The following is a 56,973-nucleotide window of genomic DNA, read 5'->3' as shown; positions in this document are numbered from 1 at the left end:
CGGTGCTTCAGGCAAACCGCGGCGGGACGCGTAGTTGCAAGCGCGCTCCTGCCAGGAACTTGCGCAAGCCCTCAGTGCGTGGTCAGCCCTGCCGCGTTCATGAACAGCCGCATACCGTAAGCGACTATCCCCAACGCCAGCACACTGCCGGCGTAGATCCCAACCAGCCAGGCTACGCGCTGCCAGACCGGCTTTTTCAGCGCCGGGTCCGGTTCATGGGAAGATTCTTCAGCAGACATCGTCATCCCCTCCTCACTAGTGATAGCCGTCTTCGTGGGTGACCTTGCCACGGAACACGTAGTAGCTCCAGAAGGTGTAGCCCAGGATGAACGGGATGATGAACAGCGTGCCCACCAGCATGAAGCCCTGGCTTTGTGGCGGCGCGGCGGCCTCCCAGATAGTGATCGACGGCGGCACGATGTGCGGCCACAGGCTGATGCCCAACCCGCTGTAGCCGAGGAAGATCAACACCAGCGTCAGCAAAAACGGCGTGTAGTGAGCATTGCGTGCCACGGCACGCAGCAGACCATACATCGTCACCAGTACCAGAATCGGCACCGGCAGGAACCAGAACAGGTTCGGCAGGCTGAACCAGCGGGTGGCAATTTCAGGGTGGGTCAGCGGCGTCCAGATGCTGACGATAGCGGTCACCGCCAATACCACCAAGGCTAACGGCCGAGCCAGATCGTGCATCTGCTTTTGCAGCTTGCCTTCGGTTTTCATGATCAGCCAGGTGCAGCCCAATAGCGCATAAGCGACGATCAGGGCGACGCCACAGAACATCGTGAACGGCGTCAGCCAGTCCAGTGCCCCCCCGGCGAACTGGCGATTGACCACTGGAATACCATCGATGAACGCCCCCAGCGCTACGCCCTGGAAGAAGGTCGCGGTCAACGAGCCGCCGATGAACGCTTTGTCCCACAAGTGGCGCTTATCATCTTTGGCCTTGAAGCGGAACTCGAAGGCTACCCCGCGAAAGATCAAACCGATCAGCATCAGGATCAGCGGCAGGTACAGCGCCGACAACACCACCGAATAGGCCAGCGGGAAGGCGCCAAACAATGCTGCGCCCCCCAGGACCAGCCAGGTTTCGTTACCGTCCCACACGGGGGCCACGGTGTTCATCATCACATCGCGCTCGGAATCGTCCTTGATGAAGGGGAAAAGAATCCCGATCCCCAGGTCGAAGCCGTCCATGACCACATACATCATGATCCCGAAGATGATGATCACAGCCCAGATAAGCGGAAGATCAATACCCATGACTCAATTCCCCTTGCTCAGGCTGTGAGTGTCATCACCGTCGGAGCCGTCTTCGGCAGCGGAGAGAGGACGTGCAGGCGTGCGTTGCTGGCCCGGACCACCGGGGTTCTGTTCCTTGCCTTCGTTGCTGACCGGGCCTTTGCGCACCAGGCGCATCATGTAGCCCAGACCAACGCCGAACAGCGTGAAGTAGACCACCACGAACAATCCCAGGGTCAGGCTCATCTGCCCGAAACTGTGCCCGGAAGACGCATCGGCGGTGCGCATCAGGCCGTAGACGACCCACGGTTGACGGCCGATTTCAGTGGTAAACCAGCCCGCCAACATCGCAATCAGACCCGACGGGCCCATCCACAAGGCGAGGTACAGGAATGCCCGCGAGTGATAAAGCTTGCCGCGCATGCGCAGCCACAGGCTCCACAAACCGGTAAAGATCATCAGGAAGCCCAACCCGACCATGACCCGGAACGACCAGAACACGATGGTCGAGTTAGGCCGGTCTTCAGGTTTGAAGTCCTTCAACGCGGGCACTTGCTCGGTCAGCGTGTGGGTCAGGATCAAGCTGCCCAAGTAGGGGACTTCCACGGCGAAACGGGTTTTTTCAGCCTTCATGTCCGGCCAGCCGAACAGGATCAGCGGGGTCGGCTCATTGCCGACATTTTCCCAGTGACCTTCAATCGCGGCGATTTTAGCCGGCTGGTACTTGAGCGTATTGAGGCCGTGGAAGTCGCCGATCACTGCCTGAACAGGCGCCACCAGCAACGCCATCCACATCGCCATGGAGAGCATGGTGCGAATTTGCGGGGTGTCGCGACCGCGCAATAAATGCCAGGCCGCCGAGGAACCCACAAAAAACGCCGTCGCCACAAATGCCGCTGTGGCCATGTGTGCCAGACGGTAGGGGAACGACGGGTTGAAAATCACCGCGAACCAGTCCACCGGAATCACTTGGCCATTGACGATTTCAAAGCCCTGCGGGGTCTGCATCCAGCTGTTGGACGCGAGAATCCAGAACGTCGAGATCAGCGTGCCGATGGCAACCATGACCGTGGCGAAGAAGTGCAGGTTGCGCCCGACCTTGTTCCAGCCGAACAACATCACCCCGAGGAAGCCTGCTTCAAGGAAGAATGCGGTGAGCACTTCATACGTCAGCAGCGGCCCGGTGATCGACCCGGCGAAGTCAGAGAACCGACTCCAGTTGGTACCGAATTGGTAAGCCATGACCAACCCGGAGACCACGCCCATGCCGAAGTTGACGGCAAACACCTTGGACCAGAAGTGGTACAGATCACGGTACACATCGTTCTGCGTTTTCAGCCACAACCCCTCAAGCACCGCCAGGTAACTTGCCAGACCGATAGTGATGGCAGGAAACAGGATGTGGAATGAGATGGTGAACGCGAACTGAATTCGGGCGAGATCGAGTGCCTCTAAACCGAACATAGGACTTCCTCTAATCAGGTGATACCGGCTACTGACCCGAGGTCAGCAGCGACTGCCCCCACGGATATGGAGTGCTGCGGGTTGAAATTGTTCTGTTTTGTTTCGCAACGCGGGGATTCGTGCAGCCGACGAGCATGCAAAGCCAGCAAATGCTTTGACGCAGATCAACCATTGATCAAAGAGTAGCCCTGTTTTGGATGGCGAACTGTGTGGTCGATTGTCGCGTGGCGAGTTGCCCCACGTTCGCAACACCGGATTGCTGTGTGCCCGCAGTGGCAAACAAATGTTACAAAGCACGTGATAATCTCTCGCATTCACCGCCGAGGCCACCTTTCCAATGCCTGATCAAGCACCTGAGTTGCTGCGTCATCATCGACCCTTTCTGGCTTTCTGGTTTGCGCGAATTTTCACCGCCAGCGGCTTTCAGATGTTGACCGTGGCCATCGGCTGGAACCTCTATCAACTGACCGGCAACGTTTTGGATCTGGGCCTGGTGGGCCTGGCCCAATTCATCCCCCGGGTGATTTTCATGCTGCACACCGGGCATGTGGCTGACCGTTATGACCGACGCAAGGTCTCTGCGATCTGCCAGGCGGCCCAGGCCTTGATCGCCCTGGCACTGGTGATCGGCAGCACCACCAACAGCGTCACCCCGGAAATGATCTTCATCCTTTCGTTTTTGCTCGGTGCCGCCCGCTCTTTCGAAATGCCGACCACCCAGGCGCTGTTGCCCTCCATCGTGCCCACCTCTCTGTTTCCGCGGGCGGTGGCGGCAGCACAGTCAGCGCAACAGTCGGCGACCATTGTCGCGCCGGCGCTGGGCGGCTTTCTGTTTGCGTTCGGTAGCACCTGGGTCTACGGCCCGACGGTGCTGCTGTATGTCATTGCCTGCGCGCTGATGCTCAATCTGCCTGCGCGGCAGACGCCATTGAACAAAGCCAAGGCCACCCTGGACTCGCTGCTGGCCGGGATTCGTTATATTCGCAGCCGTCCGGACATCCTCGGCGCAATTTCGCTGGACCTGTTCGCGGTCTTGCTCGGGGGCGCCACGGCACTGCTGCCGGTATTCGCCAAAGACATTTTACTGACCGGCCCTTGGGGGCTTGGTCTGCTGCGCTCGGCTCCCGCAGTGGGTGCACTGCTGATGTCGTTGTGGCTAGCGCGCTTCTCGGTCGAGCGCAACGTGGGGCGGGTGATGTTCACCGCTGTGGGCATCTTCGGCGTCGCCACCATTGCCTTCGGCCTGTCGACCTCGTTCTGGTTTTCCCTGGCGGTGCTGGTCGTACTCGGCGCGGCGGACATGATCAGCATGGTGATTCGCGCCTCGTTCGTGCAGCTCGAAACACCGGACGAAATGCGCGGCCGGGTCAGTGCAGTGAATGGCTTGTTCATCGGCGCGTCCAACCAGCTCGGTGAGTTCGAGTCCGGCCTCACTGCCCACTGGATGGGGACTGTGCCTGCCGTGGTACTCGGCGGCATCGGTACACTTGCCGTCACAGGGACCTGGATCAAACTCTTCCCCAGCCTGGCCAGGCGCGACCGAATGCGCGATCTGGTGATGGAGCAAGAGAAACAGCCAGCCTGACAGATCGCGTTGTCTTACACGACGGGCGACATTAGATAAGCAGCAACTTACCCATGGCCGCCCGCTTACCTTTACCGCACAGCTGTTCCACCAGCGTGAGTGCAAACGCCAACGCTGCACCAGAACCTTGCGCGGTGATGCAATTGCCATCGACCACCACCGGTTGATCGACGTACGTACACCCCGACAACCGATCACTAAATCCCGGATGACAGGTCATGCGCCGTTGTTTGAGCACGCCGTACACCTGCAATGCCACGGCAGGTGCTTCACCGATAGCGGCATAAAACCGTCCTGCTTTCGCCTGTTCATTCACTCGCTGGGCCAACGGCTGATGATCAGCCAAGCGCTGTGCGCCTGGCATGCCACCGGGCAAGACGATCAGGTCGAAGCTTTGCGCCAGCACATCGACCAGCATCGCATCAGCGGTCAACCGCGTGCCACGCGCGCCCGTCAACATGCGTCGGGACTCGACGCTGGCGACCAGCACTTCAATCTCGGCGCGACGCAGCACATCGATCAGGGTCACGCTTTGCAGATCGTCGATGCCGTCGGCGACGGTGATCAGGGCTCTTAACGTCATACACGAATCCTTTGCAGTGATGCGTTGAGTCTAGTCAGCTTTATATGGCCCGACAGCTTCGAGCGTCGATAACGTGCAGGGCCGAAATCCGGCCTGCTTTCCACTAAGCATCTGCTCGCCCCCATCCACACACGCTGCTGTTATGATGCGCGGCTTTTTCCGACCTACAGAAAATGTACAGGCCAGTGGCACAGTCTGTGCTTTGCTGCTTTAGTCGATTCATTCAAGGCGCAGGACGCGTCACGGGGAGCCAGGCATGCTGGAAAGGCTGTTTCAACTCAAAGCACACAACACCAATGTGCGCACCGAGATTCTTGCGGGCGTTACCACCTTCCTCGCCATGGCCTACATCCTGTTCGTCAACCCGAGCATTCTCGGCGAAACCGGTATGGACAAGGGTGCGGTGTTCGTCGCCACCTGTCTGGCGGCCGCCATTGGTTCGGCCGTGATGGGCCTGATCGCCAACTACCCGATTGCGCTGGCGCCGGGCATGGGCCTCAACGCCTTCTTTACCTACACCGTGGTCCTGCACATGGGCCACACCTGGCAAGTGGCGCTGGGTGCGGTGTTCATCTCGGCGGTGATGTTTTTCCTGCTGTCGATCTTCAAGATTCGCGAATGGATCATCAACAGCATTCCGCTGGCGCTGCGCTCGGCGATTGCGGCCGGTATCGGTTTGTTCCTGGCGCTGATCGCCCTGCACAACGCCGGTATCGTGGTCGGCAGCCCGGTCACCATGGTGGGCATGGGCGATCTGAAACAGCCGGCACCGATCCTCGCCACCCTGGGCTTTTTCCTGATCGTCGCGCTGGAAGCCCTGCGCGTGCGTGGTGCGGTGTTGATCGGCATTCTGGCCGTGACCATCGCGTCCATCGCGCTCGGCTTCTCCCCGTTCGGCGGCGTGATGTCGATGCCGCCATCGCTGGCACCGACCTTCTTGCAACTGGACATCCGGGGCGCACTGGATATCGGTCTGTTCAGCGTGATTTTCGCCTTTCTGTTCGTCGATCTGTTCGACAACTCCGGCACCCTGATCGGCGTCGCAAAACGCGCGGGTCTGATGGGCAAGGACGGCTACATGCCGAAAATGGGCCGTGCTCTGATCGCCGACAGCACCGCCGCCATGGCCGGTTCGCTGCTGGGCACCTCGACCACCACCAGTTACATCGAATCGGCAGCCGGCGTGAGCGCGGGCGGACGAACCGGCCTGACCGCCGTGGTGGTCGGGATCCTGTTTCTGCTGGCGTTGTTCTTCGCACCGCTGGCCGGTAGCGTTCCGGCGTTCGCCACGGCACCCGCCCTGTTGTTTGTTGCGGTGTTGATGATGTCGGGCCTGGCTGAAATAGACTGGGACGACATCACTGTTGCCGCACCAGTGGTAATTACCGCCCTGGCGATGCCGTTCACCTACTCCATCGCCAACGGCATCGCCTTTGGTTTTATCTCCTGGACGGCTATCAAGCTGTTGTCCGGGCGCCGGCACGAACTGAATTCGGCGCTGGTGATTCTGTCCATCCTGTTCGTGATCAAGTTGGGTTGGTTTAACGCATGAGTGTCCCTTTCGACCCTACGAGCTACAGCCATCAGCTCGCAGAAAAAACCACGCGCCTGCGTGAATTGCTGGCACCGTTCGATGCACCCGAACCGCAGGTATTTGACTCGCCCCCCGAGCACTACCGGCTGCGCGCCGAGTTCCGTTTGTGGCGCGAGAATCAGCAGCGCTTCTATGCGATGTTTGTTCCCGGCAACAACCACACGCCGATTCTGGTCGACGACTTCCCTATCGCCAGCCAGCGCATCAATGACTTGATGCCGCTGCTGCGTGCACGATGGGAAGCCAGCGCGACCTTGAACTTCAAGCTGTTCCAAGTGGACTTCCTGACCACGCTGGCAGACGATGCGATTATCACCCTCTGCTATCACCGGCCACTGGATGACGACTGGCAGGCGGTTGCGGAACAGCTCGCGGCCGACCTTAATGTGTGCGTGATCGGCCGTTCAAAGGGCCAGCGCATCGTCATCGGTCGGGACTATGCGATCGAAGAGCTTCAGGTAGCCGGGCGCACCTTCAGCTATCGGCAACCGGAAGGCTCCTTCACCCAGCCCAACGGCGCGGTGAATCAGAAGATGCTCAATTGGGCATTCGATGCCCTCGGCCAGCGCGACGACGACTTGCTGGAGCTGTATTGCGGCAACGGCAACTTCACCCTGCCCCTGGCGACTCGCGTGCGCAAAGTACTGGCGACAGAGATCAGCAAGACCTCGGTCAACGCCGCCCTGAGCAACCTTGCCGACAACGGCGTGGACAACGTGACCCTGGTTCGCCTGTCTGCCGAAGAGCTGACCGAAGCATTGAATGAAGTTCGCCCGTTCCGCCGTTTGTGGGGCGTCGACTTGAAGAGCTACGAATTTGGAAGCATCTTCGTCGATCCGCCTCGCGCCGGCATGGACCCGGACACCTGCGAACTCAGCCGGCGTTTCGAGCGCATCCTGTATATTTCCTGCAACCCGGAGACCCTTGCGGCGAACATCGCGCAACTGCATGACACCCACCGCATCGAACGCTGCGCACTGTTCGACCAGTTTCCCTATACACACCATATGGAATCAGGGGTGATGTTGGTTCGGCGATAACCGCCGACGGGGGCGCCGTAGCGATAAAGTCTGCACGCGCCCCAGTCTTCAGAACTATTTGCACTAACCCCCCCTCTATATCCGCAACAAGTCTCTGTTATGTGTAACCCTTGCCCCTGGCTTAAAATGAGGTGCATGCGCTTCAGACTGATGGTCCGACAGGGATTTGAGCCTAGGACGCACAAAAGCGTTTGAATTGGTGGGTGCCGGATGATATTGAAGAAGCGCTTAACGCAGCCAACACCATTGGCGATGATCACTTGCAACAACAGGGTCAAGGCCGCGTAGTACCCGATTCGTTTACTCACGGCTCCTCTGCACAGCGCGTGCGCTGGTTCAAAACAGGTTTCGCTCAGGGCCAACTCAATCAGTGCGACACTTTCGCCGCAAAGAGCCTTTAATCACATGATAAAACCGCTATTGGTCTTGTTGTTGAGCACCCTCCTAAGCCTTACGGCGAATGCAGCGGATACCGCGGTGAAAGCCCTCAGCCCCCAGCGACTGGCCATCAATGGCGGTCTGGCGACTGTCGGCCTGAGCAAAGACTGGAAAACGCCGCAACCCAATACCCGACGCGCCGTGATCGTCATTCACGGTCGCTTGCGCAACGCGCAAACCTACCTGCGTAGCGCCGAACGAGCGGCCTATCGGTCCGGGTATCGCAGCACTACCCTGCTGATCGCTCCGCAGTTCCTGGATCGAAAAGACATCGTCAAACACCAACTGCCGGATTCGATACTGCGCTGGCACAAAGACGACTGGATGGAGGGTGACGCGGCCATCGGGCCGGTGCCGGTGAGCTCCTTTACCGTCATTGACGAGATTCTGACAAAGCTGAGTGATCGCAAACTGTTCCCTGCCTTGCAGGAAGTGGTTATCGCCGGGCATTCGGGTGGCGCGCAGGTGGTTCAGCGCTACGTATTGATTGGCAAGGGCGGGGCCGCGCTGGAGAAAGCCGGGGTCACCCTGCGTTACGTGGTCGCCAACCCGTCGTCATACGCGTATTTCGACGCACAGCGGCCTGGACCGGTGGACAAGGCGTCTTGCCCGGGGTTCGATACCTGGAAATACGGGATGAACAAGTTGCCGCCTTACGCTGGCAAGCAAACCGTCGAGCAGATCGAACAGAATTATGTGAAGCGTGACGTCACTTACCTGCTGGGTCAGCTCGATACCGACATCGATCACCCGGCACTGGATAGAACCTGCGCCGCCGAAGCCCAGGGCGCCTACCGCCTGATTCGTGGTCACAACTTCTTCAATTATCTGCAGCAGCGCCACCCTGAAGGGCTGAACCAGCGGTTAATTGAAGTGCCTGGCGTAGGCCATGACGGCGACGCGATCTTCACCTCGCCTGAAGGGCAGGCCGCATTGTTCAGGCCGCAGTGAGCGACTCAACAGACGTCGGTTCGCAGCGGGACGCGTAGTTACACGTCAGCGCCAACATAATGTTCTATTTCAAATGGTTGTTGGTTGCTTGATAGATAGATGCTGGCTTAAAACGCCAGCATCTCGCGCAATGCAAAGCAATCGCTGGCGTACCAGTCGGTCAGTTCCGGCCATGGATTTTCGGGCAGGTTGACCAATATGGTATGGGTGCCTGCCGCACGACCACAATCGAGGTCGAAGCGGTAGTCGCCGACCATTACCATCTGTGATGGGTCGACATTCCACGCCTGAGCCAGTTTCAGCAGCCCTCCGGGATCAGGTTTTGGCGGTGCTTCGTCGCGCCCGAGAACGTCATCGACGGCAAAACAATCCGCCAGGCCAATCGCTCCGAGCGTTACATGCGCCAACTCGCGGGCATTGCGAGTGAGGATGCCCAGCCGATATCCGCGCGCCGCCAACTCACGCACCAGCTCGACAGCGCCAGCTGCAGGCTGCGACGCCAGTGCCAGCTCACGCTCGTGCTCCAGCAGCCAGGCATGCTTGGCCGCTGAAATCTCGGGCGGCAGCGCGGCCAGATGGCTGAGAATGTCATCCTGCTGCGGAATCTCCAGGGCGCGCTTGATCGCCGGAAAATCGTGCACGGCCAAGGTCAGGGTGCCATCCATGTCGAACACCCAATGCCGAACCTCCGCCAGGCTCATGCCCAATCCTTGCGATGACGGATCAAGCCTTCCTGGGTAACAGAGGCCACTAACTTGCCTGCGCGGGTGTACACGTTGCCACGCGAGAAACCACGGGAATTACCGGCCCAAGGGCTGTCCATCACGTACAGCAACCAGTCATCGGCGCGCAGATCGGCGTGAAACCAAAGGGAGTGATCAAGGCTGGCAACCTGCATATCTTTCTGCCAGACCGACTTGCCGTGAGGCTGCAACGCCGTCGTCAGCAGATTGAAATCCGAGGCGTACGCCAACATATACTTATGCAGCGCTGGAACATCCGGCAGCGGGCCGTCGGCGCGAAACCAAACGTATTTGATCGGCTCTGTCGGCTTAGGGTTGTAAGGATCAATGTCAGTTACCGGGCGGAACTCGATCGGCTTGGGGCACAGCAGTTTTTCACGCATGTGATCCGAGAGCAGGTGCGCACGCTGGCGGGTCAATTCAAGTTCCGAGGGCAGGTTTTCTGGCCCGACGACGTCCGGCATCGTGGACTGGTGCTCATAACCTTCTTCGTCGTACTGGAACGATGCGCTGCACGTGAAAATCGGTTGCCCCTTCTGGATAGCCGTGACCCGGCGGGTGCTGAAGCTGCCGCCATCGCGCACCCGGTCGACCTGATACACCACAGGCAAGGCGACGTCGCCGGGACGCAGGAAATAGCCGTGCAGCGAATGCACGTGGCGCTCGTCTTCGACCGTCTGACTGGCTGCCGACAGGGATTGGCCCAGCACTTGCCCGCCGAACAACTGGCGAAAGCCAAGGTCCTGACTACGCCCACGAAAGAGGTTCTCCTCAATGGGTTCCAGGGTTAGCAGTTCAACCAGATCATCCAGCACTTGGCTCATTCAGGGACTCCTCTCACAAAAACAATGCTGCGCCTTCAAGACTGCGGCGGGCGACGTATTCAGGCAGAGACCGAGGGTATCCCTAAGGGTTTATTCCGGTCTGCACGGCCAATGGCCAAATGATACAGAATTTGTCGACGCCAGCCTTACTCATCCCTTCAGGGTTTGCAGCCATTGTTGCCGAGTGATTCGATACAACACATGAGGTTTCAACAGATCGCCGTCAGCCAGTTTTGGATGCTCGAAGTCATCCGACAGATCATGCTGCATGCCAATGGCCTGCATGACTTTCTGTGACGCGAGATTGTTCTGCGCAGTGAAAGACACAATCTGATCCAGATCCAGCCGCTCGAAACCGCAACGCAGAGCGGTCCAGGCGGCCTCGCTGGCAAAACCCAAACCCCAATGTTCCCGCGCCAGACGCCAGCTGATCTCGACAGCCGGGGTGAAGTGAGCGTCAAAACTCACCACTTCCAATCCGGTAAAGCCGATAAATGCCCCTGTGTCCTGGCGCACCAATGCCCACAGGCCAAAACCCAGCTCGGCGAAATGCCCACGCATTCGTCCGATCTGGGCCGCGCTTTCCAGCCGACTCATGGGTGTTGGAAAATAACGCATCACCTGCGGGTCGGCACACATCGCCGCGAACGCCGGCAAATCGTCATCTCGCCACTGCCGCATCAGCAGCCGGGCACTGTTGAGTTCGAGTATCCGCTCCATCGGGTTGCTCCTATCACCATCCGGTAAATGACTTGCCGAAGTAGTACACCGCTCAGCAACCCTCAATCAAGGTGCTGGGCGGGCATGGACAATGCTGGCAACATTCAGTTTCGACCCCTGACCGGAAGTAAAATGCCCCTGCCACTCATCTACCACGATGATTACAGCCCGGATTTCCCGGCTGAGCATCGCTTTCCGATGGATAAATTCCGTTTGCTGCGCGACCACCTGATTGAAAGCGGCCTGACCACCGACGCTCAACTGTTGCGCCCGGACGTCTGCCCGAGCGATGTTCTGGCCCTGGCCCATGATCCGGCGTACATCCAGCGCTACATGAGCGGTGACCTGTCCCGCGAAGACCAGCGCCGCCTCGGCCTGCCGTGGAGCGAGGCCCTGGCGCAGCGCACAGTGCGTGCGGTGGGCGGCTCGCTGCTGGCGGCCGAGCAGGCGCTGCAACACGGCATGGCGTGCCACCTGGCGGGCGGCACGCACCATGCGCACTATGACCACCCCGCCGGCTTCTGCATTTTTAACGATCTGGCAGTGATCAGCCACTATCTGCTGGAAAGCGGTCGAGTCGGACGCATATTGATCTTCGATTGTGACGTGCATCAGGGCGACGGCACCGCACGCATCCTCGCCAACACGCCCGATGCGATTACCGTTTCCCTGCATTGCGAAAAAAACTTCCCGGCGCGCAAGGCCGAAAGTGACTGGGACATCCCGCTGCCCATGGGCATGGGCGATGACGATTACCTGAAAGTGGTCGACGATTTATTGAACTACTTGCTGCCGTTCTATCAGCCGGACCTGGTGCTGTATGACGCCGGGGTCGACGTGCACAAGGACGATGCCCTGGGTTATCTGCAACTTACCGACGCCGGGGTGGCAGCTCGCGATGAAGCCGTGCTGCGCCATTGCCTGCACCGGGACATTCCGGTGATGGGCGTGATCGGCGGAGGCTACAGCAAGGACCGCAAGGCGCTGGCGCGACGGCACGGGATTCTGCACCACAGTGCGCAAAAGGTATGGCTGTCGGCCGGATTGAACTGAGTCTTTACCGCTGCCGTCCCGCCTTAACTGTCCACAATGGCTGTGGAACTGCCTGTGGATAACCTGAGCGAAAGCCTCTCAAGGCCTTATTCTGCGTGGCCTGGCGACAGCTGTATGTTTTTTGAACAAGAGTTTTCCACAGGCTGATCCTGCGCACAGCCCTGAACAGAGCGTCTGTCCTCCGGTAGAATGCACGGCTTACTTCGCCGACCCGCAGTGCGCCATGACCCACGTCCCTCCAGCTGTTGCTCATTCAGTCGCGATCATTGGCGGCGGCCCTGCGGGATTGATCGCGGCCGAGGTCTTGAGCCAGGCCGGAATCAAGGTCGACCTGTACGATGCCATGCCCTCGGTAGGTCGCAAGTTCCTGCTGGCAGGTGTTGGCGGAATGAACATCACCCACTCCGAACCCTACCCGGCGTTTCTCTCCCGTTATGCCGAACGCGCGCCCTTCATCGCGCCGTTACTGCGCAGCTTTGGCGCCGATTCGTTGCGCAACTGGATTCACGAACTGGGCATCGAGACTTTTGTCGGCAGTTCGGGCCGGGTGTTCCCCACGGACATGAAAGCGGCGCCGCTATTGCGGGCCTGGCTCAAGCGCCTGCGCGAATCAGGCGTCACCCTGCATACCCGCCATCGCTGGCTGGGCTGGAACGCCCAAGGTGAGTTGCGCATGGCTCACGCTGACAGCGAACAAACGATAAAACCCGACGCGGTCCTGTTGGCGTTGGGCGGCGCCAGTTGGGCGCGGCTCGGTTCGGATGGCGCCTGGCTGCCCTGGCTGGAACAACGGGGTATCGGCATCACAGCCCTGCAACCGAGCAACTGCGGGTTTGAGGTAGCGGACTGGAGCGAACTGATGCGCAGTAAATTTGCAGGCGCCCCGCTGAAGAACATCGCCATCGGCCTGCAAGGACAAACGCCTCGCTTGGGCGAATGTGTACTGACCGAGTCCGGCGTCGAGGGCAGCCTGATTTATGCGTTGTCGGCGCACATCCGTGAGCAGATCAATCAACAGGGCTCGGCGACCGTATACATCGACCTTCTGCCAGGCAAGGAGATTGGAAAAGTCCAGGCAGCGCTGGCCAAACCACGCGGCTCGCGCTCAATGTCCAAGCACCTGCACAGTCAGTTGGGGATAGACGGGGTCAAGGCGGCGTTATTGCGCGAACTGGCGCCAGCTGAGTCGTTCGCCGATCCGGCGCTACTGGCCAAGGTGCTGAAGGCTTTGCCGCTGACACTGGTCAAAGCACGACCGCTGGATGAAGCCATCAGCACCGCAGGCGGCGTACCGTTCGAAGCGCTGACGGAAAACCTGATGTTCAAACAGCTACCGGGCGTGTTCTGCGCCGGAGAAATGCTCGACTGGGAAGCCCCCACCGGTGGCTACCTGCTGACGGCGTGTTTCGCCAGTGGCCGCGCGGCGGGGTTGGGCATGCTGGAATGGCTTCACAGCAACGCCCTGTAGCCGCGCGCTTGCCCGCTATGGTGGACAGCGCGCGCTCTACATCAAGGCTTTTTCTTGCGTGGCCCGGTATTGAACACAGGGACTTTGCGCACAGCCTTGACCATCGGCACGTCAGCGGCTGTTTCGCCGCTGTCGACCCATTTGCCCAAGTTACGTTTGCCACCGCCTGACACTTTGGGTTTTTTCGGCTTCTTCGGCTTTTTCAGAATCTGGCCGCTGGCGTCGGTGGTCGGCACGCGATGCTCCGGCTCGAAATCCTGTTCTTCATGACGCTCCAGAGTCTGGCGGGTCAAGGTTTCGATGGCAGACAGCAGCTCCACTTCGTCGGCGCAGACAAACGAAATCGCTTCGCCAGTCAAACCCGCACGCCCGGTCCGCCCGATCCGGTGGATGTAGTCCTCGGCCACGATCGGCAGGTCGAAGTTGATCACGGTCGGTAAATCGTCGATGTCCAAACCGCGTGCGGCAACGTCGGTAGCGACCAGAATCTGGACCTCGCGGGCCTTGAAACGGTCAAGCGCACGCTGACGGGTTGCCTGCGGTTTGTCACCATGAATACCATCGGCGTTGATGCCCAAGCCTTGCAAGCGCTCGACCAGTTGATCAACACCCACGCGGGTCTTGGCGAATACCAGCACCTGACTCCAGTGCTGCTTTTTCAGCAGATGGATGAACAGTTCGGTCTTGCGCTTTTTGTCTACCGGGATCACCCACTGCTTGACCGAACTCGCCGCGACGTTGCGCGGGCTGACTTCAATGGTCAGTGGATCATCAAGCATCTGCCCGGCCAGTTGGCGGATTGCGTCGGAGAAGGTCGCGGAGAACAGCAAGGTCTGACGACGCTTGGGCAGGGCCGCATAGATATCACGCAGCTCTTCGGAAAAACCGAGGTCGAGCATACGGTCAGCTTCATCGAGAACCAGGATTTGCAATTGATTAAACTTCAGCGCTTTCTGCCGATAGAGATCCAGCAGGCGACCTGGGGTTGCCACCAGTACATCGACCCCGCTGCGCAGCTTCATCATCTGCGGATTGATGCTGACGCCGCCGTACACCGCGTAAGTTTTTAGCGGCAGGTTTTCGTTGTACTGCTCAATGTTTTCATGAACCTGTTCCGCCAGTTCGCGGGTCGGCACCAATATCAGTGCGCGCACCGAGTTGGCCGCCACTTTTGGGCCTTCCATCGTCAGGCGTTGCAGCAACGGCAGGGCAAAGCCTGCGGTCTTGCCGGTGCCGGTCTGGGCGGCGGCCATCAAGTCGCGGCCGGCCAGCACCGGAGGAATCGCCTGTGCCTGCACAGGCGTCGGAGTCTGGTAGCCGAGGGCCGTAACGGCACGCAACAAGGGTTCGATCAGGCCGAGAGTGGCGAATGTCATGGGGATACCGTAGGGAAAATTCAGCGCAAGGCGCGCAGTTTACCCTGTCCGCACCGATCCAGCCTGTTCCTGTTTTTGTTCCGGCTGTTGTTCCAGGGCAGGTTGCTTGCGCCACTGTGGCAAACCGATCAGCACCACCGCGCTGATGATGACTGCCATCGCCATGCACTCTTCGACGCCGATGTGTTCACCCGCGAACAAAGTACCCAGCAGCACCGCCACGGCTGGGTTGACGTACGCATAGCTGGTCGCGGCCGCCGGGCGCACGTTTTTCAGCAGGTACATGTATGCGCTGAACGCCACGATCGAGCCGAACACCACCAGGTACGCCAAGGCGCCCCAGCCTGCTGCGCTCGGCATTGTGTGCAGATGCTCACCGCTCAAGGCGCTGCCGATCAACAGCACCACACCGGCGACGATCATTTCCGCCCCGCTGGCGATGGGACCGACTGGCAACGGCAGGCTTTTACTCCAGACCGAACCGAACGCCCAAGAGGCTGCCGCGAAAATCACCAGCGCAGCGCCATACGGGCTGGACTGCAGATTGGACCCCATATTAAGCAGGCCGATACCGATCAAGCCCAGGAAGATTCCGGCCCATTCCAGACGGGTGTTGCGATGCCCCCATAACAGACCAAACAGCAGTGTGAACAAGGGCACAACCGCCACAGACAGGGCCGCGACACTGGACGTCACGCCCAAATGTTCGGCCACCGTGATCCCTCCGTTGCCACAGGCGAGCAGCAAAAAGCCGATCATCCCCGCCGCCTTCCATTGCGTCCAGGTCGGTGCAGGGGTCCCGCGAAAGCGCATGAAGGCATAGAGCAGGCACCCGGCAATCAGAAAGCGCACCCCGGCCATCATCAATGGCGGCCAGGACTCGATGCCGATGCGAATCACCAGGTAGGTCGATCCCCAAATCACATACAAAGCAAAGAAAGCGCCAATCAGGAGCAATGGAAAGCGGCGTGAGTTCGACATACCAGGCTCTTAAGTCAGTTTTTATGATGACTTATCTTATGAAAGTGGCAGCGTAAAAATAAGCAGTAAACCCTGTTTATTCACAGCCAATACTTTTCAAAGAACGGATGTTTGGCTTATAAACAGTACTTTCGAAAGTTGGCCAAAGGTGCGTGATGACCCTGGATAAATACGATCGAGTCTTGCTCGATGCGCTGCTGAAAAACGGTCGCGCTTCTTTTGCGCAATTGGCGCGCCTGGTCAACCTGTCGGCCCCCGCAGTGGCCGAACGCGTGGCCAAGCTGGAGGCCTGCGGCGTCATCACCGGCTATGAGGCGAAAGTGGACATGGCCAAGGTCGGCCTGCCGATTCAATGCGTGATCGAGTTGCGCCTGGCCAGCCATGGTAATCAGCAGGCCTACGATGATCTGGTGCGGATTCCCGAGCTGACCCAATGCCACCGCGTCACGGGGGACCCGTGCGTGATCATGCAGGCGGCTGTCGGTTCGATGCCGGAATTGGAGGACCTGATCAACCGGGTGGCACAGTTCGGTTTCAGCAAAACCTCAATCGTGCTGTCGACAGCGATTGATCGGCGCATGCCGCTGGGCCATCTGGACGGTAACGGGAAAGCCTGAAAGGCCGCGCTTAAAAACCGCGCTGACGCTTCAGGGCTTCGCTGATTTTAGCTGCGGGGACTTTCTGCAAGGTGCACAGGAACTGATGGGACACCCCGGCGATGCCATGAGTCTGCCGCAGTTCATTGGCCAGGTGCGCCGTGAGGTTGGCCGCCATCTCCGCATCGGCCATGGCCCTGTGCGCCTTGCCCGTGTGCGGCAGCTTGGCCCACGTAGTCAGGGTGCCCAGTTTGTGGTTCGGTGCACCCGGCATCAAGCGGCGCGCCAACAGCATCGAACAGGCAAAGCTTTGTTCGCGACTGCGTTGAATGCGCGACAGTTCGTAGTCCCAGAACTTCTGGTCGAATGAGGCGTTATGCGCCACCAGCGGCGTGGTGCCGACAAAATCTGCCACTTCATTCATGACCTGAGTCGCCGACGGTGCCGTGCGCAGCATGCTGTTGCTGATGCCGGTCAGCCCTTCGATAAACGCGGGGATACGCACCCCGGCATTCATCAGGCTTTGGTAACGCTCGACAATGCGCCCCTGCTCCATGATCACCACGGCAATCTCGGTGGCCCGACAGCTGTTGTTGGGGGAAATGCCGGTGGTTTCAAAGTCGATGACTGCAATGCGTTCCAAACGTGATCCAACCCGTCAAAAATTTCAAAAACAAAAAAGTCAGTGTTTCAGCCGATCAGTTTTTCAACAGCAGCGCGCCTTCGATCGGCACATAACGGCTGGCGGCGCGAATCAGTGAGTTGGCGGTCAACCCTGGCACGCCATAGGCGATGGCCTCAACCCCGTGTTTGCTGATGATACGCTCAAGCAGCAGATCGAAGTCGCCATCACCCGACGCCAACACCACCTCATCGACATGCGGCGCGGCGTCCATGATATCGATGGTGATACCTACGTCCCAATCGCCCTTGGCCGAGCCGTCGCTGCGCTGGATGTAAGGTTTGAGTTTCACCGTAAAACCCAGATTGCGCAGAATCTGCTGGAACTGCTGCTGTTTGCTGTCACCCCGATCAATGGCGTAGGCATACGCCTCGACAATCTGCCCGCGCTGGCTGATATCGGCCCACAGGGCGGCGTAGTTGAAGTGGCAACCATAAGCCTGGCGCACGGTGTAATAGAGGTTCTGTACATCGGCGAACACCGCAATTTTCTTCACCGGAAATCCTCATGGCGCAGGCGTGCGCAAGCTGGCAGCAACGACCCGGGAATTGGGTCGGTGCTCAGTATGCCAGCTTGGGGGATATTTGAAGAGAAGGGGTGTTACCCCTGTAGACGTACTTCAATCAGACGAACGAGTCGTCATCGTCGGAAAACGAACCGCCGTCATCATTGCCGTAGTCGGTATCGGCGAAGCCACCCTGGTCGTTGCCATAGCCACTGTTGTCGGTCACGCGCTGATTGTCGTTACCCCAGTCATTATTGCTGCTGTTGTCATTGGCCTGGCTTGGCTCTTCCTTGATCACCTCGACCACTTCCTGCGGTTGCTGGTTGTTATGGAACAGGCTACTGATGCCTTGTGCCAACATCACACCACCCGCTACACCGGCTGCCGTCTTCAATGCGCCACCGAGAAATCCACTGCCGATAGGCGCGGCAGGTGCTTGTGGTTGAAACTGGCCTTGAGGCGGGGCAGCGTAATTGCCTTGTGGAGCGTTGTATGGTGGTGGGCTTGCCGAAGGTGCTGGTTCGCGCCAGCCACCGGAAGAAGGCTGCGCGGCTGCCGGACGAGGTTGCGAGAACGATTGTGGCTGGGCTTGAGGCTGGGCATCGCGCGAGCCACCAAAGATGCTCGACAGGAAACCGCCGCCGCTTGGCGCCGGAGCCGCCGCCTGAGCTTGCGCTTGTTGCAGTTGGGCCTGCAGTTGCTTGACCTGCTCGGCGAGCTGTTTGCCGTGCTCATCGAGTTGTTTGATCGCCGCTTCTTGCACCAGGATCGCCTGCGCCATGTAGTACGGGGCGGCTGGCTGCTGGTTCAGATGCTCCTTGATCCGTGCTTCAGCCTGGGCATCCCGGGGGGCTGAATCCGCTTCGGCTTGTCTCACTTTCGAGAACAGGCCATCGATCAGGGTTTGTTCTTCGCTGTTCATGGCGACCTCGTTAGATTGCCGTTAAAAAACATCGCCCAGTCAGATTGACCAGACGTAATCAAGATAATGGGGTTGATCGACGCCGTTTCAATAGAGGCTTCAAAAAGTTGCCTCACCCGTGGATAGGTCTCTGGGTAAAGTGCGCGGTTGGCCCGCCATCGGCCATACGCTAAAGTGTGGCACCGCTTTTTGCCTTGCGATCCCGATCAATGAATCCGCTGACCGTTCTACAAGACTCGCTGTATTTTTTTCGGCGCAACCTGACCAGCATCCTGATGCTGTGCCTGCCGCTGGTGGTGGTCGAGGCATTGAGTAAACAAATGCTCAGCAATGCACTGGCCGCTGACGCCTCGCCTGCTTACGAATTACTCGTTGGCCTGCTGTTCTACCCGCTGTATACCGGCGCGCTGATTCTGTTCCTGGACGCCCGCACGCGCAGCGAACAACCGCGTAAACGCGATTTGATGGCCATGGCGTTGCGGCTGTGGCCGACCTTTGCCGTACTGTCGGCCTTGAGCACGCTGCTGATCATGTTTGGCTTGTCGATGTTCGTCATTCCCGGCATCTGGGTGATGGTCAAACTGGTGTTCTCCGAGTACCTGCTGGTCTTGCGCGGGATGACGCCACTGGCGGCCATGCGCGAGAGCATCAAGATGACCCAAGGTCATTTTCTGCGGATCCTGGCCTGCGTGCTGTGCGTCTACGTGCCCTTGTCGGTACTTGAAGGGGTCAGCCTGTTCATCCTGCCAGAACCGCTGAGCATGCCGGTTTCCTTGATCATCGACAGCACCAGCAGCTTTTTGCAGTTATTTACCAGCGTCGTGATGTTCCGCTTGTTCATGCTGATCGACGACGCCCCGGAAAAGGTTTGACCTGCCAAGCCTCTGCCCCTTTGGCAACACCTCAGCTATGCTCAGGCTCATCTTGCAACGCGATTCAGTCATTGAACGTTCTGCGTTCTAAGTTGAGCCGATGACCCGTTTATTGCGCTACATCTTGATTGGCCTGTTGGCGATTGGCTTGATGTGCCTGCTGATCTACAACCTGACCTGGCATCCCGCAGCACGCGAGCTGCTGCAGGCCAGTTGTAAAAACCCGGCACCGGTATTGGTGCCCGGCCAAGCACTGAAAGTCATGACCTGGAATATCCAATACCTGGCCGGCAAGCGTTATGTGTTCTGGTACAACATGGCCGATGGCAGCGGCCCGGATGATCGCCCTACGCAGGAAGACACTGCCTACAACCTCGATGAAGTGGTTCGAGTGATCCGCGATGAACAGCCGGACATTATCCTCCTGCAAGAGGTGAACGACGGCGCCAAAAGCACTCACTACGACAACCAGCTGACGTTGCTGCAAGAGCGGCTCAGTGACCTGTTCCCCTGCAGTTCGGAGGCGTTTTACTGGAAGGCCGACTTCATTCCGAGCCCGCATATCTTTGGCAGCGTCGGGATGAAACTGGCCACCCTGAGTCGCTACGAAATCGAACACGCTGAACGCATCCAGCTACCGCAACCCTCGACCCATCCGATTCAGCGCCAGTTCCAGCCCAAACGCGCCCTGCTCGTGAGTTACCTGCCACTGCGCGATGGCGGACAACTGGCAGTGATCAATACGCACCTGGACACCTTCACTCCGAACGACGACACGCTGCAGCGCCAGATAGAGGCGACCGGCAAACTGCTGGATACATTCGAGAGTCGCGGCACGCCTTGGTTGATCGGGGGCGATTTCAATCTGTTGCCCCTCGGACAATACCAACGGCTGGCCCCGGAACTGCGCAGTGAATACATGCCAGACAGTGCATTGCACAGCCTGTGGGACAAGTACCCGATGATCCCGAGCAACACTGAAGTCGGCGGTGTTGATCGCGGCAAGTGGTTGACCCACTTCCCCAACGACCCGCGCATCAGTGGCCCGGACCGGACCGTGGATTACTTTTTCTACAGCCCGCGACTCAAGCGCATAGACGCTCAGGTGCGCGGGGACGACACCCTGTTGATCTCTGATCACTTCCCGGTGATAGCGCGGTTCCTGCTGCCGATGCTGCCTTAAGACCGCATCGCCCACTTCGCGGGTAGCCCGCGCGGTCGTGCCCAGCAAAGAGTTCGAATAGCTTCCTGTTAACCGGGCACCAGGAAATGTTCGTAGCCAAGGACAGGCGCCTGCCTTGCCGATCCAGATCTGAGCAGAGCAGAGCAGAGCCATCCTCAGAGTTGCCCTATAGCGCCAATGGAGACCAACTCGAAAAATCTATACTTTTCTTTGGCCGCCGCTTTTCTGGCTAGCTGCTCGGCATCAAAACGACTCAACGTATTGGCATCGTGAATGAACAGGCTCTCTTCGCCTTCGAACTCCCGTGTCACCCGAAGGGTAACGCGAAGCCCGGTGGAAGCTCTTTTTTTAGGCTTCGGTACTGCTGCGGGCGGTGAGACCTGTCTTTGCTCTGGTTCCTCTGGTGCAGCCTCGGCTTTGATATCAAGCCCCAAAGCGTTTCGCATTTCTTGCTCAGTCAGTCCTGTATTCATTACGACATCTTTTTGGGGGAGTTAAGTGCCACTTTATAGACACGAGAGGAGATTGACGCAATGCCCTTTGACGGCATTGTGCAACTCTAACTATTACCCATCTTTTCTGCCCCCGTTTCGATGCTGTCATCACGAGGAGATTTAACGTCTACCTCAAGACGATACCCTGCACTTGGCACGGTCTGTATCAACGAACTGGCAAAACCTTCGTCGAGTTTGCAGCGCAAGCGATAAATATGCTTATCGATCACATTGTCGTTAGGGTCAAACTCGTAATCCCAGGCGCTCTCCAGAAGCATGCTGCGGGTCACGATCTCACCGCTGTGGCGCATCAGCTTTTCCAATATCAAGGTTTCCCGATAGGCTAATGCGATGGTACGCCCCTGGCGAGTTGCCTGGCGTGTAGCACAATCAAGATGGAGTTCCCCCGCCCGGAGTATTCGCGAAGGGCCAGGAACCTGACCCCGTGTCCGCAGCAAGGCGTCCACTCGGGCCAGCACTTCAATAAAGGCATAGGGCTTGGCAAGATAGTCATCGCATCCGGCCTGCAGACCTTCGACCCGTTGAGCGGTCGAGGCCAGCGCGCTTAGCATCAGTATCGGCGTGTGCAACTGCCGGCGGCGTAATTCACGCACAAGCGCCAAGCCATCCATTCCCGGCAACTTGCGATCGACGACAAGCACGTCATACAACTCCTCGAGCGCCATCGCCAAGCCTTGTCGGCCTTCTTCGGCGACATCGACGATATGGCCGCTTTCACTCAAGCCGCGTAACAGATAAGCCGACGCGCGAGCATCGTCTTCAATTACCAGGATGCGCACACGCAGCCCTCCGATAGCGAACCTAAACTTTCTTTCATGTTCACGCGACCTGTGCGTTTACTTCGGTTTGGCACACTATGCCACTGAAAGGGTCGAGGGCCAGCGCCACGCCCCATCTGTCCGCCCAACCGAGGCCTGTGCAACGCTCATGACCCATGTTCTAGTCGTCGAGGACGACCCCACCACTGCCCGCGAAATCGAAGCAGCCTTGCAGGATCATGGCTTTGACGTGACCTGCTCCAACAACGGTCGCGACGGCCTGTTAAAAGCCATTGGCGACACGTTCGACATTATCGTCTTGGATCGTATGCTTCCCGGTGCCCTGGATGGACTAGGCATGCTCACCGCCTTGCGCGCATCAGGTGTCGCGACGCCGGTGCTGATTCTCAGTGCGCTGAGCGCACTCGACGAACGGGTTCGCGGCTTGCGTGCTGGCGGTGATGATTACCTGACCAAGCCATTCGAGTTCATCGAGTTGACCGCACGTCTGGATGCCCTGAGCCGACGGCGTATCGCGCAACCGGACCAAGAGCGGGAAAGTCGTCTACGGGTCGCCAATCTTGATCTTGATCTGTTACGTCGCACCGTGCGCCGAGGTGATAGGCAGATAGACCTCTTACCCCGGGAGTATGCCCTGCTTGAATACCTGGTTCAGCATGCAGGCCAAGTGGTGACCCGCACGATGATGTTCGAAGCCGTCTGGAATTACAGCTACGACGAGCGCACCAACGTGATTGAAGTACATATCGGGCGCTTGCGCCGCAAGATCGATGCCGAAGGCGAAGAACAGATGATCCATACCATTCGCGGAGCCGGCTATGTTCTCCGCTCACCTGCGTGAAATACCGCGCACCATCAGCTTTCGTACCGCGCTGATGTTTCTGGCGCTGTTCGGCTGTTCGTTCCTTGCCCTGTTTGGCTACATATATTGGCAGACGACCGGCTATTTGAAGTCAGAAGTTGACGCATCGCTGTACCACCAGATCGACATCCGCAGCCGACAAGCGCCTGCATTGCGACAACAGGAAATCCGTCAGCATACCGAACAGGACACAGAGAGTCGTACCCCACACGCCTTATTCAGCGCCGATGATCAGCTGATAGCGGGTGCGATCCAGACGTTACCCGATTTCAAGCGTTACGACAGACCCTATCAGGTCGTATGGCATAAACAGAACGAACACAGTCGTCCCATTCGCTTCATGGTTCACCAACTGGAAAACGGGCAAAAACTGCTGGTGGCTCAAGACATCTACGATATTCATGAATTCGACGAGCTGTTGATTAATGCGTTGATCTCTGGGGGCGCGCTGCTGGTGGTGGTCGGCCTGCTCGGAGCGATCACTCTTGGCTATTCCGCCAGACGCCGGCTGGACGCCCTTAGTCGTTCGATAGAACGGATCATAGAGGGTGATCTCAGCAAGCGTTTGCCGACTCGCGGTAACCGGGATGACATTGACCGTATAGCCAGCGTCGTCAACGGTATGCTCGATGAACTCGAACGTCTGATGAGTGAAGTCAAAGGTGTCTGTGACGACATCGCCCACGATCTGCGCACTCCACTCACCCGCCTGATCGCCGGACTGGAACGCGCCCAGCGACGCAGCCTGAGCAAGGATGAATATGCGACAGCCATTGACTCGGCCATTGAAGAGGCCATGGGTCTTTTGCAGACATTTCGAGCGCTGCTGCGCATCTCCGAAATTGAAAGCAGTGCCCGACGCAGCAACTTCGCCATGGTCGACCTGAACCGGATCGCGGCAGATGCCACGGAACTGTTCGAGCCGCTGGCCGAAGAGCGAGGCATGACTCTGGAACTGGTTCTCAGCAAAAAACCGGCAAATCTGTCAGGGGATCCTCAGTTGCTGTTCGATGCCGCCTGTAACCTGCTCGACAACGCCATCAAGTTCTCACCCGATGGCGGCCGCGTTCAGGTCATCGTGGTTGCTGACGCGACCCATAGCGGAATCCGCGTCAAAGACAATGGGCCTGGCATTCCGCAGGCTGAGCGCGAAGCCGTGTTCCGTCGACTATACCGTTCCGAGTCCAGCCGCCACATGGCGGGCAATGGACTCGGCTTAAGCATGGTGTCTGCGGTTGCCCGCCTGCATGACATGACATTACAGGTGCAGGACGCGCAGCCGGGGTGCCAGATCGACCTGGTGGGTAAAGCGCTGTCAGTTTGAGAGCGCGGTATCGCCAGCGTCGGTATTTTGGCTGCTGACCACGGTCAGTGGCATGCCCGGACCCATATTGCGCCATCGGCTTCTGCCATGGCGCTGACGGAAACACCCAATCACTCGGTCTGCTCGCTCGACAGCACACGTTTTTTGTTCACGTGGGCAATAGCCTAATAACCTTTTTCAATTTCGTATTGATAAGCCAGTTTCAGGCAACCCTGAACTTGATGCTCACGGTGATCCCCTATCTGCATGGACATCGAACCTATAAAACAATCCTGTCGAAAAGTTTATGCACCGGGGAACAGCCTGAAAGGTTGCCCGCTTTAGAATGAGCGCAAGCCTGAAGCTTATGCCAGTCACCTTCGAACTGGCATTACCTTAACCGTGGAGATTCCCCAATGAAAACCCTTAAAGCTCTTTTGATCGTCAGCCTGATGAGTGCCTCCGTAGCGGCGTTGGCTGAAGGTGGTGGAGACCGCGTAGTAGCACGGATGGACGCCGCTCGTGAGGTCTCAATGACGCACTACCAGCAGGCCAAACATGACCAGGCCGTAGTGATTGCACAGAAAGCGGTCAACCACGATGTTGAACGTTCCAACTAACAATGAACCGCCCATTCATTCAACGGGGTCGCCATGCGCTTGAAGTGTCATGGGATTCAGTGGGCCGCCGTATAGAACCTGAGGTGAATCGAGGACTTGCTCGCCATATGGCGGCAGGACTCGACGTGGTAACGGCGATAGACGTATCGGGCCCCAGGCGTAGTCCAACCGGCCCGGATTGCACGTTCAAATGGACGAGCGTCATCCCGGTTATGCGCGGCAAGACAGAATGGCAGCGCTGAACCATAAGATCAGTTTCATGTCACCACGGAACATCATTCCGTTACCTGAATCATATTCAAAGCGGAGCAGTTTCCGCGATGGCGCGCGTTACGCGAATGATCATCAACGTGTCAAAATCTACAATCCATTTACCCAAGAAACTCTATTAAAGCCCTCTTCACCTGAGCTAACTACTCACGGGGGCTTCATCAACAAACACAGACACTCAGGCGTACTTCTTACATCAGAGAGACTCACTTAATGAATTAACTCTGGTTTGGCTTTGACGGAACGTTGACCTTCCACAGCGTACATTGCGCCCGCCTGTACTTCGCGCTACCGCTTGTTCGTTGCCCCCTAACATAGACCTGGCGTCCGCAGTGGATATAGGTTGATCCGGGGCGAACGGCGGCTTTTTAAAACGCTGTACTTCATAGTTCTAATCCGATTTCAGGAGCACATCCCCCCTATGAGCACCCCTCTCCATCTGAACAAGTTGCCGGAAATAACCCTGGCGTTCTGGGTGATGAAAATCTGTGCCACCACCCTCGGCGAGACCGCTGGCGATTTACTGTCGATGACACTGAATGTGGGGTATGCGATCAGCTCGCTGATTCTGATAAGCGCCTTCCTGATTACACTTGGCTTGCAGCTGTTTTCGAAGAGCTATAAGCCGGTGTTGTACTGGATCGTTATTCTCTCCACCAGTACCGCAGGCACCACCATGTCGGACTTTATGGATCGCACCCTGGGCCTGGGCTATGCGTCCGGCTCGCTGATTCTGATCAGCCTGTTGATCGCGATTTTTGCCGTCTGGCGATTGAGCGAAAAAAGCCTGTCGGTGAACAACATCCACACCACTAAAGGCGAGCTGTTCTATTGGGCGGCCATTCTGATTTCCAACACGCTGGGGACAGCGTTAGGCGATTACCTGGCGGATGACTCCGGCCTGGGCTTTGCCGGCGGCGCACTGCTGATCGGGACGGCAATTGCCGCAGTGGTGTTGGCCAAGTTCTACACGCGGATTTCCACCGTGCTGCTCTTCTGGTTGGCGTTTGTCCTGACCCGACCGTTCGGCGCGACACTCGGTGACTTCCTGACCAAGTCTCATGAAAAAGGTGGTCTGGATTTTGGCACCGTTGGTTCATCGTTAGTACTGGCCGGTGTATTGGTCGTACTGGTGTTCTTCGCCGCCAAGGCCCGCAGCGCCGAAGAAGTGTACGGCTAAACGGTTTATGGAGCAGTGCGAAAATGAAGCCCCGTGTCGAAAAAACGCACAACATAATGTGGTCACTTTTCCAGCACATTTGAGGACGTGTTCGGAGAGCCCCTAGGGCTTACGCGGCTTGATCCGCGCTGTAGCTTCAGCCACCAGAGGGTCTTCGGGCCAGTAGTGTTTCGGGTAACGCCCCTTGAGGTCTTTTTTTACCTCTAGATAGGTGCTGCGCCAGAAGCTGGCCAGGTCCTGAGTCACCTGCACCGGGCGGCGGGCAGGTGACAGCAGGTGCAGTTTGATAATTTGTCGGCCGCCCGCAATGCGCGGGGTTTCAGCCAAGCCGAACAGCTCTTGCAAACGCACCGCCAGAATCGGTGGATGTTCGCTGTAATCCAGACGCACTGAAGAACCGGACGGCACGCTCAGGTGATGCGGCGCCAGCTCATCCAGGCGTTGCGGTAACGGCCACGGCAGCACGTTGTGCAGGATCGACGATAGGTCCAGGTTGGCGAAATGACTGAGGCGCGACACCTTGCCCAGGTAAGGCTGCAACCAGTTCTCCAGGCTCGCGAGCAACGCCGCATCACGCACATCCGGCCATTCGCTATCGGCCTGTTTGTCCAGATCCAGCTGACGCAGCAACGCCACCCGCGCCTGCCATTGGCGCAGCTCGGGGGTCCACGGCAACAGTTCCAGCCCTTTACGCCGAATCAGTGCCAATAACGCCTGGCTGCGGGCGGATTCGTCGAGGCCGGTCAGTGGCTCGCGACTGAGGATCAGTTCGCCCACCTTGCGCTGACGCTCGGCACGGAACACTCCTTCTCGCTCGTCCCACTCCAGATGATCGAGGGCAATCACTTGTTCTGCGAGTACTGAGTCGAACAGTGCCGGATCAAATTCCGCCGCCAGATAAATACGTTCTTCGCGCTGGCCCTGGCGACTACCGAGGTCGGCGACCACCAGCCAGGGTTGTTTCATCAAGGCATCGGCTTCCGCGAACAACGCGGCGCGGCCGTTGGCCAGGCGATATTCAGCGCCACCGGCACGCCGCTGTTGGGCCACGCGATCCGGATAGGCCAGCGCCAGCAAGGCGCCCAACCAGCGTGGGTGATCCGGATCGCTGACCGGGGTGTTCGCCGCTCCGCGCTGCTGCCGCTGCAAAAGACTTCGGTACTGCCGCGCCAGTTGTTTTGCCCGCTGCACCCCGCCTTGAGCGCCACGCGCCGCACGCTCGGTGCCGGCCAGCAAGGTCAGGCGGGAGTGCAGGTCCGCACCGCCGCCACGCAAGATGTCACGCTCGCCGAGCAAGGCCGCGACGTCACAGGCCAGTTCGCCCAGACCCAACGCCTGACCGCGCAACAGTAAATGCGCGATGCGTGGATGCGCGGGCAGCTCAGCCATGGCCTGGCCGTGCCCGGTGAGTTTCCAGTCTTCACCCGATTTCCGGGTCAGCGCGCCCAACCGGCCGAGCAGGTCCTGAGCTTGCGCATAGGCCGCCGCCGGTGGCTGGTCGAGCCACACCAATTGCGCCGGCGTAACGCCCCAGCGCGCCAGTTGCAAGGCAAGCCCTGCCAGATCCGCCTGAAGAATTTCTGCCGTGCCATAGGCGGCCAATTGATCGTGCTGGGCTTCGGACCACAGCCGATAACACACGCCCGGCTCCAGTCGCCCCGCCCGCCCAGCGCGCTGGGTGGCACTGGCGCGGGAGATGCGCTGAGTGTCGAGACGCGTCATGCCGCTGCCGGGATCGAAACGCGGCACGCGCGCCAATCCCGCATCGATCACCACCCGCACCCCATCAATGGTCAGACTGGTCTCGGCGATATTGGTCGCCAGCACCACTTTGCGTGTGCCGCTCGGCGCGGGCTCGATAGCCGCGCGCTGGGCATTCAAGTCCAGCTCGCCGTGCAACGGACACAGCAAAATATCGTGGCGCTCGCCAAGAACCTCGGCCAATTGTTGATTGACCCTACGAATCTCGGCCTGCCCCGGCAGGAACACCAGCACGCTGCCCGACTCATCACCCAGCGCATCGAGTACGGTTTGCACCACCCTAGGCTCGATAAATTCACCGACCTGAAAGGCTCGCCCCCAGCGCATCGCCACCGGAAACATGCGCCCGTCACTGCGGACAACAGGCGCATCGCCCAGCAGACTGGACAGCCGTTCACCTTCCAGCGTCGCCGACATCAACAGAATCTTTAGCGGTTGCTCGTCCCGGAACAGCCCCCGTCCATTCAGACTCAAGGCCAGTGCGAGGTCGGCATCCAGGCTGCGCTCGTGGAACTCATCGAAGATCAGCAGGCCGACGCCTTCCAGCGCCGGATCGTCCTGCAAGCGACGGGTGAGAATACCTTCCGTGACCACTTCGATTCGGGTCGTGGGACCAACTTTGCTTTCCAGGCGGATCCGATAGCCGACGGTTTCACCGACTTTTTCGCCCAACTCCCAGGCCAACCGCTCAGCCGCCGCTCGCGCTGCCAACCGCCGCGGCTCAAGCATCAGGATGGTCTGCCCGGCGAGCCACGGCTCTTGCAACAGCGCCAGGGGCACACGCGTGGTTTTACCGGCACCGGGCGGTGCTTCGAGCACCGCTTCGTGGCGCGCCGCCAGGGCATCGCGCAAGGCAGGCAGGACAGCATCGATTGGCAGAGAAATCATGGCAGCTCCAGAACAGGCTGCCGATTATACGGGGCCGGCGTCATCGCACGAAGGGCGACTGCAATAGTCTTAGCCATGAAGCATTTGCCTTGTATAGTTACCCCCATCATTCAGGAGATCTTTATGCGCATTCCTTCCCGCATTATCGGCGGCGTTCTGGTCGCTGCCTTACTGACCCAAATGACCGCCTGCGGCAGCATTTTCTTCCCCGACCGCCGTGGACAAATCGACGGCAAGGTCGACCCCCTGGTGATCGGTCTTGATGCAATCGGCCTGTTGTTCTACATCATTCCCGGTTTGATCGCCTTTGGCGTCGACTTTGCCACCGGTGCTATCTATTTGCCCGGCGGCAGCACCGCCCAGGTCAGCCCTGAAAAGCTGCAACCGGCGATCAAGGCTGACGGCAGCGTCGATAACAGCAAACTGCAAGCAATCCTCGAAAAAGAGCTGGGCCGCAGCCTGCCGCTCAATGACCCACGCCTGATCCAGCACCGTGGCAGCGCGCAACAGTTGGCGATGTACGGCCTGCAACCGTCCGCCTGATTTAGGAAAGCACCATGACCACCCTCCCCGAACACGCGCGCCTGTTGCGTCTGGCGACCCGTGCTTCACTGGCTGTCGCGAGCATCCTGATCGTCACCAAAGGCATTGCCTGGTGGCTGAGTGGCTCGATCAGCCTGCTGGCCGGGTTGACCGACTCGGCGCTCGATGGCGTGGCGTCGTTCCTCAATCTGCTGGCGGTGCATTATGCGTTGCGTCCGGCCGATGACGATCACCGGTACGGCCACGGCAAGGCGGAAGCACTGTCAGGCATTGCCCAGGCGCTGTTCATCGCCACGAGTGCGATGCTGATCGCCTATCAAGCGGTCGAACGGATTCTCCACCCGGAGCCGTTGGGGGCGCCGGGGTTGGGGATTGCGGTGATGGTGTTGTCGATAGTGCTGACGGTGGCACTGCTAATGCTGCAGTACAAGGTCATCCGCGAAACCGGCTCGACCGCCATCCGCGCCGACTCCCTGCATTACCGTTCCGACCTGCTGCTGAACGCCAGTATCCTGCTGACGCTGATCCTTGCCCTGTTCGGCTGGCAACAACTGGACGCGTATTTTGGTCTGACAATCGCCGTGTACATTTTGTGGAGCGCGGTCCAGATCGCTCGCGAAACCGTGTCGGTGCTCATGGATCAAGAACTACCGCCGGATGTCAGCCAGAGCATGCTGGACATGGCGTGCAGCGTGCCCGGCGTACTGGGCGCCCATGACATACGCACCCGGATATCGGGCAATCATTGGTTCGTTCAGTTGCACCTGGAACTGCCAGGGCATTTGACCCTGTCCGTCGCCCACGCTCTGTGTGACCAAGCAGCCGATGCCATTCAGGAAGCGTTCCCGAAGGCCGAAGTGCTGGTACACGCCGACCCGCGAGAAGTGCTCGAACCCAGCGTTAGTTGACGCTGTAACCGCGCCCTGCAAGGCAAGCAGCCATCGAACGGCGGTAGATGTCCGCAACCGAGGCCGGAGGCGCATAGGCTGCGGCTGCCGGGTCAAAGCCGCTTTGGTTCACGCCCCACATATGGCACTCGTACATATCCTGCTGTTGCTGCTCGGGACCCTGACCGTTGGCGGGGTAAGCCACGGGATCATAGCCATTGGTTTGCACCTGCTGCGGTGGCGGACCTGGGGCATAGATGGGCTCGATACCCTGCGGCGGAGTGGCGACAACATAGTCCTGAGTCTCCGCCTGATACACGTAATAGGTACCCGCAGCCAGGAAGAACAACGTGCTGCCCAGCCAGACCTCTTGCGAAAACGACGGCAAGCTGCGCACATGAATCCCGTAGGGCGGCGTCACTATCACGTAGCGCGGGCCTTGTGGGCGATACCAGTAACCACCGGAATAAAAGTAATCCTGTCCACGCCAGCCAATACGCGAATGGCTGCTTGGCATACGGTCTATCTCATACCCGGGACGGTACTGCGGGCCTGAGCCCCAACCGTTGCCATGCCCATCGGGCCGGCCTTGCCAATGGTCATTACCAGGTCGCCCGTCGCCACCACCAGGGCGCGGCGAGTTGCCGCTCTGCCAGTGTTGATTCTGGTTTGAATTGCCCTGACGAGGATTGTCTTGGTAATAACCCTGACGCGGTTGCTGGGTTTGCCGCACCTCGTCGGGGCGACTCTGGATGGGCAGGCGCTGTTGCTGCTCACGTTGTTGATCCTGCTGACGCTGTTGGTCTTGCTGCTGGCGCTGTTGTTGCTGTACTTGCTGCTGACGTTGTTGGTCTTGCTGCTGGCGCTGCTCTTGCCCGAATTCTGGGCGGCCCTGGCCCGAATTGCCCGGACGCTCATGATTCTCGCCGTTACGGCCGTTATCGTTTTGGTTCGGCCCTGAATCATTTCGTTCGTCCGCCAGCACCTGAGCGTTGACACTCAAACACAGCAAACTTACACCTGCCAAACGCCAGATGCGCGATTTCATGCTTTCCTCACTATGGTGCAAATGCCCATTGATAAAACTGCTTTTTGGATGCGCCAGAAGCAGCACTTTAACAGCCCATTCGACATGTGGCGGACGCTTTTAGCTAAAGGTCGCGCACATAAAAAAAGGGAGCCAGTGATGGCCCCCTTCGGGAATTTCGTCCGTGCTCAACGCTTTTGACGCTGGCTCACCTCACGCCGTCTTCTGGACAGTGTGTAGCCCGGGGGCCTGCCCAACCCTGTGGGGTTGGCGGCCGCGGCTGACCTGATTCGGAGAGCCGCGCTGGACGCTATGTCCGGGCAGTGATTCTGGTGTTAAGAATAGGCTTGAGGCAGCAGCAGAGGATTGCGAATACTGCTCAATAAAACATGACTTGCGCAATTTTTAACTTCAGATAGATAATTCAGCGCAATAGATATTATAAAGGGGCATTTAGTGAGCAAACTCGACAGATATGACCTGAACATATTGGCTGAGCTGCAACGTGACGCGCGCATCTCCAACCAAGAACTGGCCGAACGCATCGGCTTGTCGCCATCACCGTGCTCACGACGGGTCAAACAGCTGGAAGACGACGGCTATATTTCCCGCCAGGTTGCGCTGCTAGACCGCAAAAAGCTGGGCCTGAACCTGACCGCCTATGTGCTGATCGGCATGGATCGACACACGCCCGAGCGTTTCGAGCATTTCGAGCAGCAGATTCGCACCCTGCCTCAGGTACTCGAATGCAGTCTGGTGACCGGGATGGACGCTGACTATCAGCTGAAAGTCGTAGTGCCAGACATGGATCATTATCAGAAACTGCTGCTGGGCCATCTGACCCGTATCGACGGCGTCACCAGCGTGCGCTCGAGCTTTGTACTCAATCAGGTGCTGGCCAGTACGGAACTACCGTTGACGCACCTGCGCGGTTAAGCCTCACGCAGCGCCCCGGACTTTCCCGTATAATCGTCGCCCCATTGCCATCCGGTTGGAGATTAATGATGGATATCGATCCTGCGCTATTTGAAGAGTGGATGATGACGATCCTGGTCACCATCCTCGTCGGCTTCATGGGTTTCATCGTCTGGGATCTGGCGAAGAAGTCCAAGGCTGGCAAGTTCGGCACCTTTATTCTGTTCTTCGCACTCGGACTGGGTATCTTCGCCTTTGTGGTCAAAAGCGTTGTGATCGCGTTTATTGAAGCCTGACCGGACAGTCGATCAGCAACAAACCACGCCTCAGAGCGACGCCAGCACTTCCCGCCACTGCCCTTGATCCAGCCCTTCTATAGTCCAGTCGCCGATGCGCACGCGCACCAGCCGCAGGGTTGGCAAGCCGACTGCCGCAGTCATGCGCCGAACCTGACGGTTGCGACCTTCCTTGATCACCAACTCCAGCCAACTGGTCGGTATGCTCTGGCGAAAGCGCACCGGCGGATTGCGCGGCCAAAGCTCAGGCTCGTCCAACTGCCGCGCTTGTGCAGGCAAGGTCGGGCCATCGTTCAGTTCGACACCCTCACGCAAACGCTGCAACTGCTCAGCCGTCGGCTCGCCTTCGACCTGGACCCAGTAGGTCTTCGGCAGCTTGTGTTTGGGATCGGCAATACGCGCCTGTAGCTGACCGTCGTTGGTCAGCAGCAACAAGCCTTCGCTGTCACGGTCCAGTCGCCCAGCCGGGTACACGCCCGGGATCGCAATGAAGTCCTTGAGTGTCGCCCGCCCTTCTCCGTCGCTGAATTGCGTCAGCACATCAAACGGTTTGTTGAACAGGATCAGTTTGGGTTCGGCGGGCGGGGCTTTGGCCACGCGCCGGGTACTCCCTGAGTTGTTGGCGGCAGGACGGCGGGACACTGGGCGTTGGGTGCGGGACATGACGATTCAATATTCGAAAACAGAAAGGGCCACTTTAGTGGCCCTTTCTGTAAATGACTAACCTAACCGATCAATTAACGGAACGGCGGCTCATCGAAGCTGCGCAGTTTGCGTGAGTGCAGCGAGTTGAGTTCGGTGCGCAGCAGGTCCAGGGCGGCGATACCGATTTTCAAATGCTGACTGACCGCACGCTCGTAGAAAGCGTTGGCTGCACCCGGCAGTTTGATTTCACTGTGCAGCGGCTTGTCCGACACACACAGCAGCGTGCCGTAGGGCACCCGCAAGCGATAACCCTGGGCGGCAATCGTGCCGCTTTCCATGTCGACCGCAACCGCCCGAGAGAGGTTGATCAGCGGACGTTCCTGCGCCCAGCGCAATTCCCAATTGCGGTCGTCGTAGGTCAGCACGGTGCCGGTCCGCAAACGCTTCTTCAGTTCATCGCCGCGCTCGCCAGTGACTTGTGCTGCCGCTTCCTGCAACGCGACCTGCACTTCAGCCAGTGCCGGAATCGGGATATTCGGCGGCACGACCCGGTCGAGAATACCGTCGCGGCGCATATACGCATGAGCCAGCACGTAGTCGCCGATGGTTTGCGATTGGCGCAAGCCGCCGCAGTGACCGATCATCAACCAGCAATGCGGGCGCAGTACGGCCAAGTGGTCAGTGATGTTTTTCGCGTTGGACGGGCCGACGCCGATGTTGACCAGGGTTACGCCATGACCGTCGGTCGCTATCAAGTGATAGGCCGGCATCTGGTAGCGGTGCCAGACCACGCCCGCGACGATGGCCTGCGCCTCGCCGTGATCCATGCCTTTGTCGACAACCACGTTGCCTGGCAAGACCATGCGCACGAAGCGCGGGTCGTCGCGCAGTTTTTCCAGGCCATGGACGATGAACTGGTCGACATAGCGGTGGTAGTTGGTCAGCAGAATCCACGGCTGCACATGACGCCAGTCGCTGCCGGTGTAATGCACCAGTCGGCGCAGGGAAAAGTCCACCCGCGCGGCATCGAACAGCGCCAGGGGCAACGGGTCGGTGTTGGCCCAATCGTACAGACCGTCGGCAATACCATCGGTCGCAGCGGACAAGTCAGTGCTCGGGAATACCCGCGCCAGCGCTGCAGCAGTGACGCCGGAGCCGGCCAGTTCATCGCCCTGCTCGACCACGTACGGATAAGGAATGTTCTGCTCGCTGACGCCCACTTCCACCGTGATGGTGAAGTCGTTCATCAACGGCACCAATTGCTCGAGCAAATAGTTACGAAACGCCGACGGATGGGTCACGGTGACACTGTAGGTGCCCGGCAACTGGACCTTGGCGTAGGCCCGAGTCGTCAGTGGCACTTCGCCCTGGCACAGATACGTCAGGCGCAATTCCGGGTAGTGGAACAGTTCACGCTCAGCCGCATCCGGCTCGACCCGATCTTTGAGATAGCGCTTGAGCGCCTGACTCAGCGCCCTGGTTGCGCGCTCATGCAGTACAGCAAGCCGGTCCACGGCTTGCTCGGCGGTTTCAACGACAATAAAAGCTTCAGTCACGGTACGCATCCTGTCTGATCTTGCAGACTTGTATCTTGCCTGCATCGTCGGACTAAGGCACTAAGGGCTTTGATGGACAACACGCAAAACCCTGTAGCGGCTACGCTGGATCACCCCACCTGCGGCGACGACCTTGCCACCAGCGCCTCGACATCAATCCCTCGCGGCAACGTGCCATACACCCGGCCCGAGGCTGCCAGTCGACTGGCGATGAACCCGTCGCTGACGCTGGCATTGCCGGCTTCCAGCAAGAGCTTGGCTTGCAGCCCTATGGCGATGTCTTCAGTCAGTTGTCGTGCGCGGTACTGGATGTCAGCGGTGTCCTTGAACGCCGCTTTAAGGTGCTCGATGTGCGCAGCCAACCGTTTGTCGCCGTGGCCATCGCCCAGCTCGTCAAACAACGCATCCAGCACACCGGGTTCTTTGGACAGCGCACGCAGGACGTCCAGGCATTGCACATTGCCAGAGCCTTCCCACGTCGAGTTGACCGGCGCCTCACGGTACAGGCGCGGCAAAATGCTCTCTTCGACATAACCGGCACCGCCCATGCATTCGGCTGCTTCGTTGATCATTGCCGGGGCGCGCTTGCAGATCCAGTATTTGCCCACGGCCGTGACCAATCGGGCGAAGCGTCCTTCTTGCGAGTCTTGCAGATGGTCCAGCGCGCGCCCCATACGCATCGTCAACGCCAGCGCCGCTTCGCTTTCCAGCGCCAGATCGGCCAGGACGTTTTGCATCAACGGCTGCTCGCTGAGCACACGCCCGCCGACGCTGCGATGCGCGCAGTGATGTGCCGCCTGAGTCAGGGCCTGACGCATCAGGGCGCTAGAGCCGACCATGCAATCGAAACGGGTCATGGCCACCATCTCGATAATGGTCGGCACGCCGCGCCCTTCTTCACCGACCATCCAGGCGAGCGCGCCTCGGAACTCGACCTCGCTGGAGGCGTTGGACCAGTTGCCCAGTTTGTTCTTCAGGCGCTGGACGTAGAACTGGTTACGACTGTCGTCAGGACGATGGCGCGGCAGCAAGAAGCAGGTCAGTCCTTTATCGGTCTGTGCCAACGTCAGAAACGCATCGCACATCGGCGCCGAACAGAACCACTTATGCCCAACCAACTCATACGCCTGGCCCGGCCCAGTCACACCGACCGGATAAGCCCGCGTGGTGTTGGCGCGCACGTCGGTGCCACCCTGTTTCTCGGTCATCGCCATGCCGATAGTCACACCCGCCTTGTGGCTGATGCCTACATTGCGTGGGTCATATTCGGTGGCAAGGATTTTTGGCAACCAGATCTCAGCCAGATCAGGCTGGATTTTCAGCGCTGGCACACTGGCAAACGTCATGGTCAACGGACAACCACTGCCAGCTTCAGCCTGACTGTGCAGGTAGCTCATGGCCGCACGTGCGACGTGGGCCCCTGGTTGCGGATCAGTCCAGGGCAGAGACGGCAATCCATGCTCGACCGCCGTGCGCATCAGTTCGTGATAAGCCGGATGAAACTCCACCAGATCGATGCGATGCCCGTAGCGGTCATGACTGACGAACACCGGCTTGTTCTGATTGGCAAGGAACCCGGCCGCCATCAGCGGCCCCCCGGCCAGCGCGCCGTAGGTGTCGATCCTCGACTGCGCCCAACCGGCATCGTAACGCTGCGACCACTCTTGCAGGGGCAGGTCGATGCGGTACAAATTGATGCCGTCCAGTGAAGGCGGCTGGTTGGTGACCTCATGGGTCTCGGCGAACTGATGCAGGTTCATTCCTGAGCGCTCCTGTCTTCGCGGACGTGCCAAAGGACACGCCCATGAAACTCAGTGAATCACGCACACAACCCTATAAAAAGTGACATATCCGACTAAATGCCGGCGCTTTCACCCTGCAATTCATCTCAACTTGCTCACCACTGGCCGTGAATAACTGCTGATCTGCACTGCGGCGCCTCTACTTCGCGCTGAAGTTCAACCCGGAGCCTGAAGCAGCTGCCCCGCCCCGGCTCGGACTCATGACTCAAACGGCCGCCCATCCGCTCGACCAATTGCCGGCAGATCGCCAGGCCAATACCCAAGCCACCGTATTCGCGGGTTATGGAGCCATCGACTTGGAAAAAAGTCTGATACAAGGTCGCCTCATCCAGCCGATGAAAACCAATGCCGGTGTCGATCACTTCAATCAACAAGCTCAGGGTTGCCACATCGTCAGACTGACCCGTCACCCGAACCATGATCGCCCCAGTCTTGGTGAATTTTATCGCGTTATCCAGCAGGCACCCGACGCATTGCTGCAATTTGCCGACATCGCCGAGCACGTTATCAGGCAGCTGCTCATCCAGTTCAATGGCGAAATCCAGGTGCCTATCCTCTGCCAGGCTGGCGTACTGGCCATGCACGCCGGAGAGCAATTGACGCAAACTGAAGGGGCTATTTACCGCGCAAAGCCTGCCGGCCTGCAATTCAGTCAACGTCAAAATCCCATTGATCATACCCATCATGTCTTGGGCAGAGTCGGCAGCGGTCTGTTGATAGAACGTCAGTTCGCTGTCCATCGGTACCGTTTGCATCAATTCCAACGAACCGATCACCCCATTCATTGGCGTACGCAGCTCATGGGTGAGCGTGGCAAGAAACTCGTCCTTCAACCGGTTACTGGTGGCCAACTGCTGATTCAAACGTTCAAGGCTTTGCCCCGCTTCAAAGAGGGTCTGCGCCTGTTGATCCCGCATCATGTTGATTCGGTCAGCCAAGGCTAGCGACAGCAGCGCCACTTCCAGTACCGAGCCGATCTGACTGGAATACATGGTCAGGAAGTTATTGGGCAAATAGCCGAGCAGCATGAACGCATTGATCAGGCCTCCGGTGAGAAACACCGACCAGGCAATGACGAAGTAGCGCGCAACACGCAACCCGTGCAGCCAGGCAGTGATGCCGGTGGCGACCATCACCAGGGTAAACAGCAGCACCAATGCCGTTGCCAGTCGCAGCGCCAAACCGTAGCCGGTAGCCACCGCCAGGACCATGACCACCGAGGCAAAAGCTATCATCAACACGAGCAAGCGATCAAGCCAGCGGCCCCAGACGGGCGTCTGTAAAAAGTGCCGAGAGAACTGACTGGCGAATAACACCGACGCGCCCACCAGAAACGGGGTTGCCGCATTCGCCCACCACGGATTGTTCGGCCACAAGAACTCGATGCCCGCGCCATTCACCGAAATCTGATACAGCCCGAACGAGGCGATATAAAGGATGTAGTACAGGTAACTGGTGTCGCGCACGCTGAGGTAGATGAACAGGTTGTAGACCAACATCCCCAGCAACATGCCGTAAATCAGACCCAACACATAGATGCGCGCAGGTTGCGCTGCGATATAGGCGTGGCTGGACCAGAGGGCGAGTGGCGCCTGGATCGAGCCTTGGCTGGTCAGGCGCAGGTACACCGTCTGCACTTGATTGGCCGGCAGGTCGAGTGCAAAGAGGTAGTTATTCTGTTCAATCTGGCGACTGGAGAAAGGCAGCATATCCCCAGTCTGCCAAGCCACCCGAAAGCGACCGGAAGCGTCGGCGGTGAAGAGGTCGACGTGGTCCATGGGTGGATAGGCCAGCTCCAGCAGCCAATCCCGCTGAACGTCTGTACGTTTGGGGCGAAACTGCAGGTCCAGCTTCAGCCAGAACGCCGAACGTGAATAGCCCGCATTGAGGGTGTCGGCATCCAGCCCACGAAAGAGCGCAGCCGTGGCCGGAGCGCTGACCTCATCGATGGTCGCCTCGCCCGTTACATCTTCGAACACCTGCACCGCCCGCCCTAAAGGCAAGGTACCGGTATCCTCGTCAAACTCGATGGCGCTGGCAAAAAGAGGCACCCAGGCGACCAGCATTATCAGCAAATAGCGCATACAACCCCAGCATGGCCTGTCCGGCTGATCGCAAAGCCCCCTCTCCCTGTGAGACACCGTCAACCTGCAGGTCCTGTTATTAGTATTGAACACGTCAAGGCACGGCTTCATACCCGCGGTCCATTGTGCGTGAGACGGTGTTTTTTGCAAATGTGCTTAGTCGTCCGCAACTGAAGGCACTGTTGCCTCGGTGAGGCTGGCGTGAGCATAGCGGTGAATGACCATGAGGCACCACTCTTTTAATTAAACAAAAGGCTCTATTCCGGGCCTTTCAGGAGAATACGCGCGCAACCGTCGACGTATTCGAGCCATTCAAACAAGCGACGGTCCGGTTCAGCTGTATGAAAAATCCGACACCGGCTAGCGGCTCCGGAAAAAGTTTGGTGGTAAGCTCGCGCACCATGAATACCTATAGCTCCCGCCCCGTTGTCCTCTGTCTCTCCGGCCACGATCCTAGTGGTGGTGCCGGCCTGCAGGCAGATATCGAAGCCCTTCTCGCTCAAGGCTGCCATGCCGCACCGGCAATCACCGCCCTGACCGTGCAAGACACCGTCAATGTCAGCGATTTCCGGGTCCTGGACCGCGAGTGGGTGTTGGCACAAGCCAACGCCGTGCTCAACGACTCGACCGTGGCCGCCGTCAAGCTGGGCATGCTCGGCTCGCTGGAGATGGTCGACACCGTTGTCGAACTGCTCCTGGCGCATCCGCATTTACCCCTGGTCTGCGACCCGGTGCTGCGTGCCGGCGGTGGCGGTCGTCTGGGCAAGGACGAAGTCGGTTACGCCATGCGCGAACGACTGCTGCCACTGGCCACCATCGCGACCCCAAACTTGCCTGAAGCGCGCATCCTTGCCGAACTGCCCGAAGGCACCGCCGATGAATGCGCGGAAAAGCTTCTGCCCTTTTGCCAGCACCTGCTGATCACTGGCGGTCACGGTGACGAAGAACTTATCCACAACCGCCTGTACATCCGCAACGGCGAAACCCGTACGTTCACCTGCCAACGCCTGCCCGGCAGCTACCACGGTTCTGGCTGCACATTGGCCAGTGCACTGGCCGGACGCCTGGCATTGGGGGAACATCTGGTGAGCGCCGTGCAAACGGCGCTCACCTATACTTGGCGTACGTTGCGCGATGCCGAGCAGTTGGGCAAAGGCCAATACGTGCCGCGACGTCTGCCCCTTGATTTCTGCTCGTAAGACCCTGTTTGCCTGTAATGCCGCGCCATGAGGTTTGACCGATGAAACTACGTGGCTTGTACGCCATTACCGACAGCCAACTGCTGGCTGGCAAGTTCCTGTCTTACGTCGAGGCCGCCCTTGAGGGCGGCGTCACTCTGTTGCAGTACCGCGACAAAAGCACCGACGAAACCCGTCGTTTGCGCGAAGCCGACACCCTGCTCAGGCTGTGCGAGCGCTACAACACCAAACTCATCATCAACGATGATGCCGAGCTGGCTGCGCGCCTCGGCGTCGGCGTGCATTTGGGCCAGACTGACGGCTCGATGCCGGTTGCACGTGCCCTGTTACGGCACAAAGCGATCATCGGCGCGACCTGCCATGGCCAACTGGAGCTGGCTGAAAAAGCCAAAGCCGACGGCGCCAGCTACGTCGCGTTCGGGCGTTTCTTCAATTCCAACACCAAACCCGGCGCGCCCACTGCAACCCTTGATCTGCTGGACCAGGCTCGCGCCCGCCTCCATCTGCCGATTGCGGTCATTGGCGGAATCACCCTGGAGAATGCCGCGCCACTGGTGGCCCACGGTGCCGACCTGCTGGCGGTGGTCCACGGCCTGTTCGGCGCGGACAACACCCAGGAAGTCACCCGACGCGCCCGCGCATTCAACGCTTTGTTCAAAACCGCCTGACGCCGATTCAGACCTTTTTCCGATTCAAATAGAGACCCGACCATGTCCCGTTCTGAAATCCTGTTCGCCAACGCCCAAAAACACATCCCTGGCGGTGTCAACTCGCCGGTTCGTGCCTTCAAAAGCGTGGGCGGCACGCCGTTGTTCTTCAAGCACGCTGTCGGCGCCTACGTGACCGACGAAGACGATAAGCGTTATGTAGATTACGTCGGCTCCTGGGGCCCGATGATTCTCGGCCACAGCCACCCGGACGTGCTTGATGCCGTGCGCAAGCAACTGGAACACGGCTTGTCCTACGGTGCCCCAACGGCCATGGAAACCGAGATGGCCGATCTGGTCTGCGCCATCGTGCCGTCGATGGAAATGGTGCGCATGGTCAGCTCCGGCACCGAAGCGACCATGAGCGCGATTCGTCTGGCCCGAGGTTTCACTGGCCGCGACAGCATCATCAAATTTGAAGGCTGTTACCACGGTCACTCCGACAGCCTGCTGGTCAAGGCCGGCTCCGGCGCGCTGACCCAAGGCGTTCCAAGCTCGGCGGGCGTCCCCGCTGCGTTCGCCAAACACACGCTGACCGCCCCCTTCAACGATATCGACGCAGTCGAGCAACTGCTCAACGAAGTCGGCCAGGAAGTGGCGTGCATCATCGTCGAGCCGGTCGCCGGCAACATGAACTGCGTACCGCCAGCGCCGGGTTTCCTCGAAGGCTTGCGCAGGCTCTGCGACAAACATGGCGTGGTCCTGATTTTCGACGAAGTGATGACCGGGTTCCGTGTTGCACTGGGCGGCGCGCAAGCGTTTTACGGCGTGAAGCCGGACCTGAGCACCTTCGGCAAGATCATCGGTGGCGGTATGCCGGTCGGCTGTTTTGGCGGCAAACGCGAAATCATGTCGCACATCGCGCCGCTGGGCCCGGTCTATCAGGCGGGCACTCTGTCAGGCAACCCGCTGGCCATGGCTGCAGGTCTGGCGACTTTGCGCCTGATCAGCCGTCCAGGCTTCCATGACGAACTCAGCAGCTTCACCAGCCGCCTGCTCGATGGCCTGCAACAACGCGCCGACGCTGCAGGCATTCCGTTCGTGACCACTCAGGCGGGCGGCATGTTTGGCCTGTACTTCAGCGGTGCTGACGACATCGTCACCTTCAAGGACGTGATGACCAGCGATGCCGAGCGCTTCAAGCGCTTCTTCCACCTGATGCTCGAAGGCGGTGTATACCTGGCACCGAGCGCATTCGAGGCCGGCTTCACCTCCATCGCCCACGGCGACACTGAACTGCAACTGACCCTAGATGCTGCTGAAAAAGCGTTTGCCGCATTGAAATAAGCCTCAGCCAATCTCCTGTAGGAGCTGCCAAAACGCGGTTTTCTGGAAGAATCTTGATACCGGTTTTCGACCGTTTCACGGTCGATCGCGGGCAAGCGCGCTCCTACAAGGGGATTTATGGGGGTTTGATCGGCCTTTTCCCTCGCAAAATCAGGCACATCAAGCCCGCGCAGCAGAAAAGCTGTAAAGACTTTGTAAGGTTGGCCCTGCTTATTTCATAATGTGCCGCCAGCACGTTCCGCTGGACGGGTACGCCCGCACCTTTTCAGAGGCAAGTCGATTCCCATGAACCGCACCGGCCGGGCCCTTGCTTTGGGCTGCCTGTTGCTTCTTCATCCCCTGCTGGCGAATGCAGGCGGCAACTCGTTGTTAATCCCAGCGGTGGGTCGTTGCACCCTCAATACCCAGCCAGACAATCTGCCTGAGGCGTTGGCGGCATGCCAAAAAGCTGCGCAAGCCGGGGATGCACAAGCACAATTCGAGTTGGGCGAGTTTTACTACGACGGCAAAAACGCACCGCGTGATCTCACCCAGGCACTGAACTACTTTGAGCAGGCCTCGCTGCAAGGCCATGCCCAGGCGCAATACCGGCTGGGTTTGATGTTTTATCGGGGCGAAGGCGTACAAGCCAATAACATTCAGGCTTATATCGTGCTGAAGATGGCGGCGGTCAATGGTGCCGAGGACGCGCTGGATACGGCCGATGAAGTATCTGCACAGATGCAGCGCGATGAGCTCGAAATCGCAACCCAGGTACTGGGACAGATTTTCCGCAATTACCTGCTGGAGTTGCAATCAGCGGAAGGTCGTACGCCGTTCGCGCCATTGCCCTGAGTCACTGATTCAATCCTTGAACCCTGAACCGCCTCTTACTTGTCCGGCATCGGCATCGGGAATGGCATTACATTGCTGGTGCCCCGGGCCTCGCTGATCTTCGCCGTGCCCATGCGCTCGACCTCATCAATGCGCACAATCGAATGCATCGGCACGAAACTGCGCACCACACCTTCGAACTGAGCCTTGAGTTTCTCTTCGCTCGGGTCCACGACCACGGTCGTGCGCTCGCCAAAGACGAACTCTTCCACCTCCAGAAAACCCCACAAATCGCTTTGATAGATTTGCTTGGCGTACATTTCGAACACCTGGCCCTGGTTGAGGAAAATCACCTTGTAAATTGGAGCATCACGTTTGGTCATAACGGCAGGTAACAATCGGGGGATATAAAAGAGGGCGCAAACTATAGCATGTCCACTGGACAGGCAACGCTAGGAACCGAAGGCCGGCGCCACTATAATGTGCGGTTCTTCGAATCACCTGATGATCACGCATGGCCAAGAAGCTTTATATCGAAACCCACGGTTGCCAAATGAACGAGTACGACAGCTCGCGCATGGTCGATCTGCTGGGCGAACATCAAGCCCTGGAAGTCACTGCTCGCGCAGAAGATGCCGACGTCATCCTGCTCAATACCTGCTCGATCCGCGAACGTGCCCAGGACCGGGTTTACTCCCAGCTAGGCCGTTGGCGCGAACTGAAACTGGCCAAACCGGACATGGTGATCGCCGTCGGCGGTTGCGTGGCCAGCCAGGAAGGCGCAGCGATTCGTGATCGCGCGCCCTACGTGGATGTGGTCTTCGGCCCACAGACCCTGCACCGTTTGCCGGAAATGATCGACGCCGCGCGCACCACACGCCTGCCTCAGGTCGATGTGTCGTTCCCGGAAATCGAAAAATTCGACCACCTGCCCGAGCCTCGCGTCGATGGACCGAGTGCCTATGTGTCGGTAATGGAAGGTTGCAGCAAATACTGCACCTTCTGCGTGGTGCCCTACACCCGAGGCGAAGAAGTCAGCCGTCCGTTCGATGGGGTTGTTGCCGAAGTCATGCACCTGGCCGAAAACGGCGTGCGAGAAGTGACGCTTCTGGGGCAGAACGTCAACGGCTATCGTGGCGCGATGCACGACGGGCGCGTGGCCGATCTGGCCGAGTTGATCCGAGTGGTCGCGGCAATCGACGGCATCGACCGTATTCGCTACACCACCTCGCACCCGCTGGAATTTTCCGACAGCCTGATCCTGGCCCACGCTGAAGTGCCCGAGCTGGTCAAACACCTGCACTTGCCGGTGCAATCGGGCTCCGACAGGATTTTGTCGGCGATGAAGCGCAATCACACCACCCTCGAATACAAATCCAAGCTGCGCAAATTGCGGGCCGCGGTACCGGGCATCAGCATCAGTTCGGACTTCATCGTCGGCTTCCCTGGCGAGACCGAAAAAGATTTCGAGCAGACCATGAAGCTGATCGAAGACGTGGGTTTCGACTTTTCGTTTTCCTTCGTCTACAGCCCACGACCGGGTACGCCTGCGGCCGACTTGAAAGATGAAACCCCTGAAACGCTGAAAAAACAGCGCCTGGCAGCCTTGCAGCATCGCCTGAATCAGCAGGGTTTCGAGATCAGCCGACAGATGGTGGGCAGTACTCAGCGAATCCTGGTGACCGATTACTCGAAAAAAGACCCTGGCGAGTTGCAGGGTCGCACCGAGAATAATCGAATCGTCAACTTCCGCTGCGACAATCCCAAGCTGATCGGTCAGTTCGCCGACGTCTATATCGACGACGCACAGCCGCACTCGCTACGGGGGTCATTGTTGCAATAAGCCGACGCACACAACTTTGTAGGCGCTGGCTTGCCTGCGACAAGGTCGGTACGACCTTCCGGCGCTAGTGAGTTCAACGAGTCTGCGACTGTTTCGCAGCTGGTCGCGGGCAAGCCCGGTCCTATAGTTTTGCGGTGCGCGTTAATCGACCCAACCACCATTAGTAAGTCAGAGCTTTCGTACCTAAGTGAGTGGGGTTATCCTTGATCCCATCTCCATTGCCATAGGGCGGCTAAAAACGACTTTGAACGCACCCATAGCACCTCATCGTTTCATCCTCGAACCTTTTGAGGCCCATCGCTTCGCAAATCTGTGCGGGCAGCTCGACGAGCATTTGCGCTTGATCGAACAACGCCTGGATATCGAAATCCGCAATCGCGGTAATCAATTCGAATTGATTGGCGAACTTAAACACACCACTTCTGCCGAAAACCTGCTGCGCCGTCTGTACCGGGAAACCCAAGGTACGGATCTGTCGCCAGACATGGTTCACCTGTTCCTCCAGGAATCGGGCGTAGACGAACTGGACAACCACCCTGCTGCCGAAGTCGGCGTAGCCTTGCGCACGAAAAAGGGCATGATTCGCCCGCGCGGCTTGAATCAGCAGCGTTACGTCAAAGAGATTCTGAGCAACGACATCAACTTCGGCATCGGCCCTGCAGGTACAGGCAAGACTTATCTTGCGGTTGCCTGCGCGGTGGACGCACTGGAGCGCGAGCAGATTCGACGCATCCTGCTGGTGCGCCCGGCGGTCGAAGCGGGCGAAAAGCTCGGCTTCCTGCCCGGCGATCTGGCACAGAAAATCGACCCGTACCTGCGCCCGTTGTATGACGCGCTGTATGAAATGCTCGGCTTCGAATACGTCGCCAAGCTGATCGAACGTCAGGTGATCGAAGTTGCGCCGCTGGCTTATATGCGCGGTCGCACGCTCAATAACTGCTTCATCATTCTCGACGAAAGCCAGAACACTACCGTCGAACAGATGAAAATGTTCCTGACCCGCATCGGCTTCGGCTCCACGGCCGTCATCACCGGCGACATCACTCAGGTCGACTTGCCCAAGGGCACCAAGTCGGGTCTGAACCATGTCATCGATGTGTTGAAAGACGTGCCGGGCATCAGCTTCACCCACTTCAAGCCCAAGGATGTGGTACGCCACCCATTGGTGCAGCGCATTGTCGAGGCCTATGAGCGCTTCGAAGATCGCTTCAGCGACGAGCCGCCGGCCAGAGCCTCCTCCAACAGGGACAAACGCCGCGATGCTTGAGCTGGACCTGCAACTTGCCAGTGAAGCGCCTGCCCCTAACGAAAACCAGTTCCGCCAATGGTGTGAACTGGCATTACGTCAACGCAGCGCTGATTCGGAGCTGACCATTCGCCTGGTCGACGAAGCCGAAGGCCGCGAACTCAATCACACCTGGCGCCACAAGGACTACGCGACCAACGTGTTGTCCTTTCCCGCCGATGTGCCTGACGAGTTCCTGGATATTCCGCTGCTCGGCGATCTGGTGATTTGTGTACCTGTGGTGGTTCGCGAAGCGGCCGAACAGGGCAAGACACTCGACGCCCACTGGGCGCATCTCGTCATTCACGGCTGCCTGCATCTGCTGGGTTACGACCACATAGACGATGCCGAAGCCGAAGAAATGGAAGCACTGGAACGAACGTTGCTTGAGGAACTGGGCTACCCCGATCCTTACGCCGACGACGAAACCACTGACCATCATCATCCAGAGACAACCAGCAAGGACCACGAGTAAGGGCTATGAGCGAAGACCGATCGAGCACCGGGCAAAAGTCATGGCTGGGGAAAATCACCCAAGCTTTTGCCCACGAGCCGAAAAACCGCCAGGAGCTGCTTGAACTCCTGCGCGAAGCCCACCAGAACAAGCTATTGGACAGCGAAGCGCTGGCCATCGTCGAAGGCGCCATTCAAGTGGCTGACCTGCAAGTGCGCGACATCATGGTGCCGCGTTCGCAGATGATCAGCATCAAGGCGACCCAGACCCCTCGTGAGTTTCTCCCAGCCGTCATCGACGCCGCGCACTCGCGCTATCCGGTGATCGGCGAAAGCCACGATGACGTTCTCGGGGTGTTGCTCGCCAAGGACTTGCTGCCGCTGATCCTCAAGGAAAACGGCGAAAACGAAAGCATCACCAACCTGCTGCGCCCGGCGACGTTCGTGCCTGAGTCCAAGCGTCTGAACGTGCTGCTGCGTGAGTTCCGCGCCAACCACAACCACATGGCCATCGTCATCGACGAATACGGCGGCGTGGCCGGTCTGGTGACCATCGAAGACGTGTTGGAACAGATCGTCGGCGATATCGAGGACGAACACGATGTCGAGGAAGACAGCTATATCAAACCGCTGCCCAGCGGCGACTTCCTGGTCAAGGCCCTGACCCCCATCGACAGCTTCAACGAGTTCTTCGACAGCGAGTTCTCCGACGATGAATTCGATACGGTTGGCGGTCTGGTGATGAGTGCGTTCGGTCACTTGCCAAAGCGCAATGAAACCACGGAAATCGGTGCGTATCGCTTCCGTATCCTCAATGCCGACAGCCGTCGCATCCACTTGTTACGCTTGAGTCCCATCTCCCGCTAAGGAATGTAAATGCGCTGGATCACCCGCCCCGGCTGGCCCGGTAACCTGCTGGCCATGGCGGCCGGCGCGATTACCACCCTGGCCCTGGCGCCTTTTGATATCTGGCCATTGGCCCTCGTATCACTGGTCGTTTTTTACCTTGGTTTGCGTGAAGTGAATCCCCGCCAGGCCTTGGGCCGTGGCTGGTGCTATGGCTTCGGCTTGTTCGGCGCAGGCACCAGCTGGATCTACGTCAGCATCCACACCTATGGCGAAGCGTCGGCGCTGCTGGCCGGTTTTCTGATGCTGGCGTTCATCGCAGCCATCGCCCTGTTCTTCGCCCTGCCCGCCTGGATCTGGACGCGCTGGATTCGGCGCAATGAAGCGCCGCTGGCCGATGCCCTGGCCTTCGCCGCGCTGTGGCTGGCCCAGGAAGCCTTTCGCGGCTGGTTCCTGACCGGATTCCCTTGGCTTTACTCCGGCTACAGCCAGCTTGACGGCCCTCTGTCCGGCCTTGCCCCGATGGGCGGTATGTGGCTGGTCTCCTTTACCCTGGCGCTGACCGCCGCCCTGCTGTGCAACCTGCCACGGCTGCGGGCGCGCAAAGCGTTTCTCGGTGCTGGCGTGCTGCTGTTATTGGCACCATGGGCACTGAGCCTTGCCCTGAAAAACCACGAATGGACCTCACCGGCGGGCCCACCATTGAGCGTTGCAGCGATTCAGGGCAACGTTGAACAAAGCATGAAGTGGGACCCGGCGCAGTTAAACGCACAATTGGCCCTCTACCGCGACATGACGTTCCGTTCCAGACGTGCGGACCTGATCATCTGGCCAGAGACTGCGATTCCGGTGCTGAAGGAGTCGGCGGAAGGCTTCCTTACAATGCTGGGCAGATTTGCGGCTGATCGCGACTCTGCACTGATCACCGGCGTGCCGCTTCGCCAGCGAGGCGGACACGGCGAGTACCACTACTACAACGCGATCACCGTGGCCGGCGAGGGTGACGGTACGTACCTGAAGCAGAAGCTGGTGCCGTTTGGTGAATATGTACCCTTGCAGGACCTTCTGCGCGGACTGATCACCTTCTTCAATCTGCCGATGTCGGACTTTGCTCGCGGACCAAGCGATCAGGCGCTGCTGCAAGCCAAGGGCTACCAAATCGCACCGTACATCTGCTACGAAGTGGTCTACCCCGAGTTCGCCGCTGGCCTGGCCGCCCAAAGCGAATTGCTGCTGACCGTCAGTAATGACACGTGGTTCGGCACCTCAATCGGCCCACTGCAGCATTTGCAGATGGCGCAGATGCGAGCACTTGAGGCTGGGCGCTGGATGATCCGCGCCACCAACAACGGCGTGAGTGGACTAATCAACCCGTTCGGCAAGATCACCGCGACCATCCCGCAGTTCCAGCAGGGGATTTTGTATGGCGACGTAGTGCCGATGCACGAACTGACGCCCTACCTGCGCTGGCGTTCGTGGCCGTTGACGATTTTCTGTGTATTCCTGTTTGGCTGGGCCTTGTTGGCCGGTCGGATTGCCAAGACAGTCTAACGCTCTACGGTGCTCCCACAGCCGAACTGCGCTGTGGGAGTAGATTCATCCGCGAAGGCGTCGTCATGGCCAGGCCGGACCAGAAGCACATCCAGCCCTACCGATACACCAACGGATACATCAACAAACCCACCGCCTCATTGAGCAACAACCCACTCTGCCAAACCGCTTTGCTCTCTGGCAGCCAGCCTTTGAACGGCCGGGCATTGTCTACGCCAACAAACCCCACTGGCGCACTGATCACCGTAAAACCAGCCTGTTCGAAACTCCAGCGCGCCCTTGGCATGTGCCAGGCCTGGGTCACCAGCACCACCCGTTTGATCCCCAACGGTTGCAACACCGCAGCGGTCATCGTGGCGTTTTCCCACGTGGTCCGGCTGAGCCCTTCTTGCCAGCGCACCGTAACGCCAAAGTCATTTTGCAACGAGTCCGCCATGATCGCCGCTTCACTTGGCGGTTCGTCGTAGTGCAGGCCGCCGGTGGTCAAAATCGGCAGCCCTGAGTCTTTCGACAAACGTGCAGCAAAGCGCATGCGTTCAAGTGCCAGGCCGGTAGGGATGTCGCTGCCCCACGTAAGGTCTTTGCGCTCACGCCCGGAACCCAACACAACAATGGCATCGGCCTGTTGCCCAAGGGTCGCCCATTGGGCTTGCGCCAACGGTGGCTCTTGCTCAAGCCCGCGCGCCGCCCACTCCACGGCAATCGGCAGGCTCATCACCCACAACCCGACAAAACCCAGAACGAAGAACAGCCCGGCGAGGCGCGGGCGAGAACGACGAAACCACCAGGCAAGCAAAAGCAGGAGCAAAAGAATGCCCGGCGGCAGGAGCAATTGTTTGAGCAAGTATCGAATAGGCATTGAGCATCTCCAGAGATGCTCAAAGCCTAGAAGGAATAACGCTAAGCAACAATGCTTATCAAGCAGGCCCGCAGCCTGCGCAGGCTAACGTGTAACGGTTGCTGACTATCACAATCACCTGAAAGACAACGATTTAACCTTTGTCGAAACCTTGTCGCGCTTTTTATCCTTCAACCAGATGACCTCGGCTGAACGACGCGGCGTCGAAATCGACCCTTCAAGCTCCGGTGCAGGAGAAGAACTCCTCCACACATCATCAGCCTTAAAACCAAAAGCGCCCGAGTCCAGATAGGCTTCGATCAACTCGAATTCAGCAAGACTCAGACCACGTAATTCCAGATCAACAGGTACTTCATCACGAAGCCAAACTGCTGTTTTGGCCACATCCAGAGCGATCCCCAGACGATTAATCAAGCGGTCGTATAGCTCGGGTTTTACTGCTGTTTGCTGCAACTCTGCCATCCGCTCACCTCATTGAAGATAAAACATGCACCCTCATTCAACAGCTTAGCGCTGCTCTCCGATTCAGCCCGGTGCCGCGACCAACGGCCTCGGAGGGCACCGACGAAGCAATCAGGGTTTCCCTCGATAGTCGGCGCTCATGTATGCTACGGCGCTTCCTGTAATTCCACTTCCCGCTCTCTTGAGCCCGAACGCACCGCACAGGCAGTCTCAATCTTCCGGCAAGCGGTGCCGACCGATTCAGAGTTGCAACGAAGAGGTTAAGGTCACCCCTTTTTAGTAAAAAGTAGCCATGCACGAACTCTATCAGCCCCGCGAAATCGAAGCCGCCGCCCAAACCTTTTGGGACGAGCAAAAATCCTTTGAAGTCAGTGAACAGCCAGGCAAAGATACTTTTTATTGCCTGTCGATGTTCCCTTACCCCAGCGGCAAGCTGCACATGGGTCATGTGCGCAACTACACCATCGGTGACGTGATCGCCCGCTACCAGCGCATGCAGGGCAAAAATGTCTTGCAACCCATGGGTTGGGACGCGTTCGGCATGCCGGCGGAAAACGCCGCGATGAAAAACAACGTGGCCCCGGCCAAGTGGACCTACGAAAACATCGCCTACATGAAAACCCAGCTGCGAAGCCTGGGCCTAGGCGTTGACTGGTCGCGTGAAATCACCACCTGCAAACCCGATTACTACCGCTGGGAACAATGGCTGTTCACTCGCCTGTTCGAAAAAGGCGTGATCTACCGCAAGAACGGCACCGTCAACTGGGACCCGGTGGACCAGACCGTACTGGCCAACGAGCAAGTGATCGATGGCCGCGGCTGGCGTTCCGGTGCGCTGATCGAGAAGCGCGAAATCCCGATGTACTACTTCAAAATCACTGCGTACGCGGAAGAGTTGCTGGAAGGACTCGACGAGTTGCCGGGCTGGCCTGAGCAAGTCAAAACCATGCAGCGCAACTGGATTGGCAAATCCCGTGGCATGGAAGTGCAATTCCCGTATCACCAGGCTTCGATTGGTGAAGCAGGCGCACTGAAGGTGTTTACGACCCGTCCGGACACCCTGATGGGCGCGACCTATGTCGCTGTTGCAGCAGAACACCCCTTGGCGACCCTGGCGGCGAAAGGTAATCCTGAGCTGCAAGCGTTCATCCACGAATGCAAAAGTGGCAGTGTCGCGGAAGCGGACATCGCCACCCAGGCGAAAAAAGGTTTGCCGACCTCGCTATTCGTCGAACACCCACTGACTGGCGAAAAATTGCCGGTGTGGGTCGCCAACTACGTATTGATGCATTACGGCGATGGCGCCGTAATGGCCGTCCCGGCTCACGACGCGCGCGATTTCGAGTTCGCCACCCAGTACAACCTGCCGATCAAGGCTGTTGTGCGCACCAGCGCTGGCGATGAAACGCCTGCACCGTGGCAGGACGCGTATGGCGAACACGGCGAACTGATCAACTCCGGCATTTTCGACGGGCTGGATTTCGCAGGCGCCTTCGACGCCATTGAAGTCGCCCTGCAGAAAAAGAACCTCGGTCAATCGCGCACACAGTTCCGCCTGCGCGACTGGGGCATCAGCCGTCAGCGCTACTGGGGCTGCCCGATCCCGATCGTGCATTGCGATACCTGCGGTGACGTACCGGTCCCCGAAGACCAGTTGCCGGTTGTATTGCCAGAAGACGTAGTGCCCGATGGCGCCGGTTCGCCGTTGGCGCGCATGCCTGAGTTCTACGAATGCACCTGCCCTAAATGCGGTGCACCGGCAAAACGCGAAACCGACACCATGGACACCTTCGTCGAGTCCTCGTGGTATTACGCTCGCTATGCCTCGCCACACTATGAAGGTGGCATGGTCGACCTGGAAGCAGCCAACCACTGGTTGCCGGTGGATCAGTACATCGGCGGCATCGAACACGCGATCCTGCACCTGCTGTATGCGCGCTTCTTCCACAAGTTGATGCGCGATGAAGGCCTCGTCAGCTCTAACGAACCGTTCAAAAACCTGCTGACCCAAGGCATGGTCATCGCCGAAACGTACTATCGACTTGAGGCCAACGGCAGCAAGACCTGGTTCAACCCGGCCGATGTCGAGCTCGTGCGTGACAGCAAAGCCAAGATCATCGGCGCCACACTGATCAGCGACGGCCAGCCAGTCGAAATCGGCGGCACCGAGAAGATGGCCAAGTCGAAGAACAATGGCGTCGATCCGCAGTCGATGATCGATCAGTACGGCGCCGATACCTGCCGTCTGTTCATGATGTTTGCCTCGCCACCCGACATGAGCCTGGAATGGTCCGACTCGGGCGTCGAAGGTTCACACCGGTTCTTGCGTCGGGTCTGGCGTCTGGCGCAGGCCCATGTCAGCCTGGGTTCAACGGTCAAACTTGCCATCGCCGCCTTAAGCGACGAGCAGAAAGTCATTCGCCGCGCGATTCACCTGGCCATCAAAAACGCCAGTCAGGACGTCGGCCAGCACCAAAAATTCAACACGGCCATCGCTCAGGTGATGACGTTGATGAACGTGCTGGAAAAAGCCCCGCACACGACCGAACAGGACCGCGCACTGCTCCAAGAAGGTCTGGAAACCGTCGCCCTGCTGCTGGCCCCGATCACCCCGCACATCAGCCATGAACTGTGGGGCCACTTGGGTCACAGCGGCGCAATCATAGACGCTGGCTGGCCGGTACTGGATCAGACTGCGCTGGTGCAGGACAGCCTGCTATTGGTCATACAGGTCAACGGCAAGCTGCGTGGACAGATCGAAATGCCTGCCAGTGCTACTCGAGAAGAAGTCGAAGCAGCGGCGCGCATCAATGAAAACGTGCTGCGTTTCACCGAAGGCCTGACGATCCGCAAAGTGATCGTGGTCCCTGGCAAGCTGGTCAATATCGTCGCAAGCTAATGGCATCAAGCGCCCGGTATCGATCGGGCGCTGAACACAACTTTCAGGGGACGCAACGTCGGCCCCTACGGATTCAAGGGGAGCATCAAATGATCAAACGCAATTTGCTGGTGATGGGTCTCGCCCTGTTACTGGGCGCCTGTGGTTTCCAGCTGCGTGGCACGGGTACTAACCAGCTGACGATCAAAGAGATCGATCTGTCTGCGCGTAACGCTTACGGCGAAATCGTGACTCAGTTGCGTCAGACGCTGGAAGGCAGCGGCGTGAGGATTCATTCGGGTGCCCCGTACAAACTGATTCTGGTTGATGAAAACGAATCGCAGCGCTCCCTCAGCTACACCGGCGCGTCAGGTTCGGCCGAATATGAAATGACCACCCAGCTCAACTATCAGATCCATGGCGCTCACGATCTGTCGCTGCTGGACGGCAAACTGCAAGTGCAGAAAGTCTACGTGCATGACGGCAACAACTTGATGGGCTCTGATCAGGAAATGGCGCAGGTTCGTAAAGAGATGCGCAACCAGCTCGTCCAGAACATGATGGTTCGTCTGCAACTGCTGACGCCTACCCAATTGGAGCAACTGCAGCAGACCGCAGACAACAAAGCAAAAGCAGATGCTGATGCCCTGGAAGCTGCGCAGAGGATCGAAAACGAGACACCTCGACAGTCACCTATTGAAATCCCTTCCCGATAAATGCCGCGGGGCCGGTTCGCTGGCTCCGGCATCTTCTGACCTATGAAGCTCACTCCAGCCCAACTCGGCAAACACCTCCAGGGCAACCTTGCCCCGGTGTATGTCGTCAGCGGCGATGATCCGTTGCTGTGCCAGGACGCGGCAGACGCCATCCGCGCAGCCGTACGCCTGCAAGGCTTTGACGAACGCCAAGTGTTCAGCGCCGATGCCAGTTTTGATTGGGGCACGCTGTTGCAGGCGGGCGCCAGCATGTCATTGTTCGCGCAAAAGCGTCTGCTGGAACTCCGCTTGCCTTCGGGCAAGCCCGGTGACAAAGGCGCGGCGGCGTTGATCGAGTATTGCTCGCGCCCGGCCGAAGATACGATCCTGTTGATCAGCCTGCCAAAACTCGACGGTAGCGCGCAAAAAACCAAGTGGGGCAAGGCACTGGTTGAGGGTCCACACACGCAGTTCGTGCAAATCTGGCCGGTGGATGCCAGCCAGTTGCCGCAGTGGATTCGCCAGCGCCTGTCACAGGCCGGCTTGACGGCCAGCCAGGATGCGATCGAACTGATCGCCGCCAGGGTCGAAGGCAACTTGCTGGCCGCGGCTCAGGAAATCGAAAAGCTCAAACTGATGGCCGACGGTGGTCAGATAACCGTCGAAACCGTGCAAGGGGCTGTGGCCGACAGTGCACGTTTCGATGTTTTCGGTTTGACCGATGCCATTCTCAACGGCGAAGCCGCCCATGCGCTGCGCATGCTTGAAGGCCTGCGTGGCGAAGGGGTGGAAACGCCGGTGATTCTTTGGGCACTGTGTCGCGAACTGCGGGTGCTGGCCAACCTGGCGTTGCAGTTCAGCCAGGGCATCCCACTGGACAAGGCCTTCAGCCAGGCCCGCCCGCCGATCTGGGACAAGCGCAAGCCGCTGATGAGCAAAGCCCTGCAACGCTACTCCGCAGAGCGCTGGGGCCAACTGCTGATGGATGCTCAACGCATCGACGCACAAATCAAGGGCCAGGCCGCCGGTTCTGCCTGGAGCAGCTTGAGCCGACTGGCATTGTTGATGGCCGGACAGCGGCTGAATTTGCCTGCTGAGTAAATCCAGATCCCTGCAGGCGCTGGCTTGCGCGATAGCAGACATCTATTAGACAGATCCCTCCGTCAAGCGGATGATTTGCATCGATTCAACCCCCACTGAGAGAGTATCCGCCATGAGCAAGCCGTCCAGGCTCAACAAGGCCAAGTCCATCATCGCCCAGCCGTTGTTCCGCAGTCGTCAGGAACCCGCCGGCAAGGGCAAAGGCAGCTACCGCCGCGAAGCCTTCCAGTCTAAAAGCTGGGAGGCTTCTTACTTTCTGGCCGCCTGAACCGTAGCCAGCCTTGCCAAGGCCCCTTCGAACGTACAGGCATGATAAGGTCTGCGTTTGTCGGTAATACCCTGGACCCAAGCATGCCCTCTAGTTTTTCCCGTCGTTGGCATTTTCGCCAACTGATCACCGCCTCCAGCTTCATCCTGTTAGTCGCCTGCGCGGAAAAACCGACCGCAGCAGACGCCACGCCTCTTCAAGTCGCTAACACCCCTGCGGCCGCCGCTTTGCCTGCGAGCCCGCCCGCCAATCCGCCTGGCGATAGCGAGTTCGATTTTCAGCCCACCATGAGCTTCAGCGATTGGGAAGCCGGTTTCCGAAGCGAAGCGTTGAAGGCTGGCATCCGGGCCGATATTTTCGACAGAGCCTTTGCCGGCGTCGTGCCGGACATGACCGTGGTCAAATTTGACCGCAGTCAGCCCGAGTTCACTCGCCCTGTCTGGGAATACCTGGACGGCGCCATGTCTGCGGTGCGCGTGCGCAAAGGTCAGGCCTTACTCACGCAATACGCCGATGTGTTGCAAAGCATCGAGCAACGCTATGGCGTAGACCGCCAGGCACTTGTCGCGATCTGGGGCATGGAAAGCAGCTTTGGCCAGTTCCAGGGCACACAATCGGTGATTCGCTCGCTTGCGACGCTGGCCTACGAAGGCCGTCGTCCAGGCTTTGCGCAAAGCCAGTTGCTGGCGGCGCTGGAAATTCTTCAGCACGGCGATATCGCACCCGAAAACATGCTCGGTTCGTGGGCGGGTGCCATGGGCCAGACGCAGTTCATCCCCACCACGTATAACACCTATGCCGTGGACTTCGATGGCGACGGTCGTCGCGATATATGGAATACCCCGGCCGACGCCCTGGCCTCGACAGCTCACTACCTGCAAAGCTCGGGCTGGCAAAAAGGTCAGCCATGGGGGTTTGAAGTCAAACTGACGCAAGGCTTTGACTACGCGCTGGCCGATGCCTCAACACGCAAAACCGTAGCCGAATGGCAGCAGATGGGGCTGAAGCTACCGAGCGGCAGCGCCCTGCCCACCAACGTCGCGCAACTACAGGCCGCCCTGCTATTGCCAGCGGGTTACAGAGGCCCGGCATTTCTGGTGCTGGATAACTTCCGCACGATCCTCAAGTACAACAACTCGTCGTCCTACGCCATGGCCATCGGCCTGCTGTCCGAGCGCTTCAACGGCGGCGGCTATGTACTGGGCGATTGGCCGCGCGGAGACCTTCCTCTGAGCCGCTCTGAGCGCATTGAGCTGCAAACCCTGCTGTCATCACGGCAGTACGACGCCGGCGCGTCTGACGGCATCATCGGTGCCAATACGCGCAAAGCAATCCGTAGCGCGCAACAGTCGTTCGGCTGGCCGGCCGACGGTTACCCGACTCATGAGCTGCTGGACAACCTGCGCAAGCCGTAACGCAAGGCGGCAGCGGATGTATTCGCGTAAGTCTCAGCGGTAGCCACATAAAAAAACGGGTCGGACATCACTGTCCGACCCGTTTTGCTTTCAGGCTAACGCATCGAAGGCTATTCGCCTCAGATCATGGCCTTGATAGCGGCACCCGCTTGCTCATCGGCATGGTACGAAGAACGCACCAGAGGGCCTGAGGCGACGTTCTTGAAGCCCATTTTGTAGCCTTCTTCAGCAAACCAGGCGAAGACATCGGGGTGCACGAAGCGCTCCACTGGCAAGTGGCTGCGCGACGGTTGCAGGTACTGGCCTAGAGTCAGCATGTCGATATTGTGTTCACGCATACGCTGCATGACTTCGATGACTTCCTCGTTGGTTTCGCCCAGACCCAGCATCAAGCCGGATTTGGTCGGTACGTGCGGGACCATCTCCTTGAAGCGTTGCAGCAAGGTCAGCGACCACTGGTAATCCGACCCCGGACGCGCAGCCTTGTACAGGCGCGGCACGGTTTCCAGGTTGTGGTTGAACACATCTGGCGGCTCTGCAGCCGTGATTTCCAGCG

Annotated in this window: 54 protein-coding genes and 2 pseudogenes (1 of these 56 cut by a window edge); 32 read left to right on the top strand and 24 right to left on the bottom strand. The window is 58.8% G+C overall.

Features of this window, described 5'->3' with window-relative positions; translation table 11 throughout:
- Positions 1-71 precede the first annotated feature (71 nt).
- The 3 genes from QN399_RS12670 to QN399_RS12660 are packed head-to-tail and all read right to left on the bottom strand — an operon-like array spanning position 72 to position 2,706.
- Positions 72-239 (bottom strand): DUF2474 domain-containing protein, encoded by a 168-nt coding sequence (locus tag QN399_RS12670; RefSeq protein ID WP_322182076.1) that lies wholly within the window; start codon positions 237-239, stop codon positions 72-74.
- Between the two features lie 16 nt (positions 240-255).
- Positions 256-1,263, bottom strand: a complete 1,008-nt coding sequence (gene cydB / locus QN399_RS12665) for a cytochrome d ubiquinol oxidase subunit II (RefSeq protein WP_322182078.1) — start codon at positions 1,261-1,263, stop codon at positions 256-258.
- 3 nt (positions 1,264-1,266) lie between these two features.
- Entirely contained in the window at positions 1,267-2,706 is a 1,440-nt protein-coding gene (locus QN399_RS12660; RefSeq protein WP_322218072.1) for a cytochrome ubiquinol oxidase subunit I, read from the bottom strand.
- A gap of 337 nt (positions 2,707-3,043) precedes the next feature.
- On the opposite strand from QN399_RS12660, the gene QN399_RS12655 reads away from it, so the two are divergent.
- Positions 3,044-4,291 (top strand): MFS transporter, encoded by a 1,248-nt coding sequence (locus QN399_RS12655; RefSeq protein WP_330200999.1) that lies wholly within the window; start codon positions 3,044-3,046, stop codon positions 4,289-4,291.
- 31 nt (positions 4,292-4,322) lie between these two features.
- Here QN399_RS12655 and QN399_RS12650 read toward each other — a convergent pair whose 3' ends face one another.
- On the bottom strand, positions 4,323-4,874 hold the full coding sequence (locus tag QN399_RS12650) for a DJ-1 family glyoxalase III (RefSeq protein ID WP_322182084.1): 552 nt from the start codon (positions 4,872-4,874) through the stop codon (positions 4,323-4,325).
- Positions 4,875-5,130: 256 nt separating this feature from the next.
- Between QN399_RS12650 and QN399_RS12645 the strand changes: the two genes are divergently transcribed.
- From QN399_RS12645 to QN399_RS12630, 4 genes and pseudogenes are all read left to right on the top strand, one after another.
- Positions 5,131-6,426, top strand: coding sequence for an NCS2 family permease (locus QN399_RS12645; RefSeq protein WP_322182086.1), 1,296 nt, complete (start codon positions 5,131-5,133; stop codon positions 6,424-6,426).
- Positions 6,423-7,508 carry a tRNA (uridine(54)-C5)-methyltransferase TrmA gene (gene trmA / locus QN399_RS12640; protein ID WP_330200998.1) on the top strand — a complete coding sequence of 362 codons (1,086 nt, stop codon included), beginning with the start codon at positions 6,423-6,425 and terminating at the stop codon, positions 7,506-7,508. The genes QN399_RS12645 and trmA overlap by 4 nt, the downstream gene beginning before the upstream one ends.
- A 179-nt stretch (positions 7,509-7,687) precedes the next feature.
- Positions 7,688-7,909, top strand: a pseudogene (locus QN399_RS12635) (neutral zinc metallopeptidase); the annotation flags it as partial.
- Between the two features lie 4 nt (positions 7,910-7,913).
- The gene (locus QN399_RS12630; protein ID WP_322182090.1) at positions 7,914-8,897 is read left to right on the top strand and encodes an alpha/beta hydrolase; all 984 of its coding nucleotides are present in this window, start codon (positions 7,914-7,916) and stop codon (positions 8,895-8,897) included.
- 107 nt (positions 8,898-9,004) lie between these two features.
- Here the strand turns inward: QN399_RS12630 and QN399_RS12625 are convergent, their stop codons facing one another.
- From QN399_RS12625 to QN399_RS12615, 3 genes are all read right to left on the bottom strand, one after another.
- Positions 9,005-9,598, bottom strand: a complete 594-nt coding sequence (locus QN399_RS12625) for an HAD family hydrolase (protein WP_322182092.1) — start codon at positions 9,596-9,598, stop codon at positions 9,005-9,007.
- Positions 9,595-10,464: an acyl-CoA thioesterase II gene (tesB, locus tag QN399_RS12620; protein ID WP_323565669.1), complete on the bottom strand. Its 870-nt coding sequence runs from the start codon at positions 10,462-10,464 to the stop codon at positions 9,595-9,597. The genes QN399_RS12625 and tesB overlap by 4 nt, the downstream gene beginning before the upstream one ends.
- A 150-nt stretch (positions 10,465-10,614) precedes the next feature.
- Complete coding sequence (locus QN399_RS12615; protein ID WP_322182096.1) at positions 10,615-11,184, bottom strand: GNAT family N-acetyltransferase; 570 nt, start codon at positions 11,182-11,184, stop codon at positions 10,615-10,617.
- 132 nt (positions 11,185-11,316) lie between these two features.
- Here QN399_RS12615 and QN399_RS12610 point away from each other — a divergent pair, with 132 nt between their 5' ends.
- Both QN399_RS12610 and QN399_RS12605 read left to right on the top strand, forming a co-directional pair.
- Entirely contained in the window at positions 11,317-12,237 is a 921-nt protein-coding gene (locus QN399_RS12610) for a histone deacetylase (protein ID WP_322182098.1), read from the top strand.
- A gap of 223 nt (positions 12,238-12,460) precedes the next feature.
- Positions 12,461-13,705, top strand: a complete 1,245-nt coding sequence (locus QN399_RS12605; RefSeq protein ID WP_330201019.1) for a TIGR03862 family flavoprotein — start codon at positions 12,461-12,463, stop codon at positions 13,703-13,705.
- Positions 13,706-13,746: 41 nt separating this feature from the next.
- Here QN399_RS12605 and QN399_RS12600 read toward each other — a convergent pair whose 3' ends face one another.
- Both QN399_RS12600 and yedA read right to left on the bottom strand, forming a co-directional pair.
- Positions 13,747-15,081, bottom strand: a complete 1,335-nt coding sequence (locus QN399_RS12600) for a DEAD/DEAH box helicase (protein WP_322182100.1) — start codon at positions 15,079-15,081, stop codon at positions 13,747-13,749.
- A gap of 39 nt (positions 15,082-15,120) precedes the next feature.
- Entirely contained in the window at positions 15,121-16,062 is a 942-nt protein-coding gene (gene yedA / locus QN399_RS12595; RefSeq protein ID WP_322182102.1) for a drug/metabolite exporter YedA, read from the bottom strand.
- A 161-nt stretch (positions 16,063-16,223) separates the two neighbouring features.
- Between yedA and QN399_RS12590 the strand changes: the two genes are divergently transcribed.
- Positions 16,224-16,679, top strand: coding sequence for an Lrp/AsnC family transcriptional regulator (locus QN399_RS12590; RefSeq protein ID WP_322182876.1), 456 nt, complete (start codon positions 16,224-16,226; stop codon positions 16,677-16,679).
- 10 nt (positions 16,680-16,689) lie between these two features.
- Here the strand turns inward: QN399_RS12590 and QN399_RS12585 are convergent, their stop codons facing one another.
- The 3 genes from QN399_RS12585 to QN399_RS12575 form a co-directional block, all read right to left on the bottom strand.
- Positions 16,690-17,301, bottom strand: a complete 612-nt coding sequence (locus QN399_RS12585; protein ID WP_322182104.1) for a 3'-5' exonuclease — start codon at positions 17,299-17,301, stop codon at positions 16,690-16,692.
- 55 nt (positions 17,302-17,356) lie between these two features.
- Positions 17,357-17,836 carry an NYN domain-containing protein gene (locus QN399_RS12580; RefSeq protein ID WP_322182106.1) on the bottom strand — a complete coding sequence of 160 codons (480 nt, stop codon included), beginning with the start codon at positions 17,834-17,836 and terminating at the stop codon, positions 17,357-17,359.
- A gap of 127 nt (positions 17,837-17,963) precedes the next feature.
- Positions 17,964-18,767, bottom strand: coding sequence for a DUF2076 domain-containing protein (locus QN399_RS12575; protein ID WP_322182108.1), 804 nt, complete (start codon positions 18,765-18,767; stop codon positions 17,964-17,966).
- Between the two features lie 209 nt (positions 18,768-18,976).
- On the opposite strand from QN399_RS12575, the gene QN399_RS12570 reads away from it, so the two are divergent.
- Positions 18,977-19,639 carry a YciC family protein gene (locus QN399_RS12570; protein ID WP_322182110.1) on the top strand — a complete coding sequence of 221 codons (663 nt, stop codon included), beginning with the start codon at positions 18,977-18,979 and terminating at the stop codon, positions 19,637-19,639.
- A 100-nt stretch (positions 19,640-19,739) separates the two neighbouring features.
- Positions 19,740-20,822, top strand: a complete 1,083-nt coding sequence (locus QN399_RS12565; protein WP_322182112.1) for an endonuclease/exonuclease/phosphatase family protein — start codon at positions 19,740-19,742, stop codon at positions 20,820-20,822.
- 155 nt (positions 20,823-20,977) lie between these two features.
- Here the strand turns inward: QN399_RS12565 and QN399_RS12560 are convergent, their stop codons facing one another.
- Entirely contained in the window at positions 20,978-21,295 is a 318-nt protein-coding gene (locus tag QN399_RS12560) for a hypothetical protein (protein ID WP_322182114.1), read from the bottom strand.
- An 86-nt stretch (positions 21,296-21,381) separates the two neighbouring features.
- On the bottom strand, positions 21,382-22,116 hold the full coding sequence (locus QN399_RS12555; protein WP_322182116.1) for a response regulator transcription factor: 735 nt from the start codon (positions 22,114-22,116) through the stop codon (positions 21,382-21,384).
- A gap of 148 nt (positions 22,117-22,264) precedes the next feature.
- Between QN399_RS12555 and QN399_RS12550 the strand changes: the two genes are divergently transcribed.
- The 4 genes from QN399_RS12550 (at position 22,265) to QN399_RS12535 (ending at position 26,351) form a co-directional block, all read left to right on the top strand.
- A complete protein-coding gene (locus QN399_RS12550; RefSeq protein WP_322182118.1) occupies positions 22,265-22,957 on the top strand; it encodes a response regulator transcription factor in 693 nt (230 codons plus the stop codon).
- Positions 22,935-24,302, top strand: coding sequence for an ATP-binding protein (locus QN399_RS12545; RefSeq protein WP_330200997.1), 1,368 nt, complete (start codon positions 22,935-22,937; stop codon positions 24,300-24,302). The genes QN399_RS12550 and QN399_RS12545 overlap by 23 nt, the downstream gene beginning before the upstream one ends.
- 395 nt (positions 24,303-24,697) lie before the next feature.
- A complete protein-coding gene (locus tag QN399_RS12540) occupies positions 24,698-24,901 on the top strand; it encodes a co-regulatory protein PtrA N-terminal domain-containing protein (protein WP_322182122.1) in 204 nt (67 codons plus the stop codon).
- Positions 24,902-25,610: 709 nt separating this feature from the next.
- Complete coding sequence (locus tag QN399_RS12535; RefSeq protein ID WP_322182877.1) at positions 25,611-26,351, top strand: hypothetical protein; 741 nt, start codon at positions 25,611-25,613, stop codon at positions 26,349-26,351.
- A gap of 102 nt (positions 26,352-26,453) precedes the next feature.
- Here QN399_RS12535 and hrpB read toward each other — a convergent pair whose 3' ends face one another.
- The gene (gene hrpB, locus QN399_RS12530; RefSeq protein WP_330200996.1) at positions 26,454-29,000 is read right to left on the bottom strand and encodes an ATP-dependent helicase HrpB; all 2,547 of its coding nucleotides are present in this window, start codon (positions 28,998-29,000) and stop codon (positions 26,454-26,456) included.
- Positions 29,001-29,123: 123 nt separating this feature from the next.
- Here hrpB and QN399_RS12525 point away from each other — a divergent pair, with 123 nt between their 5' ends.
- Both QN399_RS12525 and QN399_RS12520 read left to right on the top strand, forming a co-directional pair.
- Positions 29,124-29,543: a polyribonucleotide nucleotidyltransferase gene (locus QN399_RS12525; protein ID WP_322218091.1), complete on the top strand. Its 420-nt coding sequence runs from the start codon at positions 29,124-29,126 to the stop codon at positions 29,541-29,543.
- A gap of 14 nt (positions 29,544-29,557) precedes the next feature.
- Positions 29,558-30,451, top strand: a complete 894-nt coding sequence (locus tag QN399_RS12520; RefSeq protein ID WP_330200995.1) for a cation diffusion facilitator family transporter — start codon at positions 29,558-29,560, stop codon at positions 30,449-30,451.
- Here QN399_RS12520 and QN399_RS12515 read toward each other — a convergent pair.
- Positions 30,444-31,478: a DUF6515 family protein gene (locus tag QN399_RS12515; RefSeq protein WP_330200994.1), complete on the bottom strand. Its 1,035-nt coding sequence runs from the start codon at positions 31,476-31,478 to the stop codon at positions 30,444-30,446. The two genes, QN399_RS12520 and QN399_RS12515, sit on opposite strands and share 8 nt — an antisense overlap.
- Positions 31,479-31,913: 435 nt before the next feature.
- Here QN399_RS12515 and QN399_RS12510 point away from each other — a divergent pair, with 435 nt between their 5' ends.
- Both QN399_RS12510 and QN399_RS12505 read left to right on the top strand, forming a co-directional pair.
- Positions 31,914-32,393: an Lrp/AsnC family transcriptional regulator gene (locus QN399_RS12510; RefSeq protein WP_219062658.1), complete on the top strand. Its 480-nt coding sequence runs from the start codon at positions 31,914-31,916 to the stop codon at positions 32,391-32,393.
- A gap of 74 nt (positions 32,394-32,467) precedes the next feature.
- Positions 32,468-32,668 carry a DUF2788 domain-containing protein gene (locus tag QN399_RS12505; protein ID WP_219062813.1) on the top strand — a complete coding sequence of 67 codons (201 nt, stop codon included), beginning with the start codon at positions 32,468-32,470 and terminating at the stop codon, positions 32,666-32,668.
- 30 nt (positions 32,669-32,698) lie between these two features.
- Here QN399_RS12505 and QN399_RS12500 read toward each other — a convergent pair whose 3' ends face one another.
- From QN399_RS12500 to QN399_RS12485, 4 genes and pseudogenes are all read right to left on the bottom strand, one after another.
- Entirely contained in the window at positions 32,699-33,265 is a 567-nt protein-coding gene (locus QN399_RS12500; RefSeq protein WP_330201018.1) for an rRNA large subunit pseudouridine synthase E, read from the bottom strand.
- A gap of 140 nt (positions 33,266-33,405) precedes the next feature.
- Positions 33,406-34,914, bottom strand: a complete 1,509-nt coding sequence (gene amn, locus QN399_RS12495) for an AMP nucleosidase (RefSeq protein ID WP_322182133.1) — start codon at positions 34,912-34,914, stop codon at positions 33,406-33,408.
- Positions 34,915-34,979: 65 nt separating this feature from the next.
- The gene (locus tag QN399_RS12490; RefSeq protein ID WP_322182135.1) at positions 34,980-36,629 is read right to left on the bottom strand and encodes an acyl-CoA dehydrogenase family protein; all 1,650 of its coding nucleotides are present in this window, start codon (positions 36,627-36,629) and stop codon (positions 34,980-34,982) included.
- A 197-nt stretch (positions 36,630-36,826) separates the two neighbouring features.
- Positions 36,827-38,755: pseudogene (locus tag QN399_RS12485) on the bottom strand (7TM diverse intracellular signaling domain-containing protein); the annotation flags it as partial.
- A 401-nt stretch (positions 38,756-39,156) separates the two neighbouring features.
- Here QN399_RS12485 and QN399_RS12480 point away from each other — a divergent pair.
- The 4 genes from QN399_RS12480 (at position 39,157) to QN399_RS12465 (ending at position 42,782) form a co-directional block, all read left to right on the top strand.
- Positions 39,157-39,954: a hydroxymethylpyrimidine/phosphomethylpyrimidine kinase gene (locus QN399_RS12480; protein WP_323569504.1), complete on the top strand. Its 798-nt coding sequence runs from the start codon at positions 39,157-39,159 to the stop codon at positions 39,952-39,954.
- Between the two features lie 41 nt (positions 39,955-39,995).
- On the top strand, positions 39,996-40,622 hold the full coding sequence (gene thiE / locus QN399_RS12475; RefSeq protein ID WP_322182139.1) for a thiamine phosphate synthase: 627 nt from the start codon (positions 39,996-39,998) through the stop codon (positions 40,620-40,622).
- A 42-nt stretch (positions 40,623-40,664) separates the two neighbouring features.
- Positions 40,665-41,948, top strand: coding sequence for a glutamate-1-semialdehyde 2,1-aminomutase (hemL, locus tag QN399_RS12470; protein ID WP_323569503.1), 1,284 nt, complete (start codon positions 40,665-40,667; stop codon positions 41,946-41,948).
- 285 nt (positions 41,949-42,233) lie between these two features.
- Entirely contained in the window at positions 42,234-42,782 is a 549-nt protein-coding gene (locus tag QN399_RS12465; protein WP_322218100.1) for a tetratricopeptide repeat protein, read from the top strand.
- Positions 42,783-42,817: 35 nt separating this feature from the next.
- Here QN399_RS12465 and QN399_RS12460 read toward each other — a convergent pair whose 3' ends face one another.
- On the bottom strand, positions 42,818-43,144 hold the full coding sequence (locus QN399_RS12460) for a DUF1820 family protein (RefSeq protein WP_322182146.1): 327 nt from the start codon (positions 43,142-43,144) through the stop codon (positions 42,818-42,820).
- Between the two features lie 131 nt (positions 43,145-43,275).
- Here QN399_RS12460 and miaB point away from each other — a divergent pair, with 131 nt between their 5' ends.
- The 5 genes from miaB to lnt all read left to right on the top strand — a co-directional run bounded on the left by miaB (position 43,276) and on the right by lnt (position 48,739).
- On the top strand, positions 43,276-44,604 hold the full coding sequence (miaB, locus tag QN399_RS12455; RefSeq protein WP_322182148.1) for a tRNA (N6-isopentenyl adenosine(37)-C2)-methylthiotransferase MiaB: 1,329 nt from the start codon (positions 43,276-43,278) through the stop codon (positions 44,602-44,604).
- A gap of 244 nt (positions 44,605-44,848) precedes the next feature.
- The gene (locus tag QN399_RS12450) at positions 44,849-45,871 is read left to right on the top strand and encodes a PhoH family protein (RefSeq protein WP_330200993.1); all 1,023 of its coding nucleotides are present in this window, start codon (positions 44,849-44,851) and stop codon (positions 45,869-45,871) included.
- Complete coding sequence (gene ybeY / locus QN399_RS12445) at positions 45,864-46,364, top strand: rRNA maturation RNase YbeY (RefSeq protein WP_322182152.1); 501 nt, start codon at positions 45,864-45,866, stop codon at positions 46,362-46,364. The genes QN399_RS12450 and ybeY overlap by 8 nt, the downstream gene beginning before the upstream one ends.
- 5 nt (positions 46,365-46,369) lie before the next feature.
- Entirely contained in the window at positions 46,370-47,209 is an 840-nt protein-coding gene (locus tag QN399_RS12440) for an HlyC/CorC family transporter (protein ID WP_219062670.1), read from the top strand.
- Between the two features lie 9 nt (positions 47,210-47,218).
- A complete protein-coding gene (gene lnt / locus QN399_RS12435) occupies positions 47,219-48,739 on the top strand; it encodes an apolipoprotein N-acyltransferase (RefSeq protein WP_322182155.1) in 1,521 nt (506 codons plus the stop codon).
- Positions 48,740-48,836: 97 nt separating this feature from the next.
- Here lnt and QN399_RS12430 read toward each other — a convergent pair whose 3' ends face one another.
- Positions 48,837-49,598, bottom strand: a complete 762-nt coding sequence (locus tag QN399_RS12430; RefSeq protein ID WP_322182157.1) for a YdcF family protein — start codon at positions 49,596-49,598, stop codon at positions 48,837-48,839.
- Between the two features lie 114 nt (positions 49,599-49,712).
- Complete coding sequence (locus tag QN399_RS12425) at positions 49,713-50,060, bottom strand: hypothetical protein (RefSeq protein WP_322182159.1); 348 nt, start codon at positions 50,058-50,060, stop codon at positions 49,713-49,715.
- Positions 50,061-50,352: 292 nt separating this feature from the next.
- On the opposite strand from QN399_RS12425, the gene leuS reads away from it, so the two are divergent.
- From leuS to QN399_RS12400, 5 genes are all read left to right on the top strand, one after another.
- Positions 50,353-52,959 (top strand): leucine--tRNA ligase, encoded by a 2,607-nt coding sequence (leuS, locus tag QN399_RS12420; protein WP_322182161.1) that lies wholly within the window; start codon positions 50,353-50,355, stop codon positions 52,957-52,959.
- Positions 52,960-53,048: 89 nt separating this feature from the next.
- A complete protein-coding gene (lptE, locus tag QN399_RS12415) occupies positions 53,049-53,654 on the top strand; it encodes an LPS assembly lipoprotein LptE (RefSeq protein WP_322182163.1) in 606 nt (201 codons plus the stop codon).
- A 42-nt stretch (positions 53,655-53,696) separates the two neighbouring features.
- Positions 53,697-54,734, top strand: coding sequence for a DNA polymerase III subunit delta (holA, locus tag QN399_RS12410; protein ID WP_322182165.1), 1,038 nt, complete (start codon positions 53,697-53,699; stop codon positions 54,732-54,734).
- 112 nt (positions 54,735-54,846) lie between these two features.
- A complete protein-coding gene (arfA, locus tag QN399_RS12405) occupies positions 54,847-55,002 on the top strand; it encodes an alternative ribosome rescue factor ArfA (RefSeq protein ID WP_330200992.1) in 156 nt (51 codons plus the stop codon).
- Between the two features lie 83 nt (positions 55,003-55,085).
- A complete protein-coding gene (locus tag QN399_RS12400) occupies positions 55,086-56,417 on the top strand; it encodes a lytic murein transglycosylase (RefSeq protein ID WP_322218110.1) in 1,332 nt (443 codons plus the stop codon).
- A 119-nt stretch (positions 56,418-56,536) separates the two neighbouring features.
- On the opposite strand, the gene lipA is transcribed toward QN399_RS12400, so the two are convergent.
- Positions 56,537-56,973, bottom strand: the 3' portion of a protein-coding gene (lipA, locus tag QN399_RS12395) for a lipoyl synthase (protein ID WP_322182170.1). Its footprint extends 583 nt past the window's final position; only the last 437 of its 1,020 coding nucleotides appear in the window; its start codon lies off the right edge, out of view; the stop codon is at positions 56,537-56,539.

Source organism: Pseudomonas sp. 10C3 (assembly GCF_036346185.1).
Lineage (GTDB): Bacteria > Pseudomonadota > Gammaproteobacteria > Pseudomonadales > Pseudomonadaceae > Aquipseudomonas.
Note: the sequence above shows the minus strand (reverse complement) of the source record. Positions and strands in the feature narration are given on the sequence as shown.

What these genes read in the sequence shown, in the direction of transcription:
- QN399_RS12670 (WP_322182076.1), bottom strand. Translation starts at nt 239, where the DNA reads ATGTCTGCTGAAGAATCTTCCCATGAACCGGACCCGGCGCTGAAAAAG.
- cydB (WP_322182078.1), bottom strand. Translation starts at nt 1,263, where the DNA reads ATGGGTATTGATCTTCCGCTTATCTGGGCTGTGATCATCATCTTCGGG.
- QN399_RS12660 (WP_322218072.1), bottom strand. Translation starts at nt 2,706, where the DNA reads ATGTTCGGTTTAGAGGCACTCGATCTCGCCCGAATTCAGTTCGCGTTC.
- QN399_RS12655 (WP_330200999.1), top strand. Translation starts at nt 3,044, where the DNA reads ATGCCTGATCAAGCACCTGAGTTGCTGCGTCATCATCGACCCTTTCTG.
- QN399_RS12650 (WP_322182084.1), bottom strand. Translation starts at nt 4,874, where the DNA reads ATGACGTTAAGAGCCCTGATCACCGTCGCCGACGGCATCGACGATCTG.
- QN399_RS12645 (WP_322182086.1), top strand. Translation starts at nt 5,131, where the DNA reads ATGCTGGAAAGGCTGTTTCAACTCAAAGCACACAACACCAATGTGCGC.
- trmA (WP_330200998.1), top strand. Translation starts at nt 6,423, where the DNA reads ATGAGTGTCCCTTTCGACCCTACGAGCTACAGCCATCAGCTCGCAGAA.
- QN399_RS12630 (WP_322182090.1), top strand. Translation starts at nt 7,914, where the DNA reads ATGATAAAACCGCTATTGGTCTTGTTGTTGAGCACCCTCCTAAGCCTT.
- QN399_RS12625 (WP_322182092.1), bottom strand. Translation starts at nt 9,598, where the DNA reads ATGAGCCTGGCGGAGGTTCGGCATTGGGTGTTCGACATGGATGGCACC.
- tesB (WP_323565669.1), bottom strand. Translation starts at nt 10,464, where the DNA reads ATGAGCCAAGTGCTGGATGATCTGGTTGAACTGCTAACCCTGGAACCC.
- QN399_RS12615 (WP_322182096.1), bottom strand. Translation starts at nt 11,184, where the DNA reads ATGGAGCGGATACTCGAACTCAACAGTGCCCGGCTGCTGATGCGGCAG.
- QN399_RS12610 (WP_322182098.1), top strand. Translation starts at nt 11,317, where the DNA reads ATGCCCCTGCCACTCATCTACCACGATGATTACAGCCCGGATTTCCCG.
- QN399_RS12605 (WP_330201019.1), top strand. Translation starts at nt 12,461, where the DNA reads ATGACCCACGTCCCTCCAGCTGTTGCTCATTCAGTCGCGATCATTGGC.
- QN399_RS12600 (WP_322182100.1), bottom strand. Translation starts at nt 15,081, where the DNA reads ATGACATTCGCCACTCTCGGCCTGATCGAACCCTTGTTGCGTGCCGTT.
- yedA (WP_322182102.1), bottom strand. Translation starts at nt 16,062, where the DNA reads ATGTCGAACTCACGCCGCTTTCCATTGCTCCTGATTGGCGCTTTCTTT.
- QN399_RS12575 (WP_322182108.1), bottom strand. Translation starts at nt 18,767, where the DNA reads ATGAACAGCGAAGAACAAACCCTGATCGATGGCCTGTTCTCGAAAGTG.
- QN399_RS12570 (WP_322182110.1), top strand. Translation starts at nt 18,977, where the DNA reads ATGAATCCGCTGACCGTTCTACAAGACTCGCTGTATTTTTTTCGGCGC.
- QN399_RS12565 (WP_322182112.1), top strand. Translation starts at nt 19,740, where the DNA reads ATGACCCGTTTATTGCGCTACATCTTGATTGGCCTGTTGGCGATTGGC.
- QN399_RS12560 (WP_322182114.1), bottom strand. Translation starts at nt 21,295, where the DNA reads ATGAATACAGGACTGACTGAGCAAGAAATGCGAAACGCTTTGGGGCTT.
- QN399_RS12550 (WP_322182118.1), top strand. Translation starts at nt 22,265, where the DNA reads ATGACCCATGTTCTAGTCGTCGAGGACGACCCCACCACTGCCCGCGAA.
- QN399_RS12545 (WP_330200997.1), top strand. Translation starts at nt 22,935, where the DNA reads ATGTTCTCCGCTCACCTGCGTGAAATACCGCGCACCATCAGCTTTCGT.
- QN399_RS12540 (WP_322182122.1), top strand. Translation starts at nt 24,698, where the DNA reads ATGAAAACCCTTAAAGCTCTTTTGATCGTCAGCCTGATGAGTGCCTCC.
- hrpB (WP_330200996.1), bottom strand. Translation starts at nt 29,000, where the DNA reads ATGATTTCTCTGCCAATCGATGCTGTCCTGCCTGCCTTGCGCGATGCC.
- QN399_RS12525 (WP_322218091.1), top strand. Translation starts at nt 29,124, where the DNA reads ATGCGCATTCCTTCCCGCATTATCGGCGGCGTTCTGGTCGCTGCCTTA.
- QN399_RS12520 (WP_330200995.1), top strand. Translation starts at nt 29,558, where the DNA reads ATGACCACCCTCCCCGAACACGCGCGCCTGTTGCGTCTGGCGACCCGT.
- QN399_RS12515 (WP_330200994.1), bottom strand. Translation starts at nt 31,478, where the DNA reads ATGAAATCGCGCATCTGGCGTTTGGCAGGTGTAAGTTTGCTGTGTTTG.
- amn (WP_322182133.1), bottom strand. Translation starts at nt 34,914, where the DNA reads ATGCAGGCAAGATACAAGTCTGCAAGATCAGACAGGATGCGTACCGTG.
- QN399_RS12490 (WP_322182135.1), bottom strand. Translation starts at nt 36,629, where the DNA reads ATGAACCTGCATCAGTTCGCCGAGACCCATGAGGTCACCAACCAGCCG.
- QN399_RS12480 (WP_323569504.1), top strand. Translation starts at nt 39,157, where the DNA reads ATGAATACCTATAGCTCCCGCCCCGTTGTCCTCTGTCTCTCCGGCCAC.
- thiE (WP_322182139.1), top strand. Translation starts at nt 39,996, where the DNA reads ATGAAACTACGTGGCTTGTACGCCATTACCGACAGCCAACTGCTGGCT.
- hemL (WP_323569503.1), top strand. Translation starts at nt 40,665, where the DNA reads ATGTCCCGTTCTGAAATCCTGTTCGCCAACGCCCAAAAACACATCCCT.
- QN399_RS12465 (WP_322218100.1), top strand. Translation starts at nt 42,234, where the DNA reads ATGAACCGCACCGGCCGGGCCCTTGCTTTGGGCTGCCTGTTGCTTCTT.
- QN399_RS12460 (WP_322182146.1), bottom strand. Translation starts at nt 43,144, where the DNA reads ATGACCAAACGTGATGCTCCAATTTACAAGGTGATTTTCCTCAACCAG.
- miaB (WP_322182148.1), top strand. Translation starts at nt 43,276, where the DNA reads ATGGCCAAGAAGCTTTATATCGAAACCCACGGTTGCCAAATGAACGAG.
- ybeY (WP_322182152.1), top strand. Translation starts at nt 45,864, where the DNA reads ATGCTTGAGCTGGACCTGCAACTTGCCAGTGAAGCGCCTGCCCCTAAC.
- QN399_RS12440 (WP_219062670.1), top strand. Translation starts at nt 46,370, where the DNA reads ATGAGCGAAGACCGATCGAGCACCGGGCAAAAGTCATGGCTGGGGAAA.
- lnt (WP_322182155.1), top strand. Translation starts at nt 47,219, where the DNA reads ATGCGCTGGATCACCCGCCCCGGCTGGCCCGGTAACCTGCTGGCCATG.
- QN399_RS12430 (WP_322182157.1), bottom strand. Translation starts at nt 49,598, where the DNA reads ATGCCTATTCGATACTTGCTCAAACAATTGCTCCTGCCGCCGGGCATT.
- QN399_RS12425 (WP_322182159.1), bottom strand. Translation starts at nt 50,060, where the DNA reads ATGGCAGAGTTGCAGCAAACAGCAGTAAAACCCGAGCTATACGACCGC.
- leuS (WP_322182161.1), top strand. Translation starts at nt 50,353, where the DNA reads ATGCACGAACTCTATCAGCCCCGCGAAATCGAAGCCGCCGCCCAAACC.
- lptE (WP_322182163.1), top strand. Translation starts at nt 53,049, where the DNA reads ATGATCAAACGCAATTTGCTGGTGATGGGTCTCGCCCTGTTACTGGGC.
- holA (WP_322182165.1), top strand. Translation starts at nt 53,697, where the DNA reads ATGAAGCTCACTCCAGCCCAACTCGGCAAACACCTCCAGGGCAACCTT.
- arfA (WP_330200992.1), top strand. Translation starts at nt 54,847, where the DNA reads ATGAGCAAGCCGTCCAGGCTCAACAAGGCCAAGTCCATCATCGCCCAG.
- QN399_RS12400 (WP_322218110.1), top strand. Translation starts at nt 55,086, where the DNA reads ATGCCCTCTAGTTTTTCCCGTCGTTGGCATTTTCGCCAACTGATCACC.